Origin of the sequence: Sphingobacterium composti (assembly GCF_009829075.1) — a bacterium.
Lineage (GTDB): Bacteria > Bacteroidota > Bacteroidia > Sphingobacteriales > Sphingobacteriaceae > Sphingobacterium > Sphingobacterium composti.
The window spans coordinates 1-57,333 of sequence record NZ_WUQZ01000021.1 but is presented as its reverse complement, the minus strand read 5'-3'; the positions used below and the strand labels follow the sequence as shown (position 1 = coordinate 57,333).

The window sequence follows — 57,333 nt, the reverse complement described above, 5'->3', positions numbered from 1 at the left end:
CTCAACATTCAATCTAAAAGACTCGCCGTTGAACCTAAAAGGTAGAACATCCTAGCTAAAATGTAGAACATTGAACCTAAAAGATAGAACGTCGAACCTAAAATATAGAAAATCCTACCTCAAAGCTTGAACATCCCACCTCAAGGCTTGAACGCCGAACCAAATTAATATTTTAGGAAAATCAAGAAATGCTCCTTCCTGCTAAAGACAATATAAATGAATAAAAATAATTGCCCAGCTGGCATATGGACTTAAAATCTCTACACAAAAACACCAAAAGCTTGTTGTACAGAATTAGCTAATTCCTCCACAGGTATAGATGGTTCTGGACCATCTGTTGTCTTCCAAGTTCTGGATGTGGGGTCAAATTGTAATTTGTATTGCACTAGGGTATTTTCCGTCACTGTGAAATGATGCGTTGTCGGGTCATACTGCACTTCAAATAAGGTTGTTTCTCCGTTTATTTCTTTTGAAAATTGTCTATTAAAAAGGTGGTTCATGTTGTGCTCTAATTTTTCAGTAAGTTCTAATGTCACTAATTTAAACGAATAATCCCTCTTATTGTTTTACAATTTGAGCTTCATGGAATAAAAATATCTAAGATAATTTTGCTATTTTAGGTTCAGTCAAGAACAATTACCATTATAAACTTCGTATACCATCATGCTTAGACTATCTGTCATCCTTATACTTATCATATCTACTTTTACTTCGTTGAAAGCACAACAATCACCTATTCGTTATGCCATAGTAGGCTTGACACATTCGCACGTACATTGGATTTTGGGTAATTTAAAGACAGATGCGTATGAAGTTGTCGCTATTGTAGAACCCAACAAAGCATTGGCGGACAGATTTGCGAAGCAATACAAATTTCCTTTGGAAATGGTGTATGAGACAATGGACGAGATGATTCAGTCCAAATCTCCACAAGCGGTATTAGCCTTTGGAACGGTTTACGAACATTTGGAAGTCGTAGAAAAATGTGCGCCAAAAGGGATTCATGTGATGGTCGAAAAACCTTTGGCAGTAAGTTTGGCTCATGCCAAAAAGATGGAAGCGTTAGCGAAGAAAAACAACATTCATTTACTAACAAATTACGAAACGACTTGGTATCCGACCATGCATAAGACCTATGAATTCCTGAAAGCAAATAAAATCGGAGAATTGAAAAAAGTAATCATTCGTGATGGACATAAAGGACCAGCAAAAATTAATTTAGACCCAGAGTTTTTCGAATGGCTCACTGACCCCGTACAAAATGGTGGCGGCGCAATTACAGACTTTGGATGTTATGGTGCTAATCTGATGACTTGGTTTATGGATGGCAAAAAACCGGTATCTGTTACAGCAGTTACCCAACAATTGCAAAAAGAAAACAATCCCAAAGTTGATGATGATGCCACGATAATTCTGACTTATGAAAATAGCAATGCCGTACTTCAACCCTCTTGGAATTGGACTATTGGTCGCAAGGATTTAGAAATGTATGGCCTCAATGGCGTAATATACGCAGATAACAGCCGACATTTACGCATTAAAAAGTCAGAAGGTTATGATGGTTTCAAAGAAGAAAAAATGGATTTAAAAACATTGGAAAAACCATTTAATGACCCTTTCTACTTTTTTGCTGCTGTCATCAACAATGAAGTCAAGCTAAACCCCTATGATTTGTCCTCGTTAGAAAATAATATGATTACAATGAAAATCTTAGATGCCGCAATTCGTAGTGCTAAAAGCGGAAAATCGGTGACTTTGAAGCAGTAGCTGTAGTCTTCCTAACATGTATCAAATAAGAGAACTGTCCATTGTTATGCTTGAATGTCACCTTAGTGAGTTGCCAATTGTAGGAATGTCGAAACGTTGTGGCAACTCGGTACAGCGACGAGTTTATCTTCGATGAGCTCACTATGTTTCGGTTTTGGTTACTTTTTGCCGAAAACCACGAAGTGCTCATTCATACTAAAAAACAACTCGAATGAATAAAAGCAACTGCCTGCCCGGCATGAAGGCACTTATATAACCCTATCTCTTACTAAACACAATAAATCCTAATGTCGCTACCCCTGTCAAGAACGGATAATACAGATACGAAATAAGTTCTAGAGGAGAAATATTAGGTTGAGCAGTTTCTGCTAAGACGATAGACGAAGCAGCAAGAGCTGCTAATATTTGTGCGCCATAAGGCAATATACCTTGTACAAAACAAGACACCGTATCTAAGATGCTGGCAACACGTTTTGGGACTAATTCAAATTTGTCCGATATTTCCTTTGCTAAAGGACCAACAATTACTATCGTAATCGTATTATTTGCTAAAGCAAAGTTCACCAATGCTGTTAATGAGGCGATACCAAATTCTGCTCCACGTTTGGTTTTAATATTTTTCAACACAGAATTAAGCAAAAAGTCAATTCCTCCATTATAACGGATTATGCCAACTACACCACCAATTATCAAACACAGCAAACTCAATTCAAACATACCCGCAAATCCAGCATTGACACTCTGTATAGATTCCAATAGCGTAATGGAATTTGTCAAAAGACCAATGAACAAAGTAGTAACAATTCCAATTCCTAATGTCCAAATCACTTGCACACCCAATAAGGCAAGTGTAAAGACGAGTATATACGGCAATACTTTGATGAATTCAAAATCCCCAACTGCTACGTCTCCGACATTTTCTGCGAAAGCAGCTCCTTGGAAATAATAAATTATAACTACTAAAATAGCGACAGGCAAAACGATTCTAAAGTTCATCTTAAACTTGTCACGCATGCTTACATCTTGAGTTCTTGTAGCAGCAATGGTGGTATCAGAAATGAAGGATAAATTATCTCCAAACATGGCTCCTCCTACGACTGCAGCCAAAGCAATCACAGTTATCCCAGGAATATAGGTTTCGAAGCCCACCGCAAATGGTGCTAGGGCTACAATAGTTCCCACAGATGTTCCCATCGAAATAGAAACAAAACAAGCTATCATAAAGATTCCAGAAAGGATAAATTGGGGAGAAATATAAGTCATTGCAAAGTTCACGGTAGAAGTCAATGCTCCTATTGATTTCGACAACTCACTGAAAGCACCAGCCAATAAAAATATAAGAATCATAATCAGGATATTCTGGTCTCCAGAGCCATTCGCAAAACTCATTAACTTTTCTTCGAAACTTTTCTTCGGATATTGAAAAAAAGCAACAAATAGGGAAATTACAAACACCACCAAAACTGGTAGTGCATAAAAATCTCCTAAATACAATGAGCCAGAAAAATAAATGAAAACAAAAATGATCAAGGGTAGTAACGCCCAAAAGTTACCTGTACTATTTTTCTGACTCATATATATTCTTTTATTTTAACTTACTAACCTACTGTTCGGAATAAGAAAATTCAAATTGTTGTATGCCCATTGTTTCACAGCAGATGTCGCCTTAGCGAGTTGCCAAATGCAGGAATGCCAAAACTTTGTGGCAACTCGGTACAGTGACGAGTTTTGCCTACTTTTACGGTCAAAAGTAGGATGCCAGCCCGGCAAAGAGGGCTATTAAATAATTAACTTTATTTATTCTCTTCCCAAAAATCAGCATTTTTGATTCCTAATTTTTTAGGCTCAAAAGTTGGGTCTTCGACACCTTGCTTACGTTGCGTCACATAATCCTTCCACACCTTCATTCCTATTTTGCTCAGCAACAAGATTGCAATTATATTAACCCATGCCATCAAACCAACCCCAATATCGCCTAAATCCCATGCTTGTTTAGCGGTCTTAATAGTTCCATAATAAACTGAAAACAAGAATACAATACGTAATACCCAAATAACCAATTGATTTTTTTTGCCTTTGAAAATATATGCTACGTTAGTTTCAGCAAAATAATAATAAGCCATAATCGTAGTGAACGCAAAAAAGAATAATGCAATAGCGACAAATTGATTACCTATAGCAGGAAAATGATGCGCTACTGCGGCTTGTGTAAAACCTTCTACACTCACATTTGGAACATGATTTACCAAGAAACTAGTAGCCTCACCTTTTGCATTAAATTCAGATACAACATTAAACTGATCCGTAAACAAAATCATCAAAGCTGTAGCTGTACAAACAAATAATGTATCCACATAAACCGAAAATGCTTGCACTAATCCTTGTTGAGCTGGGTGATTCACTTGTGCGGCAGCGGCTGCGTGTGGTCCAGTACCTTGTCCAGCCTCATTTGAATAAATACCTCTTTTGACTCCCCAAGCAATTGCTGTCCCAACAATCCCTCCAAATGTAGAATGCATACTAAATGCAGATGAAAATATCATGGAAAACACATCAGGTATATGGGTAATATTCAGTCCAATAATAATAAGTGCCATCAGAATATACGCCCCAGCCATAAAAGGAACAATAAATTCTGATACTTGCCCCAAACGTTTTACGCCACCAATTATAATGACTGATAACAATGCTATAATAGCTAACCCTACATAACTAATCGTCCAATCCGTACCTGCGAAATGCACAACGTCATTTGAATAGCTAAATGCATTTGTGATAGTGCCATTGATAGCATTACTTTGAACACCAGGAAGTAAAAAACCCGTACTTACGACCGTAATAATAGCAAATAACAAGGCGTACCATTTAACCCCTAAACCTTTCTCTATATAAAAAGCAGGACCACCCCTAAAATTATTGCCTTCCTTTTGCTTATAAACTTGGGCTAAGGTTGACTCAATAAAAGCCGAAGAGGAACCAAGAAATGCAATTACCCACATCCAAAATACAGCTCCTGGACCACCCATATAGATTGCTGTGGCTACGCCAACTATATTACCAGTACCGACACGTCCTGAAATTGCTAATGCAAAAGCTTGAAAGGACGAGATGCCACTATTGGATTTATTTTTTGCAAAAAGCAATCGCAACATGTCTTTCAAATATCTGACTTGTAGAAAGCCAGTTCGAATCGAAAAGTACAATCCTGTGCCTAAGCATAAGTATATAAAAAAATCACTCCAAACATAACTAGATATCGTTGATATCAATTTTTCCATAAAAAAGGTCTTAATAACTATTTATAATGTATAAATAACGTGTTTTTTAAATAAAAAAAGAAGATATTTATCAAAAACAAGTCCCAAATCCCAGTCTTTTGCTATACTAAATAATAGACGGGCAAAAATAAGAATTCAATGCAGTAAAAGAAGAAAGGAGCTGCAATTTAACTTTGCAACTCCTTCCTCTATAATTGTCCTTAAAGAATAGCTTGACGAATGCGCGTCAGCTTGATTAATAACTCTTCTAATAAATCTAAATGCAACATATTCGCTCCATCAGATTTTGCATTCGCTGGGTCAGGATGTGTTTCGATGAATAAGCCATCAGCACCAACAGCAATAGCTGCTTTAGCGATAGTTTCAATTAATTCTGGTTTACCACCTGTTACACCCGAAGTTTGATTCGGCTGTTGTAAGGAGTGAGTACAATCCATTACAGTAGGTACGTCAAACGAACGCATTGTTGGCAAACCTCTAAAATCTACAATCAAATCTTGGTAGCCAAAAGTATTTCCTCTATCCGTCAAAAACACTTTATCATTTCCAGAGTCTTTCACTTTATCGACTGCGAATTTCATTGATTCAGCGGACAAAAACTGTCCTTTTTTAATGTTCACCACTTTGCCTGTATTAGCAGCAGCTACTAGCAATTCTGTTTGACGACACAAGAATGCTGGAATTTGCAACACATCCACATAAGTAGCAGCCATAGCAGCCTCATGACTTTCGTGAATATCAGTAACCGTCGGTACTCCAAACTCTTTACCTACTTTTTCCAAAATTTTAAGTGCCTTTTCATCACCAATTCCGGTAAAAGAATCTACACGAGAGCGATTGGCTTTACGATAAGAACCTTTGAAAATATAAGGGATATTTAATTTATCCGTAATCGTCACAATTTTCTCTGCTATTCGTAATGCTATTTCTTCACCTTCAATAGCACATGGACCTGCCATCAAAAAGAATTGTTCGGATGAACCATTCTTTATACCAGGTAAATATTTCTGTATCATTTTTTGTTAATTTCCTAATTCTGATAAAAATTTAATACGCATTAACTGTATATCTTCATACGTATAATCTTCTTCTCCCAATTCTGCTAATGCATTTTTGATAGAATCTTCCTCTGCCGCTCTAAAATATTCAAACACCTCATCTTGTCTATCTTGGTCAATCATTTCGTCAACGAAATATCCTATATTAAGTTTCGTGCCGGAATAAACAATAGATTCCACCTCTTTCAACAAGTCCTCGTAACTAATTCCTTTAGAACCAGCTATATCATCTAGACCTATTTTTCTATCTATATTTTGAATAATACTGACTTTGAGTGCCGATTTATTTGCGGTACTTTTTACCACTAAATCTTGTGCTCTTTCAATATTATTTTCTTCGACATATTTTTTAATCAATTCTACGAATGGTGCACCAAATTTCAAAGCCTTACCCGCACCTACGCCATGGATTTGTTTTAACTCCTCGATACTCACTGGATAATGTGTACACATCTCATCCAAGGAAGGATCTTGGAAAATTACAAAAGGAGGTAATGATTTTTGCTTTGCAATTTTCTTACGCAAATCTTTAAGCATTTTCAATAACTCGGCATCCAATGCACCCGAACTTTGAGCAGCTTCATCGCCATCCTCGTCATCCGCCAATTCAATTTCTTTATTCAAAATGAATTTCAGACTATATGGATTGGTTAAATACTTTCTTCCTTCATTTGTTAATACTAACAAACCGTAGTGATCTATGTCTTTCTTCACAAAATCAGCAAGTTCGGCTTGTCTAATTAAAGAATTCCAGTAGTTAACACCTTTATCTTTTCCATAACCAAATAAAGCATGTTCATCGTGCTTATAAGCAGAGACTGGTTGATTATTTTGTCCGATAAAGACATTGATGATATGCTGATCGTCAAATCGATCACCTTCTTCTTTAATAAAATTTAAGACTTTTACTAAATCTTCTTCCGCATCAAAATATGTTTTTTGTGCGCGACAGTTATCACACATATTGCTACAACCTGTCTCATCAAACTTCTCACCAAAATAGTGTAAAATTTGTTTACGACGACATACAGATGACTCCGAATAATCGATAACTTCTTTTAATATTTGTGTACCTATTTCTCTTTCCGAAACAGGTTTATCTTTCATAAATTTAATAAGCTTGTCGACGTCCTTTTTAGAATAAAACGACAAGCAATACCCCTCTCCTCCATCACGTCCTGCACGACCAGTCTCTTGATAATACCCTTCCATTGACTTCGGAATATCGTGGTGAATAACATAACGAACATCAGGTTTGTCAATCCCCATACCGAAGGCAATAGTCGCTACAATGACTTGCACGTCTTCCATCAAGAATTTATCTTGTGTATCCGCTCTCGTCTTGGCATCCAATCCAGCATGATAAGGCAATGCTTTGATCCCATTTATGTTTAGTACTTCTGAAATTTCTTCTACTTTTTTACGACTCAAACAATAGATAATCCCAGTTTTACCTGCATTATTGCGAATAAACTTAACGATTTCTTTAACTACATTCTTTTTCGGTCTTACTTCATAAAATAAGTTTGAACGATTAAATGAAGATTTGAATAAAGTAGCATCTGTCATTTGCAAGTTTTTGCGAATATCAGATTGTACTTTAGGCGTAGCCGTAGCTGTAAGCGCAATTATTGGAATATTTGTTCCTATTTCGTTAAGAATAGTTCTGATTTTGCGGTACTCTGGTCTAAAATCATGTCCCCACTCTGAGATACAGTGTGCCTCATCAACCGCTACAAAAGATACTTTTATCGATTGAAGAAAAGCAATATTATCTTCTTTCGTCAAAGATTCTGGTGCAACGTACAATAATTTCGTTTGCCCCGAAGTTACATCAGCTTTCACACGAGTGATTTCTCCCTTTGTAAGAGACGAATTCAAGAAATGTGCAATACTGTCCCTTCCGCCAAAAGCGCGCAGTTGATCCACTTGATTTTTCATCAAAGCGATGAGGGGCGAGATTACAATAGCTGTTCCTCCACTCATCAAAGCAGGAAGCTGGTAGCAAATAGATTTGCCCCCGCCTGTCGGCATTATAACAAAAGTATCTTTTTTATTGAGAATGTTAGTGATTATTGCTTCTTGATCTCCCTTAAATGCATCAAAACCAAAGAATTCCTGAAGATTATCGTACAATGATTTTTCTATTTCCATCAGCGCCATTACAAAAATATAAGTAGACTATTGACCATCTAAAAATTAAATACTTTATTTTTGTCAATTAAAGAATAAAAATAAGGAGATTTTCCGTGAAAAGCAATTCAGAAATAAAAAAAGAGGCGATTGAGGTACTGCAACTGGAAGCAAAGGCACTAGAAGCGTTGACCAATAAAATAACAGATGACTTTGCTGAAGTTGTCAATATTATCTTGAATTTAAAAGGCAGAGTAATTGTATCAGGAATTGGAAAAAGTGCAATAATTGCACAAAAAATTGTAGCGACCTTAAACTCAACGGGTACGCCATCTATTTTTATGCATGCAGCAGATGCTATTCATGGTGACTTAGGGATTATACAAGAAGATGACTTGGTAATCGTCATCTCCAAATCGGGGAATACTCCCGAAATAAAAGTGTTAATTCCATTCTTAAAACAAGCTAAAAATAAATTAGTAGGTATAGTCGGAAATCTAAACTCTTTCTTAGCACAGCAAGCAGATTATGTACTTGATACCACTGTAGAACGCGAAGCTTGTCCAAATAACTTAGCTCCAACAACCAGCACTACTGCACAACTTGCTATGGGCGATGCTCTTGCTGTATGCTTACAAACATTAAGACAATTTACTGACCGTGATTTTGCAAAATATCACCCTGGAGGTGCATTAGGCAAACAACTATATCTTAAAGTTGCAGATCTATCAGCTAATAATGGTAAACCTTTAGTTTTGTCTACAGATAATATTCGCAGTACAATTATTACGATCACAAAGTACAGATTAGGAGCAACTGTCGTAACAGAAAATGACAAAATTATCGGAATAATTACAGATGGTGATATTCGCCGCATGCTTGAAAATCATCAAGATACGTCCAAACTAACAGCTAAAGACATCATGAGTGCGAGTCCAAAGCAAATTGATGAAACAGAATTAGCTATAAATGCGTTTCAAAAAATGAAAGACAATAACATTTCACAATTGGTAGTAACTGCAAATGGTGACTATGCTGGAATCATTCATATTCAAGATTTGTTAAAAGAGGGAATAATCTAACATCATGTAAAAATATTGTTGTTAAACGCCAATAAAACTGCCAGAGTTTTATTTTGGCAAAATAATTGAGTAAACTTGATTATTAAACAGAAACAGACAGTAAAGGTAAAGAGAGAAAAAATGAAAAAAATTTTAAGTATAGCGACTGCAGTTATTGCATTTATTACATTAACAGCAATGGTGCAAGTAGGAGAGTTTAAGTTTGAAACTGAATCGCATGATTTTGGAACTATTGCTTACAATAAGCCTGCTTCTTATGAATTTACGTTTACAAATGCAGGTAAATCGCCAATCATTATTTCAGAAGTTGCACCTTCTTGTGGTTGTTCGGTAGCTGATTTTTCAAAAACACCTGTCAAACCTGGTGATTCAGGAAAAATCAAAGTAACGTACAATGCTGCTGCAAAAGGCCCTTTCACAAAATCTTTTATTGTGAAATCAAACACGAAGACACCAGTGAAAACTTTGACAATCAAAGGTAATGTAGAATAATTTATACATATACGAGAATACAGATGCCCTATCAAAAATCATTTGATAGGGCTTTTTATTTCAACTATATTTGTTCCGAAATAATAACTCTATAATATGCCAAAAATTTCGCAAAAAGGCATCGAAATGCCTGCATCACCTATTAGAAAATTGACTCCATTCGCTGATCAAGCAAAAAAAGATGGAAAAAAAATATACCATCTAAACATTGGCCAACCAGACATTGAAACACCTGAAATCATGCTTAATGCATTAAAAAACATTGATTTCAAAGTATGGGCTTATACGCCTTCAGAAGGTACAGCCTCATACCGCGCCAAATTAGCAGCGTACTATAATAAAATTAACTACAATATTACTCCAACAGACATATTAGTAACTAATGGCGGATCAGAAGCCATTACCATTGCTATGCAAGCATGTCTTAACCCAGGAGAAGAAGTTATTATTCCAGAACCATTCTACGCCAATTACAATGGCTTTGCTTGTTCTTCTGACATCGTCGTAAAGCCTATCATGTCCTATATCGACAATGGATTCGCTTTACCTTCTATAGCTGATTTTGAAAAGGTAATCACAGACAAAACAAGAGCAATAGCGATTTGCAACCCTAACAATCCTACAGGTTATTTATATTCTCGTGAAGAAATGGAAGCTTTAAAGGAGTTATGTTTGAAATATGATTTGTTCTTATTTTCTGATGAAGCGTATCGTGAATTTTGCTATGATGGAAAAGATTTTATTTCTCCGATGCATTTAGAAGGATTAGAAAATCATGTAGTTGTTTTCGATACAGTTTCTAAACGTTATTCTGCTTGTGGAGCTCGTATTGGTTGTTTGATAACTAAAAACAAAGAACTGTATCAAACAGTTTTAAAATTTGCACAAGCACGCTTATCACCTTCACTCGAAGGTCAGATCGCAGGTGAAGCTGCTGTGGATACTCCAGATTCTTATTTTGAAGCCGTTTCTAAAGAATACACTGCGAGACGCGACACACTTGTAAGTGGATTAAACGCTATTGAAGGTGTGTTTTGCCCTAATCCAGGAGGTGCTTTTTATGTAGTAGCTAAATTACCTATTGACAATGCAGACAAATTCTGCCAGTGGATACTAGAATCCTTCTCTTATGAGAATGAAACTGTAATGATGGCTCCAGCTACAGGATTTTATAGTACACCAGGAGCAGGAACAAACGAGGTCCGTTTAGCGTATGTACTTAACCAAGATGATTTGAAAAAAGCAATCATTTGTCTAGAGAAAGCACTGGAAGTTTATCCAGGAAGAACAGTATAACACCATTAATCCCAAATAAAAAAAAGAGGCATAAAAGCCTCTTTTTTCGTTAAAAAGCACTAAAACACAATTCAATTTTTATTGCTTTTACTTGATAAAAATCATATGTATCTTTGCTTATAATGAATGTAGATAATTTACTTGAGAGAGCATTGAACTTTGAGTTTTTGACCAAAGAGGAAGGTATTTTTTTATATCACAATGCATCTACGACGGATTTAGCCTATGTGGCAAACGAACTTCGAAAAATTCAAGTTCCTCATGGAAAAGTTACTTGGCAAATCGATAGAAATGTCAATACAACGAATGTCTGTATCGCTAACTGCAAGTTTTGTAACTTCTTCCGTCGACCTGGTCACGAAGAAAGCTATATCACCGATATTGAAACGTACAAACAAAAAATCGAAGAAACTTTCAAATACGGAGGTGATCAGTTGCTGTTGCAAGGCGGCCACCATCCTGATTTAGGCTTAGAATTTTATGCAAATTTATTCCGTCAATTAAAAGAACTTTATCCTATCCTCAAACTACATTCATTAGGCCCTCCTGAAATTGCACATATAGCAAAATTAGAGGGAATGTCACACATTGACGTTTTGACAAAATTAAAAGAAGCAGGATTAGATTCTTTACCTGGTGCTGGTGCAGAAATATTAAATGACCGTGTCAGACGTCTAATATCAAAAGGTAAATGCGGTGGTCAAGAATGGCTTGATGTCATGCGTGCTGCGCACAAAATTAACCTTCCTACTTCAGCAACAATGATGTTTGGACATATTGAAACGATTGAAGAGCGATTCGAGCATTTGGTTTGGATTAGGGAAGTTCAGGCCGAGAAGCCAGCAAATCATTATGGTTTTGTGGCATTTATCCCTTGGCCTTTTCAAGATGATGGCACATTATTAAAACGTCTTCGCGGAATCTCTAATAATGTAACTGGTGATGAATATATACGTATGATTGCTTTGAGTCGTATTATGCTCCCTAACATCAAAAATATACAAGCTTCTTGGTTGACAGTCGGTAAATCCGTTGCACAATTATGCTTACATAGTGGAGCCAATGACTTTGGTTCTATCATGATCGAAGAAAACGTCGTATCCGCTGCAGGTGCACCACATCGCTTTACTTCCAAATCTATTCAAGATGCGATAAAAGATGCAGGGTTTGAGCCACAACTACGTACCCAAAAATACGATTTTAGAGAATTACCAGACTCGATGGTTGAACAAGTAATTAATTACTAAGTGAAAGACATCTTACTCAATATTGAAGCACTAATTTTCGCATCAGAAGACGGGCTTTCAGCTAACGAAATCAAGCACATCTTACAAGATGGATTAATGATCACGATTAATAAAGATGAAGTCTTATCTTTTATTGACCAAATCAAGATAAAATATGAAGGCGAAGATCAGGTTTTCTCTTTAAAGACCTTTAATAATAAATATCTGTTTCTTACCAAAGAAAACTATCACGATGTAATCAATCAAATGCAAGCACATCGTGACCGTAAGAAGTTGAGTCAATCTGGATTAGAGACTTTAGCTATTATCGCCTACAGACAGCCTATTACAAAACTAGAAGTAGAGCAAATTAGAGGTGTTAATTGTGACTATTCAATACAAAGACTTTTAGAAAAAGATCTTATTAAAATTGTGGGGAAAGCAGAAAGCATAGGAAAACCATTGTTATATGCGACTAGTGAAACCTTTATGAATCACTTTGGCATAAACTCTGTAAAGGACTTGCCACAACTAAAAGACATCATAAACGAAGAAAATAGTATAGGTGAAATCATAGAATAATTTTTCATTATTCAACATATTTTTTAAAATTAAACAACTGTAAATCAGTAAAATATTTTTAAAATAAAATTTTTAGTTTAAGTTTTCTTGTATAATTTTACGCTATAATAATCAACAGAAAGTAAGTATTGCTATGATGAACGAAACTATCGAAAAGTTGGAAATTGATGAGAATTTAATCAATTTCAACGGGCCTGAAGATGATGAAGATGATTTCGATGAAGATGATTTTAACATTGACATCGATACTATTGGAGGATTCGATGACCTTGATGACGACGATGATGATTTCTAGTAAATAGAAAACCAGTAATAGTCTAGCCAAAAAATAAGGGCAATTTTAATATTAAAATTGCCCTTATTAAGTAATTATTTTTTGTGCAATTGCTCGTAAAGATCAATCACCTTCTTTTGCAAGTCGATAACTTCTGCCTCACGAGTTTGCAGTCTTTGATTCAATTCGTTAATCTCTTCAAACTTCTCTTTCTCTTCATTTGCATCTGAAGTAGACAACNTTTCTCTTCATTTGCATCTGAAGTAGACAACAATTGAACTAATGATAAATTGAAAAGTTTAGCAATTTGATTTAATCTTGAAAGATTAACATCTGTAATGCCTGTTTCAATTTTTGAAAACGCAGGAATAGAAATATCCAAGCGTTTTGCTACATCTTACTTGACTCCATCCCTTTTGGTNTGAAAAGTTTAGCAATTTGATTTAATCTTGAAAGATTAACATCTGTAATGCCTGTTTCAATTTTTGAAAACGCAGGAATAGAAATATCCAAGCGTTTTGCTACATCTTCTTGACTCCATCCCTTTTGGTGTCTTAATAATCTAATTTTTTTCCCTAAAGTATTCATTTGGTAAATGTTTTTATTATTTAACGCGCAAGTTAAAAATAATTTATTAATTTAAAAACTATCTAATCAAAATTTTTTGACTTCTTTAGACAAAAATTTATCCGCATAACTTAACACATTTACACCTGCATTATTATCCGAACTCATAAATAACAAATTAAAGCCCTGACTTTCAAAATTTTCTAAAAACATATTCAGTTCAGTCGCATTGGTAATCACTTTCATATGACTATGGTTAAATGTGGAAATTACCGTATTTATCACATTGCTTAAAACTATATTTTTTTCTTTTATACTATTTTTATTTACATAAACAATAGCAACGTCAGATTCGCTCATACTGTTGCGATAATACTCTAATTTGTTGTTATTCAATATATCGTATGGGGTTAGCTCTATTATAGTAAGTAACTTTTGATTTGAGAACTGTTCTTTTACAGCATGAATACTCGAGATAAGCTTAGCAGGTGTATGGGCAAAGTCTTGATAAACAACAGAGCCTGCTTCACTTTTTACAAATTCTAAATATCTAATAGAACTCTTAAAGGAAGATATGCTCTCATAAAAATCAACTCTTTTTATACCCAGCCACTCACAAACCGTATATGCACCTGCAATATTTGATAGATTTTGCTTCCCAATTATATGCAGGGGAATATGCGCATCTCCAACTTCGATATATGTGATTCCTTTATTAATTGTATAAATAGGCATTTTGTAGCCATGCCTATTTATTTTGCAATCTTTGGTATCTCCTACTATCTTTACGACGTTTGCGTCTTCTTTATTGTATACTAAAGTTCCTTTCTGCTCTATCGTATCTATAAACTCTTTAAACTGTTGAAAATAAACAACTTCAGACACCTCAGTCTTAAATTCATCCCAAACGACATTGCTTATTAAAGCGATATTCGGGTGATAGTAATGGAATTTAGAGTGATCATCGATGGATGAAGCATAATATTCATCACCTTCAATCAGAATTATCGGTGCCGAAGACGATAATTTGATTAATGATTCAAATCCTTCTAATTGCGCCCCTATCACATAATCAAAATCCTTTCCCAGTTTCTTTAGCACATGCATAATCATACTAACAATAGTAGTCTTGCCAAATGTGCCTGCTATAACGACACGAATCTTTTCTTTTGATTGTTCGTAAATGAATTCTGGGAATGAATAAATTTTAATTCCGAGCTCTTGAGCTTTTATTAATTCTGGATTATCAGCCTCTGCATGTTTTCCTAAAATTATAGCATCCAATTCTTCTGTAATACTGTCTGTATTCCAACCAATTTGGTTAGGATACAAACCCGCTTCCTTAAGATTCGATTTAGAAGGCTCTACTATCTGATCATCAGATCCAGTAATTTGATGTCCTAATCTTGCTAAACTAATGGCAAGATTATGCATTACGCTACCTCCTATTGCTATAAAGTGAATACGCATAGCTTATTTTTTAATGAATTTTGCTGCACACCACTTATCTAAAACTTTGTTACTCACAAAAGAAAAAGATAACTCTTCACAAAATTTTCTTAGAATTGGAAGATCCTCCTCTTCGTAAAATCCGCTGATATATAATTCTCCATTAGAATCAAGGTTATCTGCATACGTAGACATTTGATCCAACAAAATATTTCTATTAATATTCGCTAATATGCAATCAAATTTTTGACCTTCGATCACTTCTTTAGATCCTAATAGAGGCTTAACATTAGTTATGTTATTTAGTTCAGAATTTTCTTTGACACTATCAACGCAAATGGTATCATAATCGACTGCCAGCACAGATTTTGCACCTTTTTTGGAAGCTAAGATAGCTAATATACCCGTACCACATCCCATGTCAAGTACGTTTTTACTTTGAAAATTATTTTCCAAAATATAAGATAACATCATAGATGTCGTTTGGTGATGACCTGTACCAAACGACATTTTAGGATCAATTACGATTTCATATGTATACTCCGGCTTTGCTTCATGAAAAGTAGCACGAACATAACAAGTATCATCCACCACTATTGGATTAAAATTGCTTTCCCAAAGCGCATTCCAATTCTCTTCTTTTACATCTTGTACTTGGTAGTCTAATGAATAATCTACTACCTGATGCAACAAAAGCGTCTCTAGAGCCTGTAAATCTAAATTTGAACTTGGAATATAAGCCGAGAATCCTTCTTCTGTATCTTCAAAAGTATCAAAGCCTATATCTCCCAAATCAGCTATTAACAAATCCTTCTGCCAATCCTGTATATCCGCACTCACAAAGTTAACCGCAGTATATTTCATTATTATAATTATGCATTAAATACCTTAACAATATCTAAGAAATCTCTTGATTTCAAAGAAGCACCACCTATCAAACCACCATCAATATCCTTTTGAGAGAATAATGTTGGCGCATTAGATGGATTACAGCTACCTCCGTAAAGGATTGTCGTGTTGTCTGCTGTTTCTGCGTCATATTGATTTGCAATAGTCTCACGGATGAAAGCATGAACTTCTTGCGCTTGCTCTGGACTAGCTGTTAAGCCTGTACCAATGGCCCAAACAGGCTCGTATGCCAATACCACTTTAGCAAAATCTTCTTTACTTAAGTGGAACACGCCATTAACCAATTGGTTTTTGATTACATCAAAGAATTTACCTGATTCACGCTCTTCTTTGGTCTCTCCAATACAGAAAATTGGTTTTAAACCATGTTTTAAAGTAACATTTGTTTTCTCAGCTAATAAAGCATCTGTTTCTCCAAAATAAGCTCTTCGCTCAGAGTGACCCAAAATCACATATTCTACACCTACAGATTTTACTTGTGAAGCAGATACTTCACCAGTGTAAGCACCAGATTCAGCTTGGTGAACATTTTGAGAACCAATATTTACGTTTTTAACGTTTTCTGACATTTTTGCAACTGTAGACAAATGAATGAATGGTGTACATACGATTACTTCTTGATCGCCCACCACCTCATCTTTCACCATATTTACAATTTCTGAAAAAAGACTTACGCCTTCTTCAAAATTCAAATTCATTTTCCAGTTTCCTGCTACAATTTTTTTACGCATAGTTTTTAATATATTTAAGGTTGATTAATAATTTCTTAACGACTCTTTTTGTCTGTATATGTATTCAAATATTTCTTTATCTTCAGCTGTCAAATTCTCCTTTTTGATCTGCGCTTTTCGGGTAAGCATTTCAATAAACTTGGTAAACATATAACTTTCAGATTTTGCATCTGTGATCCACGAAAAATCAGACACAAATTTGGGAATAAAATTTGACATTGCAATCTGCGCACCTACACCTATCACAGTACCTGTATTAATCTTTGAAGAAATTGCTAACATACTATGATCACCTATGAAAACACCGCATTTTAATAAACCTGTATTTCGAAAATCATTGCTTTGATAATTATACACCTTCACTTCACTCCAATCATTTTTCAAATTGGAATTTGACGTACCTGCACCCAAATTACATCCCTCACCTATCACAGCACAGCCTAAATAACCATAATGACCTTTGGAAGAATTACCCCAAATTACGGTATTATTTAATTCACCACTAATTGTACAATTAGGCCCAATTGTCACATTTGGATATATTACAGTTCCTGATTTCAATCTACTTCCTTTACCAATATATGCTGGCCCCTTTATAATAACACCAGGCTCTATAATCACATCCTCTTCGACATAAACAGGCCCTGTACGGGTATCCAAGGTAACTTGTTCAAATTGTATGGAATCATGTAAATACAAATCATCGCCATAAAATATCGAATTTTGATAATCAATAAATACAGATTTTTGAAGTTTCAAATGCTCAATATCAACAGCAATCTGCTTCTCATTTAAAAGAAATACATCCTCAAGATATTTTATCCGAGGAATATCTCCGATAAGACAAGTTTCTGGATAATCCAACCTCTTTCTTTGCTGAAGCAAGAGAAAATCCTCTTTCATAACTTTAACGGCCAACCACTTGCCTTGTTCGTCGACTAAATTGCAGTTGAATTCTAGATTAAGAAATGTTTCTAATAAATCCTTTGTCGGTAATATACACGCGTTGACTAATATAATGACAGGTTGTAGAGGATTACAAGGAAATTTCTCTTGAAGATAATCTACAGTGAGGTAAGAAACATCCTGACTTGACAAAACTTTCCATTTTTGATTGATAGTTAAAGCTCCAATACGCAGATTGCCTATAGGACGAGTCGCAACTAAAGGTAATAAATTCGCTCGCTCTTCAAAATTATCAAATAAGACAATGGAAATACTCATTCGCTAAAAATACAAAAATCCCGATAAATACATATCGGGATTTTTGAATATATAATCGTTAAATTATAATTACTTCTTGTTGTAACGGCTACGGAATTTATCGATACGACCTGCAGTATCAACCAATTTCATTTTACCTGTATAGAATGGGTGTGAAGTGTGAGAAATCTCTAATTTCACTACTGGATATTCGTTACCATCTTCCCAAGTAATTGTCTCTTTTGTCTCTACACAAGATTTAGTTAAGAAAGCATAGTCATTTGACATATCTTTGAATACAACTAATCTGTAGTTTGATGGATGTAAATCTTTTTTCATTTTATCTTATGATTACTATATATGCTAACATTTGAGGTGCAAAGATAACTTATTTTAAAATTAATTCCAAAATAATATTTATCAACACTTCTGTATTTTTTCACCCTCTATAGGTAAGAATTATATTAAAGCACAAAGCTACATTATTTTGGCATATTATATAGACAAAAAATCAATTTTATCTACTCTTTTTGTTACTTTTGCTCATTATTTGAAAATAGATAAAAACATGAGTATTTCACTATCCGAACAGGAACTACAACGTAGACAAAACCTACAAGGTATCATCGACCTAGGTATAAACCCTTATCCAGCTGATGAATACAAGGTGAATGTAACTGCGGCAGATATACTAGAAAATTACGAAAGAGATAAAATCAACTATAAAAGTATTCGTATTGCGGGTCGTATTATGAGCCGTAGAATCATGGGTAATGCATCATTTATTGAGCTACAAGATTCTACAGGACGTATACAAGCTTATGTAAAACGTGATGATTTGTGTCCTGGTGAGGATAAAACTTTCTACAATACAGTTTTCAAAAAATTGCTTGATATCGGTGACATCGTAGGTATTGAAGGATATGTTTTTACCACTCAAACCGGTGAAATATCTATTCATACTGAAAAATTAACCGTACTAACTAAATCTTTACGCCCACTTCCTATTGTAAAAGAAGCTGACGGAAAGACTTTCGATGCTTTCACTGACCCAGAACAACGCTATAGAATGCGTTATGTGGATTTGATTGTGAATGCTCAGAATAGAGATATATTCGTAAAACGCACGAAATTATTTAATGCAATGCGTCAATTCTTCAATGACGCAGGTTATATGGAGGTTGAAACACCAGTATTACAAGCGATTCCTGGTGGTGCTGCAGCTCGTCCATTCATAACACATCACAATGCATTAGATATCCCATTGTATCTACGTATTGCTAATGAATTGTACTTGAAACGTCTAATCGTAGGTGGTTTTGAGGGTGTTTACGAATTTTCAAAAAACTTCCGTAATGAAGGTATGGATCGTACGCACAATCCAGAATTCACTGCAATGGAGATTTATGTAGCTTACAAAGACTACAACTGGATGATGGATTTCACAGAGCGATTATTAGAACACTGTGCAATTGCTGTAAATGGTACATCTAAAGCTACATTTGGAGAGCACGAAATAGACTTCAAAGCGCCATATCCTCGCGTGACGATGGCTGACGCTATTAAACAATTTACAGGTTTTGATATTTCTGGAAAATCAGAGACAGAACTTCGTGAAGCGGCGAAAAGCATGGGCATCGAGGTGAATGATACGATGGGCAAAGGCAAGTTGATTGATGAAATATTTGGCGAGAAATGTGAAGGAAACTTTATCCAACCTACTTTCATCACTGACTACCCTATCGAAATGTCTCCATTAACTAAAAAACACCGCGACAATCCAGAATTGACCGAGCGTTTTGAATTAATGGTATGTGGTAAAGAGATCGCGAATGCTTATTCAGAATTGAACGACCCAATCGACCAACGTGAGCGTTTTGAAGAGCAAATGAAACTTTCGGAAAAAGGTGATGATGAGGCGATGTTCATCGACCAAGATTTCTTGAGAGCATTGGAATACGGTATGCCTCCTACTTCAGGATTAGGTATCGGTATGGATAGATTGATTATGTTCTTAACGAATAATGCATCTATCCAAGAGGTTTTATTCTTCCCTCAAATGCGTCCTGAAAAAACAGAACCTGTTGTTGAACTTTCGGAAGATGAAAAAGCTATTTTAGCAATCTTATCAGAAGAACAACAAACGTTATCAGAAGCAAAAGATAAATCAGGTTTGTCTGGCAAGAAATGGGATACAGCGACAAAAAGCTTACGCCAAAAAGATTTGATAAACATCATAGTAGACGGTGATAATAAATTCATCACTTCTAAATAAAACAGAAAGGATTGGTTAAAATAAACCAACCCTTTCTTCATTTTAATATAATTCCTCAAGCCTTTCACCAATACTATCTACCTCAATAGCTTTCGGCACACGTTGCCATGTCATATATGCGTGAACCATTTGACCATTGGATGAAATCGGTTCCACGGATTTTTGATATAATATATCTGCTTCAAAATCTAGCTTACGAACTTGTGTAATTCCCTCCCAATTTGGATTTAGTGATGTATCAATATGATAAATTACATGACACAATACATTATCAATTGAATATTTTCCAGTAAATGCTATATACTTTTTGGATCGTGCAGCTATTTTTTCATCTGTTTGTGATAAACGATCCTCAGTATCAAATTTAATCGGATTTTTAACAGAAATTTGTACAGACATATACCCGTCTGGACTGAAAATCAAAATTCCTTTCGGATTAGTTCCTATTGGAAAAACATATTCTTCGCCTCCTACAGGAACCTCTATATACGATAAAAGTTTCCACGTCCCAATAATTTCATTTTTCAATGATCCCATACTGATTGATTTTTATATTAGAACGGTTTTTTACCTAAAATAGTTTGTCACATTTTCAACATAAAAACCGACAAAATCTCTGGTGCTACTTTTGAGCAGAAAACGTAAGTTTGCAAAAAAAATATTTTAATGTCACAACATGAAAATTGCCCTTGTGGTAGCGAAATAATTTATGACAACTGCTGCCTTATTATTCATCGAGATTTTACTACAGCATCGAGCGCAGATCAGTTAATGCGTGCGCGATATTCTGCATTTGCAAAGAATAATATAGAATTTATATACAATACTTTTCATCCAAATACCCGAAGGTTTCAGAATAAAAAAGATATAGAAAAGTGGGCAAAAGAAAATAAATGGATGTTTCTTGAAATTATAAAATCAACATCTGGTACAGTCGAATTCAAGGCTCATTATTTAGATGCTCAATTGAATACTCAAGTACATCACGAAAAATCAACATTCAAGCAAATTCAAAATTCATGGTATTATGTAGATGGACGAATATTAAGCAAATACCACTTAACACAAAGTTAATACTTACTACACTCTACTCTAATAATCACATTCTATATTTGAGTAATTAAAATTTAAGAATATGATTAAAGATTTAGAAATCACAAATTTAGAAATTCCTCAAAATGCCGAAGAATGGCTTTATGATGGAGATGATTTTGTCATAATCGAGGATTAGGCACAAAATTATAACTCAAACATCAATGTTTGAGATTAATTAGAAAGTTAGTTTATCATCATTATATAAAAAAAGCTAATCGATTACTCGATTAGCTTTCATTTTTATATAGGATGTATTAATTACTAAAGTAAGCTCTTACATTCTTTCCTTCCACCCAATTCATATAGGCACGGTTTACAGTTTTATTACCTCCAGGAGTTGGGTAATCACCTGAGAAATACCAGTCCCCCTTATGATTAGGACATGCCACATGCAAGTTGTCTAAAGTTTGGAAAATAATTTCCAACTCAGCATTAAGATTATGTGGTTTTACAATACGTGCAATTTCTTGTGAAATTTCTTCGTCTGTAAAAGGTTCATATATTGCTTTCACATAGTTTTCAACTTCATCCTTTGGCAACACAATAGATGCTAAACATTTCTGATACACTTCATCAATAATATGAGACATACCATTTTTCTTTAGTAAATTGATCGCTGCCTCGAATGCTACAAATTCTCCCATACGAGACATATCAATACCATAACAATCTGGGTATCTAATCTGTGGAGCCGATGAAACGATGATTATTTTCTTTGGATGAAGACGATCAAGAATAGTCAAAATTGATTGTTTCAGAGTTGTACCACGTACAATAGAATCATCAATCGCTACAATCGTATCTTGATGATCGCGAACGATTCCATACGTCGTATCGTACACATGCTGAACCATATCCTGACGATCTGCATCCTGTGTTATGAATGTGCGTAGTTTGGCATCTTTGATATTTAATTTTTCGAAACGAGGATGCAAACTCAAAATCTCGTTTAATTCTTCATCAGAAATCTTTTCATCGCGATTTAACAACACTTCCTTTTGATAATCACGCACATATTTGTTCATTCCTTCCATCATACCATAGTAAGATACTTCTGCAGTATTAGGAATAAATGAAAACACAGTATTTTTGATATCGTGTTTCAATGTTTTAAGCACTTGATCACATAATAATTTACCAAGTTGTTTACGTTCTTGATAAATATCAGCATCCGATCCACGAGAGAAATATATACGCTCAAACGAACACGACTTTTGTTCTGTCGGTTGTCTGAACATTTCCTCAGTCACCGTACCATCTTTTTTCGCAATAAGAGCATGACCTGGCTTGATTTCCTTCACCGCGTGCAAAGGAATATTGAAAGCTGTTTGAATTACAGGGCGCTCAGATGCAACGACAAGAACTTCTTCGTCTTGATAATAGAAAGCTGGACGAATACCAGAAGGATCACGCATTACAAAAGCATCTCCATGCCCCATTATTCCAGCAATAGTGTAACCACCATCCCAAGTCTTAGCTGAACGAGTTAATATTTTAGCCACATCAAGGTTTTTACCTATTTGCGCTGAAATCTCTACATTTGAATAACCTTCTCTTTTGAACTGATCAAAAAGTTCTTGGTTTTCATCATCTAAAAAATGACCAATTTTCTCTAGAACAGTTACCGTATCAGCTTGCTCTTTGGGATGTTGTCCCAAATCATAAAGTTGTTGCAATAGCTCATCAACATTCGTCATGTTAAAATTACCTGCAACTACTAAATTCCTAGTCATCCAATTGTTTTGACGAAGAAAAGGATGACAACTTTCAATACTGTTTTTACCATGAGTACCGTAGCGCAAATGCCCTAATAATACCTCACCCGTAAAACTAACATTGTCTTTTAACCATTGCGTATCCTTCGATTCAGCAGGATAAGCTTTTTGAACCGCAGCAAATTTCTTTTGAACGTATTCAAAAATATCTGCCACAGCTGTAGAACCCATTGCGCGATAGCGGCTGATATACCTATTTCCAGGCTTTACATCAAATTTGATAGTAGCAATACCCGCACCATCTTGCCCACGGTTATGTTGCTTCTCCATAAGAAGATACAACTTATTAATCCCGTAGTAAGGCGTACCATATTTTTCCTGATAATATGAGAGGGGTTTTAGTAGTCTGATCAGTGCGATACCACACTCGTGTTTTATAGCGTCACTCATAGTTTGAATTGATGACGCAAAGGTACAAAAATTACAAACGCCAACTACTACACGTTTTATTTTTATCGTAAAAAAATTACTCGGCCATTACCAAAGGCCGAGTAAAACACAATTTAGATAATATTAAGGAGGGATTCTTTATTCTATATTAATTACTTAACTAAAACTCTTTTTACAATTTCTCTCCGTGCTGAGAAAGATCAAGACCTTCTTCTTCTTCCAATTCAGTGACACGAATAGGTGTAATTGTATCCACAACTTTTAATAAGATAAAAGCCACAACCAAAGTAAACACTATTGCACCTACTAAGCCGATAAGATGTGCCGTGAATAAACCAGTCTCCCCGTAAAATAGTCCATTAGTTTCTACCACGCTATTGATAGAGCTATGTGCAAATACACCGGTTAACAACATACCGACCATACCACCTACTCCATGACTTGGAAATACATCTAAAGTATCATCCAAATTTGATTTAGTTCTCCAAGCAATACACAATCTACTTACAATCGCCGCTACCGCACCGATAATTAAAGAGTGAGGAACCGTCACAAAACCAGCTGCTGGCGTAATTGCAACAAGACCTACTACAACACCGATACACACGCCCATAGCCGATGGTTTAATACCTTTTGCCGCATCAAAGAATATATAAGTTAATGCTGCTGCTCCAGATGCTGTTGATGTAGTTGCTAATGCGGTAGCCGCTAATTGAGAAGCTCCAAAAGCTGATCCAGCATTGAAGCCATACCAACCGAACCAAAGCAAACCTGTACCTAGTAACACATAGGTAATACGCGCAGGAGTATGTTCTTTAAATTGCTTTCCATGCTTCATATAAATTGCAGCTGCTAACGCTGTCAAACCTGCTGACATGTGTACTACTGTACCACCTGCAAAGTCCAATACACCTAATTTAAACAACAATCCATCTGGATGCCATGTCGCATGCGCTAATGGTGCATATATAAACACGAAGAATAAGCAAATAAATAACACGTATGAGGTGAACTTAATACGTTCGGCTACAGCACCAGTGATTAATGCAGGGGTGATAATTGCGAACTTCAATTGATACATCGCGAATAAAGTAAAAGGAATCGTTGGAGCTCCTGCCCACGGCTCACCATCTACAACACCTCTGAACATAAAATATTTGGTAGGATCGCCAATAACACCTCCAATAGAATCACCGAATACTAAAGAGAAACCAAACACCACCCACAGCACAGCAACGACTGCCATACAGATAAAACTCTGCAACATGGTAGAGATTACATTCTTTTTCTTGACCATGCCACCATAGAAATAAGCCAAACCTGGCGTCATGATCAAAACTAGTCCAGTAGACGCTAACATCCATGATACATCTGCACCATTATATTCGTAAGTTTTACTAACACCTGGAACTCCAGGAAAGAATAAACACAAAATCACTAAAATTACTATAATAATTAGTGGAATGAAGGATTTTTTTTGATTAGTTTGCATATTATTTTTGGTTAATTTTCAATTCTAACCCAAATTAAACACAAAATTTTTATAAAAACAAGTTAAATATTAGTTTTTTATCACATTTTCATTAATAAAAATATTAAAAACATCACAAAACAACACATAATAGAAATGAAAACCTATTTTTAAATAAAAAAATAACTAAAAAAAACCAAAACAACATAAAATAATTGTTTTTTGAGATCTCAAATCAAAAAAGTACCTTTATATATGCAGGAATTGTTTAGTATTTTCAGAATTAATGAAAGTTTGGTCGAAAATATTTCCTCCAACCCTAATAATCCACATCAACACGATTATGAAGAACTTATTGTTGTGCTCAAAGGAAAATTGACTCATTTTATTGATTATAAAACTCAAAATATAGATGCTCCATGCATATCATTTGTAACTAAAGGAAAAATTCATCGTGTATCTCCCGAACTCAATAATAATGAGTTCGAGGGCTGGGCCATTCGCTTCAAAAGTGAGTTTATTCCAGAAATAACTTTTAAATTATATGACTATTACCATGAAAAGGCGAATTTTAAACTAATAAATAGCAAAAGTGCCTCACGACTTAATACAATTTGCGAACTTATCTATGATGAACATACAAATCAATCATCCGAATTATCGATAATCCGCGAATTATTATCAGCCTTATTTACTATTATAGAGAGCGAACGCAAAAAAGCATATAATGACGATCAAAACATTACAAAAAATCAAAACATTACCTTTCGTAATTTTCTCCAAATTTTAGAAGATAACTTTCGAAGACCAGAAGGTGTAAATTACTATGCAGAAAAACTATTTATGAGTAGCAAATCTTTAAATACTCTTACACAGCAAGTGTTACATCTACCAGTTTCTGAGATTATAGAAACACGTAAGCTAATAGAAGCAAAAAAACTACTTTTTACTACAGACAAAAGTATTGCAGAGATTGGTTATGAATTGGGATATAATGACAAAGCCTATTTCACGAGTGTTTTTAAAAAGAAAGCCGGACAAACCCCATCTGAATTTAGAGAAGAGATGAACAAACTACTTTCCTAAAATCACAACTTTTTTTCCAAAAACTCATACCCACCCCTATTTCTATTTTCTGACCTTTGCATTAGTAATTGAGAAAGGTACTATGCAAGAAGAAATGAATAGAAAACAATTTTTAGCCGCTGCCGCTGCACTCCCATTATCAGGAGCTGCATATAAACTGAGTAAATTACATAATTTCTCAACAGAACTAGAAAACACTAGCAAAATGCCCGTACTTTTCCTCGGGCATGGAAGTCCAATGAATGCAATCGAAGAAAATGAATTTGTCCAAGGTTTTCGAGACATTAGTAAGAAGATTGAAAAACCCAAAGCTATTCTTGTTGTATCGGCCCATTGGGAAACACGTGGCACCTACGTAACTGCCATGGATATGCCGCAAACTATTCATGACTTTGGTGGATTTCCGCAAGAGTTATTTGATGTGCAATATCCTGCACCAGGAAGCCCTGAATTGGCTCAATTTACTAAAGAAATCATCACATCAACAGATGTTCATTTAGACGACAAATGGGGTTTGGATCATGGTGCATGGTCAGTAATCAAACACCTGTACCCCTATGCAGATGTTCCTGTTATTCAAATGAGCATTGACTACACAAAACCGCCAGCATATCATTACAATTTAGCTAAAGAACTGGCTATCTTACGCCACAAAGGCGTGTTGATTGTTGGAAGTGGCAATAATGTACACAACCTCAGAATGGTTTCTTGGAAACATCTAAATAGTAGTGGATTTGCTTATGACTGGGCTAAATATGCAGACGAGACTATGAAAACATACATCAGAGATCGTAATCATACACCCTTAATAGAGTACCATAAGCAAGGAAAAGAATTTGAATTGGCGATTCCTACTCCTGAACATTATATACCAATGTTATATGCTTTGGGACTACAAGAAAAAAATGAAAATATAGACATTTTTAATGACGAGGCCATTGGTGGATCACTGACCATGACTTCATTAAAAATTGGTTAAAATATTCTAATCTATCTATCTAAACAAAACGGGAGTTTAATTCAATTTAAACTCCTTTTTTATTTTCAACAAACATTATTCTTTTAGTATATTTAAAGTATAAACTTTTATTATGAAATATATTATAATCATAATTTTCTATTTCCTGGTATCATGTCAACAAAGCAATGATAAATCATCTAAACTCAGCACCACGAACAAAAAAAATGACAGTATACCAAAAAATGAAGTTGCACCTGTTTCATTAGACATTAGTGCTGCTAAATTTTGGCTTTCCAAAGTAATATCCGAACATTTTGACGGCTCCAACCCTGACATGCAAAACATAACTACCCCCGAATATTTTGAATTCAAAATGGACGCCATGAATGTAGGTTTAGACACAGAAGTTAGTCTAACCGAAGAAGAATTTAATAAGAAATGGGGAAACAAATATGAGGTTAATACCCACCCTATTTACACTGGATTTCTAATATCCGGACAAGATTGGGGAAAGATAGTAGTAAAACAAATTGAAATAAAAAAGATAAACACAGAAAGTAGATCAATAGTCTTCGAAACTTTAATTCGTGATAATGATTTTGGAGTAGATTACGATAGAGACATTGTAGTAGTAGAAAAAGATGGTAAATTCCTTATTTCGGATGTATTTGAATACGACTAAAAAAAAGTTAACTTTATAAGAACTAAGCGTTTAAACCATGAAAGACAATTTTTCAGTTTCACCAGGGCAATATGCCAAATATAGACCTGACTATCCGCAAGCTATGTTTGATTTTATTTATCCGCTGTTGAATGAAAAAGCAAAAGCATGGGATTGTGGAACGGGAAGTGGTCAAGTTGCATTGGAATTAGCCAAAGATTTTCATGAGGTTGAAGCAACTGACATAAGTGAACAACAGTTAAAGTATGCTTTTCAAGCAGATAACATCCATTATTCTGCCCAACCTGCCGAAAAAACAACATTTGAAAATAATACCTTTGACCTGATTACCGTAGCACAAGCCGTACATTGGTTTGATTTTGATAAGTTTAATACTGAAGTAAAACGTGTAGGAAAACCTAATGGAATAATTGCATTGATCGGCTATGAACTAAATAATATTACACCAGAAATCGACACCATTATACGTCGATTTTACACAGATATTATTGGAAATTATTGGGATGATGAAAACAAACATATCCAAAATAAATACCAAACAATTCCTTTTCCTTTTAGAGAATTGGAAACACCAGAAATAAACAATATAAAACTATGGCGTTTCGATCATTTGATAGGCTATCTCAACACGTGGTCAGCTGTTCATAACTTTATTGAGAAGAACAATTACAATCCAATATCTGAAATCGAAGATGATTTACGTGTAGTATGGGGCATTCAAGAAGTACGTCGTGTTATTTTCCCGATCATATTTCGAGTAGGCCGTATAAAGTAGCATTGGTTTGTTATTTCCAGCTAATTTATCTACTTTTGTAGTCCATAATCATAATGGGGTCGACCGGAATTGACAGGATAGCGATGGTTATGTAAGCATGTAGTGCGTTGTTAGTAGAGCACTTTAATCTGAACTTTCACACTTATAACTGGCGAAGAAAACTACGCCTTAGCTGCTTAAGTTAGACTTAACATAGCTATTTGTCCCGTTAGATCCTGTTCTTTGGTTTAACATTTGGGGCATCGAACAATAGAACTGGTCACTGCGATTTTGCTAAGTAGTGACGAGACACAGCAAATACGGAGAACGGTATAGGTAAGCGACTCACCTTCCCTCTCTCGACAATCAAAGAGAAGCTAAACATGTAGAAAGCGTAAATCATACTATGTTTGGACGAGGGTTCGAATCCCTCCGACTCCACAAGAAACACTGATTATCAGTCAGTTGCAAAATTTACACCACAAAATGCACCACCTTTTAGATGGTGCATTTTTATTTTGTGATAATTTTTATTGTTTGTAACAAGATGTATCATATATTAGCTAATTAGAGGTAGCTTTACACCTACTTATATACCTTGTGATAAACCTTAATTGGTTCTCGCTTATCTATTATATTGGCCAAAGAAAAATCTTCAATTCCATTATTTATAACAGGATAGATAATCAAATAAACAATATTTTTTAATCCCATTCAAACAAATTACCCTTTCTATTGATTACCTCAATACTTCTTAAATATTCAATTTTCTTTTTTATGTAATCATCTTCAAATAAATTGCCAAGTGGTAAATTGTGAATCATTAAAAATTCCGTAAAAAATTGATTCTCATCATTCTCCCATTTGAAACCGATATTTCTATCATGTAATCCAGCTATCCAATTATAGAATAGCATCACTTGTTCATCATTTGATAATTGTCCTCTCAGAATCTTCAGATAATTTATAGAAATGTCATACGTTAACAATCCTTCTGTAAATTTAGTAACAACAAATTTAACCATTTGGTATAAATGCCTGTAATAATGTCCTAAAAATTGAATATATCCTAAATTCGGAAGTCTTTCATACATTTTATGAAATTGAGCATACTCAGCATCTATAGTATAATGTATAATTTCAAAACCATCAAAACAAGTTGGTTGACTTTTATTAAATCTAATATAGAATTTAGGAATATTATTCTTTATTTCATTCGTTAATTCTTCATAAAGTCCTGTAAAAAAAAGTCTATATAAAATAGCAAAATTTTTATCGTTAAACTCCTCTCCCGATTCAATTAACATTCTAAGAAACATTTCAAATTCTAATTTATAAATAGTAAACGAAGTCCTTCCTTTAGAAATTAATTTAGTATTACCTTCATTCCAAATTTCCATCTCATTTACATTTTCCTTATGTAGCCGAAGCATTTCATAAAATTGATTATCAAACTGTTGTAGTTTAAACTGATCCTGGACCTGCTTATTAGCTTGGTACTGTGCATAAAAAGCTAATCCAGTACCAATTACAGCTGCTATGCCAATAAAAGGATTCATTAATCCACCTATTGCATCTCCTACTGAACCATATTTCACTACTTTTTCACCATCAAAAATGTCAAAATTTGTAAAAAAAAATGGAGAAATGATTGCTAATAATAATGCTATTGATATTAGAATAATAGATATGAGTAACAAATATTTACGAATGAATTTACTATTCTTAACTTCCTGAAATAAAGAAAAGTACAAGCATACAAAAACCGTCACCAGACCTACAACAAAGCCAACTATATATGGATTAAACATAATTCAGGTTAATAAAATAATAATTTAATTAGTCAATAATATCATCTGAAGCTAGCTGTTACTAGAATAGGATGTTGTAGCTAATTATTTAGCTATATTAATTTTGTAGCTCCGAAGAGCTTTCAGTAAATTGTACTTTCATTTACATATCTTCAATACTTGAAATAACATATCTATTAATCGTTTTTATTACTTAGCTTGGCACTTCTCTAAATGATGACATAAATAATAAAAAAAGTTAATAATTCTTCTTTATTAGAGATAAAAATATACTTTAATACTAATACCTATTTACGATTCTTTTCCTTTTCCAAATATTCAAATAATTCACATAGAACATCAATTTCTCGAGCGATTGTATTGTTTAGAAACACAAGCTTTTTATTGATTTCATCAAAATTTAAACGAGATTCATCATATTTATATGGCAGAAATTCCTGCATAATAAGTGAATTATTATGAGCAAGTTCATTCCGATCCAATGAATTCAATGTTGAATTAATATCTAATACATACTTAAATGGGCTAGACTTTTCAATTCCTTTAAACTCTAATTCTAATTTTTCTAACAATCTTTGATTAAAATAAATCTGCCTTTTACCGAATGGTTTCTCGAAATAGAAATTGATAAAACCAGCTACTCGATTCCAATAGGCATATATTGCATGAACAGTGGATTCAACAAAGAAACCGTAACGGTGATTATAAAGATTTGGAAATCCAATTCTCTTGCTTCTTAATGAATCAAAGAATAAACAGTTTTTTAATCCGAAATGTATTTGACTGCTTAGTCCTTGAATTTCGTATAGAAAATGATAGCCATTCTCTTCCATATTTTTACTGAAGATAGATAAATTTCCTATCCTGTTCCAATAGGAATTTTCAGCAAATTTTTCATCTTCAGTATGAAGGTCTGTAAGTGAATATTCCTTTTCAATTTGAAACAAGGAGTCATTATATGACTCCAACCAATCGATATTATTCATAATTTAAGTCAATTAATTACGAATTTTAACAATGAGCTCCAATATTTTTTCTGTTTCAATTCTAGAAAATTTTTCAGCTTTAGTCTTATATCCTTTTTGCTCAATCTCCCAATTTTCCATAGCACCATATATGGTTTCGATGTCAGTTACACTTAAATCATTCATTATTTTCAGCACCGTATTGAAGAGTTCTATCTGATCAGATTTTTTTCCAATAATGGGTAGAGAATAGATTTCCAAAAGATTTGTAAGTGACTGTATATAATCTTTGTAGATAGGAGTCGAAAAGGCATCTAGTAATGCTGAGTTATGTTGCTGCTCTATACAGATTACTTTACCTTTTTCTGTTGATTTTGTTGATAGATATGGATTAACCTCAATGTCCTTTCTTAATTGTACAGAAAATGCACCGTGATTAGAACGCTGAAAATCATATTGGAAATACTTTGACTTGTTATGGTTAAGATGATCTAAATTATATGCTGTTTTCTGCATAATGACTTCGCCATAATTGATACCTAAGTTTTGCTTAAACATCATCTGCATCAATGCTAGTTGGATAGATCTATCCATTTGAACAGATTCCGCCAGTGCTTTTTTACTCTCAAACGATTCTTTAAGAACGGCTTGCATTAGTATATTTGCATATTGCTTACTTTGGGCTATTTCTCGCTCCAAAACGGTGCATTTTGCCATCAAACTTTCTACTTTTTCTACAATAGCTTGTTGTTCTGAAAATGGAGGAAGTGCAAAAACAAAATTTCGTAAATATGTTTGACTAATATTGGGTTGAGACATTCCCCAAGATTCCTTAATCATTTGCGTTCTATGAGCAAACAAATAATTAAATAAATAGCGTGTAATAATATTTTTGTTTTCAAAAAAACCACAAACAGCTTGGTTAGTTGTTGCTTCACTATTTAAAATAGCCAACTTACCTGCTGTAGCTCCATACATAGCAATTAATAACGTTCCTTTAGGAAAAAGTGTAGCCGAAGATTCAATTAATCCTTTCTCAGTTATATATTCTTCTGAATTATCAACTAATAGACAGTCATTTAATTCGCCTGATTTATACCACTTAATATCTCCATTCCAATAGGACACATTGTTACGAAGTGGAGTTCCCCCTGAAGTTGTTTGAAATAGCTCTCCCAATCTACACCACACCCAATTTTCAGGAATTTCAAAAGGTGTTTCTTCTTTTGAAATAGGTGCTAATTCTTTTTCTTTCTTTATTTTTTTCTCTTTGATGAGTTGTGTTTTTTCGGCTTTGATGCGTTTTAATAATTCCGAAGCTGGCTCAACATTAGGATTTTTAACACGCCAATTTTCTGTCAATTTGCCTTGTATGGCTTCTTGTAAAATGGCCTGTTTGAATTGAGATAGTAATTGTTTTTGATACTCAATTTCTTGTTTAAGAATGTTTGACTTTCCCTTAATTGTAAGAATTTTTTCAAGCAACTGTTTTTGTTCATGCTTTACTGGTAAAACAACTTCTTGATTGAAAAATTTGTCTTTTTGAAGTCGTACTCTGTTTGTCGTTCCATCGCTACCTTTATTGCATAACTCATCAAACCAAGTTGTAGCTGTTAGCTCCAAAAAAAGTTCTTTGGAAATTACATCCTCATTGATTTCCAAACACCAAAAATCATTCGTAATAATTCCACCATCTAATTCCTGAGGGATTATTCCAAACGCTCCATTTCTTGCATCAATACCAGATAACACAAAATCACCAGCCTTTACTTCATACATATTGGATTTTATTAAACTACCTTTTTTAAATTCACGTAGTTTAATTCCTCTATGTTTAGAGCTGATAGTAACTAACTTATATTCTTTGTCAGGATTAAGTTGAACAGGTCTTTTAATCCTTTTTAGAAAATCTTTGATTAAATATTTCCTTCCCATTTAGTTCAATAAATTTTCTAATTCATCGATTACTGATTGAGATTTTGTAAAGGAAGCTGATAACTTCTTAATTACTTCATCAGTAGTCAAACTTATTTCTTCAATATTTGAATTTGGATTCTTAATATCCAAATCCCAATCTTTTAAATCTTTAACATTTACTTTCCAAGCTTGGTCGTTTTCTTTACGGTTGTTCCACCATTGTATTAATGGTTCAAACTCTTCAAATTGTATGGGTTTGGTTTTACTGTAGCTTTTTTGCCCTTCTGGTAGTTTGTGTTCGTAATACCAAATATCGTTGGTTTTGCTACCTTTTTCAAAAAACAACAAGTTGGTACTTACCGTAGCAGGGAAGAAAGTACTTTGTGGCAAACGAATAATAGTATGCAAATTACAATCGGTCAATAATTTTTCACGGATTCGGGCTTTTACACCTTCGCCTGTAATAGAACCGTCGGGTAAAACAATAGCTGCTCTACCGTTTGATTTTAATAGTTGTAACATCAGAATTACAAACAAATCTGCCGATTCTTTGCAACGATAGTTTGCAGGAAAGTTGGTTTCTACACCATCAGCAATACTCGCTCCAAATGGCGGATTGGCAAGAATAACGTCCACTAGATCTTTTCTGCTAATACTGTTGTATTCTACTTTTAAACTGTCGATATAATGATAATCGGGAACCTCTATTTCGTGTAAAATAAGATTAGTCAATCCCAATACAAACGGAACAGGTTTAAATTCCCAACCTGTAATACTGGTTTGTAAAATGCGTTCGTCTGCTACCGTTTTTACGTAATTATCCCGAACGTGGTCTATGGCTTCTGTAAGGAAACCGGCAGTCCCAGATGCGGGATCGAGTACACGTTCACCCAATTTGGGGTCAGTCATCATCGTCATCAACTTGGTAACGGCTCTTGGTGTATAATACTCACCTTTGTTACCAGCATCACGCAACTCTACTAAAATACTCTCGTATATCGTTCCGAAAACTTGTTTGTCTTTGGAGCTATTGAAATCTATTTTATTGAGTTCATTAATAACTTTACGCATTTCATAACCCGACTTCATAAAGTTGTTCGTTCCATCAAAAATCTGCTGAACAATGCTCGCTCTTTTCGGATTTTGGGGATTGGTCAAAGTGCTTAAAGTAGCAAAAAGTCCTTTGTTATCGCTTGCGGTACTGTCTATAAATGCTAATAACTCATCACCTGTAATTCCTTCGGGATTGGAAGCCCAATTTCTCCATTGAAATTTTTCGGGAATAACCGATGTGTAATCATCTTTTAATATTTCGAGTTCTTGGTCTTTATCGTCAATTATTTTCAAAAAGAGCATCCAACCCAACTGTTCTAAACGTTGGGCATCACCAGAAATACCTCTGTCTTGACGCATTATATTTCTGATACTCGAAATTACTGCTCCTATATTTGCCATTATGCTATACTATTGTATAATTCTGTTTCTAATTCTTTTAAAGCCTGCAAATATCGTGATTTTCCACCAAAGGCGTTAATGAGTTCGATAGGAGTTCCTAATTTATTTAATGGGTCTAACTTCAAAACTTCTGTGCTTTCGATAGTTAGCAAACCATCTTTTGCATATTTATCTAACAAACTATTTAAAACTTCTTGTGCTTTTTCTCCATATTTTGTGAAATAGTTGCGTTTTTTCACATTGTTTGCTCTTTCTTTTCTTGTTAAAGGTTTCGCTTCGAAAGCCAAATGACAAATCAAATCGAATGGGTCAAAATCTTTTCCGACTTCCTCTTTCAAAGCGTCAAAGAAAATACCTTGTTCTTCTAACTCTTGAATGATGGCTTCTTTTTTCTCTGCATTGTTCCAACGCAATAAGAATGTTTCTAAAGTTTGGTATTGTTTGGTAACATTCGATTTTGTATAATCCTTTAAACTTTCGGTTATAATCTTTCCGTCAGCTCCCAAATATTGAATACGCTCGTTTACAATTTTGACTTGTACTCCATCTACTCGAATTTTTTCTCGTTTGGTATTTTCTTCAATTTCTCCACCGCCTTCAACTTCGGGAAAATCTACAACTTCGCCATCTAAAATGTCCGTAATTGTTTCATCATTTGTTTCTTCTCCAGCATCACTTAAATCCTCATCTTCATTTACTTGCTTTATCATTACAGGATCGCCGTCAAAATCTGGGTCGGCAAATAAATTGGTAACATTTCGGAAATCCATAATGGTAAAATATGTTTTTCCGTATTCTTCATTAATGCGAGTACCACGACCTATTATCTGTTTAAACTCCGTCATTGAACCAATATTGCTATCCAAAACAATGAGTTTGCATGTTTGAGCATCGACACCAGTTGTCATTAGTTTTGAAGTAGTTGCAATAACAGGATAGCGTTCACTTGGATTGATAAAACTGTCCAATTCTCTTTTGCCTTCTTCATTATCTCCTGTAATTTGCATTACATACTTATTATTTTGAGCAAATAAATCCGCATTGGCGTTAGCCAATGCAGTACGCATTCCTTCTGCATGCTCAATATCAATACAGAATACAATAGTTTTAGCAAATCTGTCGTAACCTTTTAGAAATTCTGTAATCTTTTTGGCTACTAATTTCCTTCGTTCTTCAACGATAATATTTTTGTCAAAATCTGTTCGGTTATAAATTCTATCTTCAACAGGATTTCCATTTTTGTCTAAAAATCCTTGTGGTGGTCTCCAACCTTCCGCATCAATGTCTAATGTGATTTTTACTACTTTGTATGGGGCGAGAAAACCATCATCAATTCCTTGTTTTAAGGAATAAGTATAAATAGGTTCACCAAAATAGTCAATGTTAGAAACTTCGATTGTTTCTTTTGGTGTTGCTGTCAAACCAATATGAGTAGCATTGTTGAAATACTCAAGAATTTCTCTCCATTTGCTATCTTCTTTTGCACTTCCTCTGTGGCACTCATCAATAATGATTAAGTCAAAGAAATCTCGACTGAATTGTTTGTAAGCATCTTCTGATTTATTATCAGACAAACCTTGATACAATGCTAAATAGATATTATAGGCAGTATCAATTTTTTTATGTTTGATGATTGTTAACGCATCTTTGAAATGTCTGAAATCTCCACGAGCTGTTTGGTCAATCAATGCAGTTCTGTCAGCTAAAAAAAGAATTCTTTTTTTAGAGCCACTTTTCCATAATCTATAAATGATTTGAAATGCGGTATACGTTTTACCTGTTCCAGTAGCCATTACTAATAGAATTCTATCTAATCCTTTTGCAACTGCTTCGATCGTCCTGTTAATTGCAATCTGTTGGTAATATCTTGGGCTACGTCCAGAACCATCTTGGAAATAAGCTTGTTTGGCAATTTCTTCAACCTCTGTTGTTTCAATGCCCTTATATTTTTTGTATTTCTCCCAAAGAATTTCGGGGCTTGGAAATTCTTCTAACGATATTTCTTTTTCAATTTCTCCGTCAATAGCTGTTTTGTCGTGAAAATAAAATCCATCACCATTACTGCTAAATACACAAGGAATATCTAAAGTATTGGCATAGTTAAGCGCTTGTTGAATACCACTTTTTAAAGTGTGCTTGTTATCTTTCGCCTCGATAATTGCAATCGGGACATTTGGTTTGTAGAAAAGAATATAGTCAGCAAATTTTCGTTTACCTCTTGCCGTCAGTTTTCCTTTTACATAGATACGTCCGTCTGTAAAGAAAATTTCACGACCAATTTGAGTTTGCTCATCCCAACCTGATTTTAAAATAGCAGGTGTGATATATTTTGCTTTTATGTCAGATTCAGATAAGTCTTTTTTATTCATATTTAGGCTAATTGAATTTCGAAAACGCTTTAAATATACTTAGAAATACCTTAATGATATGTATTTAAGTAAATTTAAGTCTATAATATTTTTAGTTTAAACCTAAATAAATATCCTAACTCTTTCCTCAACTAAAGTTCTATATGCTTGCTTATTATTTTCATTTAAGAAAGAGTTTTCAATAAGCTGCAAAGCCTTAGGTTTCCATACTTGAATGCGCATAAAAATCGTTTGTATTTGCTTCTCATTCAAGCCTAAAACTTCTGCCAAACGATTAAAATAGCCTATATTAAAATTTTGCTTCTTTCCACCCAACATTAATGCGGTATCGTCTTTATCTGATGATAAAATAATCTTCACATTCAATAGATCATAAGCAGCTGATAACACCCAACCAAAATGGTGATCCTTGAACATGGAGAAGTTTTTAAGATGCATATCATTATTGCCAATTATAAAATTGAAAACCGCAAGTTCAAAAAATCGGCGTTTATCCAATACCGTATTACTAGAAAGCTCTCCTATTTTCTTACCAACTAGCTCCATACTTCCTTTGTACTTATGCTCTAGCTCCAGAATTTGTAAAAAATCTATCATATGATTTTTCGAACCAGCTGCATTACGATCTATTCTCTTGGTGATATAACACAATTCACCTGTCAGTAATCGAATCATTGCCGACGGTACAGTCTTAATCTTGAATAGTTCAGCCAATTTCATTGAGAGATACTCGTTTTCTGGCATTTGACTATACAATGTATTTTGAGGCTTTAAAATATAGTAACCATCCAATGCATCTAAGATGGTTAGACGACCTTGATGACCATCATTTAAAACATCTTTTATCCAGCCTAAAGATAATTTGGGTTGAACCCCAGGAACAGTAATGGAATTTTGAACGGACTCCTTTGCCAAATTTTCCATTTCATCTAATCGATAAGGCAGTATTGGTGCATTATCCACTCCATAGAATGTTTTAGCACATTTCTTATGATAATCGACCTCTCCTTTAGCCAATTCCTTATAACAGTATAGACATCTACTCATTATCATTCGAAATTAAAGGGTGTACAGAAACTGCTCCAATACTATTTTGACAACATGCTAACAATAACCCCATGCGATCTTTTTGATTTAATTTCCAACTCTCTGTCACAATAGTCAATAACCAGCCTTCAGGAATCAAACCATCAAAAAATGGAAACATAGATACACTATAATAAGGATTAGTCCTTACAGGCATCTGAAAAGTTAGAAACTGATCAGGAAAATGTACACAATACGCTTCATCATATTGAAATATGTATGTACCCTCTGTGGTTTCTGTCAATATTCCTGCTAATGTATCATTGTATTTAACTATTGCCTTTCTCATAATCTCTAACATTTACAGGCCCCAAAACATGTCCAAAAAGCATTAATACTTGATTAACCTTAATCAAACTCAGATTATCTTTACCTTGCTCGATCTTTCGAACTACAGTTAAAGCAACACCAGCATTTTCAGCCAAGTCTTCTTGTGTGAGACCAAGTTGCTTTCTTTTCATCTTTACAAAATCTCCAATAACATTCATTTTATATGCCTTTACATATAAAAGTACACAAAATATTTAAATTATATGCACAAACATATAAAAACTTAAAAACAAGCTATTTTATACGCAAAAGCATATAGTTAGTTATTATTTAATTTCTATAAAAAGTTCAATTTTCCTTATCTTTACACAAATAATTTATATAAACGAAAAGCGTAAGCTGTAGTTAGGTTTAACTGAAAACTAGGAATCTTCAAAAAAGACCATTTTACTACAGACTTACGCCTGTGCCTGATATTGGGCGTGGGCTAAGTCTGTCTGGTCTTTTGGGTATCCTAGTACCTCAGTTAAGGACATGATTTTAGTTTCACGCCTTTTTTATTTCTCAAAATAAAATAAATATGGCAGACATTCCACTTAAAACCATTTTACCCCACAAGATTCAAACAACAACGACCACTCAATATTTATGAAATGGCTATTTTGGTTCTTTGTTGTAAACATAATCAGCTTTGTTGCTCTAATGAAATCTTTAGAGACCGATTATGGAATATTTACAGGTGCTCCGATAGCACTTTTAGCGTGGACAATTTTTATCTTTAAATCAATAAACAATGGCAAAAGAAAAAACTATTAAAGAAGAGTCAAATTTCCCAACTTATCAAATCACTAAAATAAATGGGATAGATATTAGAGATATCAGAGATCAACATGATCTTAAACGAATTCTTCTTGATCAAGGAAGAGTAGTCCCAAAAGAAAAGAAATAAACAATAAGGGTAAGTGCTTATTGGCACCTACCCTTCAAATGAAGTATTAGATCTTAGCCAACTTGCTATACATTTTTCTTATTAGCTCATTTGCGTCATTCATTAATTGAATATAATCTTTCATAAAAAGATGAAAAACATTTATAGTTCCTGAATCAATAGTTTTAAATTTTTCAGCTCTATTTACATGCCTTGCTAGTTGATTTATGTTAGCTCCAATTTTATGAATTTCAAAATTAAAGTTTCTTAAATCAGCTTGATATTCTATTCTCTTAGCGATGAATTTTTGATTAAGCGCTAAGTATTTAATATAGTCTGTAACAGTTAATCCATCATTTTTAGCATAGGCCTTTATTATTTCTTTCTCATCATCAGTCAAACGTATTTCAATTTTAGCTGATGATTTCTTTTCAATTTTTCTTTCCATAATTAAATAATGAGTTTCGAATTATTTGGCCCCAACTCTGTGGGTAAGATATTTTTGTCATGACAAAAGTACATCTTGCATATATAAAAAAATCAAAGGTAAAGCCGACAGAATTACAGATTTTTAATCCATTTACAATATGTAAATTTAGTGACCCTTTAGGGTCACATTTGAGTGTTAGTAGAGTGAAAAAAATTAACAAAAAATCTTGTTTTTAAAATTCAAATAAATAGAGCCGGCATAATAACGTAACATTATAACAATTTAGCAATATAACATTATAACAATGTGGCAATATAACAATGTAACAATGCTTTGTTGTTCTAAATCCTCCCTAAATAACAAGAATTTGTGACCCAAAGGTCACATAAAGAAATCAATTTGAATACCCGATATTTGGTTGCCAATAATTAGGTTTTCTATATACTTCCCTTTCTTCAATACTAAATTTATTTTTACTATTTTTCAGCTGACTGATGATTTCGTTGAATTTATTGTCCAAAACAGATATTGAAAAATTTTTCGAAAAGAAAGGATTATTTAATGCCCAAATATTTTTTAGAAAGTCCTCAAAAAAAATAATTAACTCCCGACTATCTTTAGTAGATTTTCTAAATTGATCCAATTTTTCAGTAAGAGACGCTAGCTTTTTTCTTTCATCATCACTATCAATATAAATTGTATTATTCTTCAAAAAATAAAACTCTTGAAACATAAAAAAATAAGAATCTAAGTATATATAGTTTTTATTAGTCTTTATAGTCTTTATAGTTTTATTATACTCAACCTGCTTTGTCACATGCTTATCACCTGCTTTATCATTTTTTGACAAAGCAGAACCAAAGCAAGTATTTAGCTCAATAACCAAAGATGTATACTGATTTTTAGAAAATTCAACAATTCTAATTGCACCAAAATGTTCCAAATCCAATAAATACTTTTTATAAGTGTTGTAGCTCCCTAATGATAAAACATGCATAGCTTTATCGGTAGGAACACCAAATTGGGATGGCCAATATAAATTATTGCATAACTCTACTAGGAACAAATAAAGACTTATATGATATGAACCAAATTTATGATTACGGCTAGCTTCAGCAAAAGTGTTTTTGATAATTCTAAAAATATCATTTTCCATTACACAATTATTTGTGTACCTTTAAGGTACTAGATTAATAAACTAATTAAGTTGAGCAGATACGGTCAGGTATCTGCTTATTTTTTTAGAAATTTTCTTTTATTTCTGTCGCTATAATTTTTGAATAATTTCATTGCCAATTCCACATCAACTATTATTGTGCGTTTATCTTGTTGGACAGCATCTTTTATAATTCCGTTTTTTAGCTCTATAGCCTTACTTCTGCTAACTTGAAAGACACTCATAATACCAGACAGCCCTTTCACAAATTCAGGCGCTCTAGGAGCCTCTTTTAAGCCCGACAATAATTCCAAATCAAAAGAAACTTTATGAATAGCTAAAAACTCTTCTCCTGTCATGGCTGAAATTGGTTTTGATAAAAGTGATTGAATACTTATGCTCATATTAAAAATTTTAAAGTGTTAAACATTATACCGTGTACATCAGTATTTTATATCGTTCGAACATTTCAAAATTGCATCTGATTTCGAGTGGAAAAAAGTGGTAAATAAAACTAAAAAGCCCTTTAAAAAACTTTAAAAGGGCTTTTGTACAAAAAAATGTGCTGGTTTGTGTTATTTAAGTTTGATGTAGTCTTTTTAATTCCAATTTATCAAAACTTTTTATTAATACTAAATCATCGTCATCAGTTATGTTTTTTTCAGATGACTTTTTGCTATATAAATTTTCAAGATCAAATTGCTTTATTATATAATCTACCCACCTCTTTTGTAAATCATCATTATTTCTAATTGATAAGGAAATCTTTTTGATTAAAACGCATAAAAGCACTTTTCTGCCTGAAATAAATTTTAATTTCTTATTATCAAAATTGATGGTATTAAATATCTCATTAAACGATAAAAGATCAATATTTTTAATAATTGAATTATTTAAAAATTGATAAATTGCCTGTACAGAACTCAAATCAAAAACTGAATTCTCAAACCTAAGCTTCCAATCAATTTCTTTCCAATTTTTTAAATCCTCTTTTAAAACATCAGTTAACGAACAAATTAAAAAATAATTCTTATCACATATAATTTTCATGGGATTCACGTATGTCTTTATCCCATCTACCATTTCGTAGACTTTAAATTTTAACCCATCTACCTTAAACCCTTTTGAATCAGACAACAAAGCAGATAATAATTCAATTTTCTCAGACTGTTCGCTGTAAAAGTGTTTTAATCTCTCATTAGTAAAAAATTGCTTGGGGTAGTTATTGTATTTAATGGCTTTTATATTTTCACTAATTTGCGAAAATTCATGATATGACATTTCAATCTCATTACCTTCCAACAAAGAGACAAAATCCTTGATAGATTCGTATCTAAAAAGTGAATCAACAATTAATGCACCACCAAATTTCCTATCATACAGTTGTAAATCCATGTGTTTCCCTTTAAAATTTATAATTCATTAAATTTTTCCATTGCTTCCGAACGCATACTATCTACTAGGTCTATATAAGGTTTCATCGAATCGTAGTCAGAATGTCCAGTCCATTTCATAATAATGTGTACAGGAATGCCCAAATACAAACCATTACAAATAAAACTTCTCCTGCCAATATGCGAGCTCAATTTCTTAAATTTAGGTACTACTTCATCATAACGTTTGTTACCTTTATAATAAGAAAATTTAATTGGCTGATTTAACCCAACTAGCTCACCCAACTCTTTTAGATAATCATTGTATTTTTGGTTACTTATCACTGGTAATGCCTTATTATCTGGAAACTTTGAATCTTTATATTTTACGAGGATTTCTCTACTGTATTTATTAAATTCAACGACAATATTATCGTCAGTTTTTTGTGTAATAAATTCTAGTGAATTATCACCAATATCTGCTTTAGTTAGTTTGAAAATATCAGAATATCTTAATGAGCTGAAGCAACTAAAAATCAAAACATCTCTTACCCTATCCAGATATTCCTTTTCTTTAGGCAATGGAAAATTCTTGATTAGATCAATCTCTTCTTTAGTCAAGAAAATAACTTTTTTAGCTACATTTTTAATCTTTGGCGAAAAAGAAACGTAATCGGCATTTGAAATGTATTTATATGTAACACCCCATTTAAGAAACCATTTCAAATATTTAAAATGCTTTTGAAGTGTTGTGTTTTTAAATTCACGTACTTTTAAAAGAAATTCTAAATAATCTTGAATTTTATCATGTGTAAAATCATCTAGCTGAATATTAGGGTCAAATTCATTTATATGAGACCTTACAGTACTTAGCTTTTTAATTGTACCTTCTGTCCAATTCTTAAGCCTTCTACCTTCCTCCATGAAAATATCATACTTCTCAAAGAAATCATTTTTAATTACTGGAGCTTCCTCTTTTTCCTTTGGCTTAATTTGTTCGTTAATTTCATCACGTAGCTTGGAGACAGTAGGAACTTCTCCAATTACTTCATAATGTTTAAAAATATCATTTATAATAGTCTCCTGTTTAGACAAAGCTGTATTAATATCACTAGCCGATTGTTTTTGCGCATTCGTAGTGCTATTCTTTACTCTTTGCTTTTTATCATCCCATTTCTCTATATCCACTCTAAAGCCAGAATACAGATCCATCTTATTACCAAGAAAACTTAGTCGAATTTTTATAGGGACATTTTTTGTAATTTCGATTCCGTTGCTCTTTCTTTTTTCAGGTTTAAAATTGATATTTCTCTTTATAATCATACGTGGTGTATTTCAAATTTACAACACAATTTACACCACTTTTTTGATATATCCTAAAAGACTACAAAAAGCTAAATAAAACCAACAGACTAAAAACCAACAGATTACAAACATTAAATAAACTTAAACAAACACTAAAAAACCTTATAAAAAGAGCCTCCGACTCCACAGAAGGGTGAATTAAAGAGGTGAATCACAACGATTTACCTCCTTTTTATTTTACTTGGTCACGATTTTGGTCACGATTTATTTTAATTTCCTACCAATTATCATCAATTGATACATCTTTTACAATCTGAAATTGAGCTTCAATAGCATTACTAATAAACCCCAATAAAAGCAAGTTTTTAGAAACTAACTTAGAAATAATTTGCGGAAATGACGATTTACGTCCTGCAATGCAATGCGTATATTTTAAGGATGGATTTGTATACGCAACTAACGCATATATAGCAATAAAACAACATTTATCCCTTCATGGATTTAATGATGAAGAAATAAAAGCTTTAGACGACAAACTACTTCATAAAGACCATTTAAAATTTATGAAGAAATGTGATTATTTCGAAATACTTCCAGAGGGTATAAAGTCTAGAAAGGGTTTTTTATCCACCACACATCAATTTTTTGATGATAAATATCCAAACGTAGAAGCTGTAATACCTACAATAAAAGATTACCAAACAAATAAGTTTTCTGTAAGAGCAAACCATCTCGATTTATTACAGAAAGTTATGTTTCATAATCACGAACCTTTTATAAAAATTCAATTTACGGCACCAAATAGACCATTATTGGTCACTTCTGAAATTGAAGTTGATAAGCAAGTGGCAATTATTTCACCGGTATCAAATCATGAATAAACACCTAGAGAAATTTAAAGAGCTATTTGGATATGGCTCCTTTAGGCCTTATAAGAATGGAATAGAAGTACGAGTATCAGACTTAGACGCTTCATTTCATCAGGCACAGCAATTAATCATTAAACAAAAGCTTAAACTGAAAGTGTCCGATAAGGATGTTCAGCTACGAAGCTTTGTCGCATCACCTAAATAGCCATGAAACAAATATTCTACCGAGTAGGCACTACAGACCAAAGTGGTATGTGGTACGACCAAAATGGAAACTTTCACGGAGCAATAAACAGTCCTGCTTTTAAGATGCTAAAATGTAATCAAGTTCAGATGCCTTTTTGTAAAGAAACAGTTGGTTACTTATCAGCTACGAAAAATTTAGAAGAATTAGAACAATGGTTTCCTAAAGAAGATATGGCAGTACTTGAGCCATTAGGATTTAAAATATTAGCCTATGAAGTTACAGATTACAAATTTCATAAAGCAAATAACCATTGGCTTATAAATCAAGAATCAAGTGTATTAATTAAACAATCATCAATGCTCAGAAGGGCTTAAATAGAAAGAAGGAAATGGCTAACTACTGTGAAGATTGCGGTTGCAAAGTGTATTCAGGAAGATGCACCAACTGCCACGAAGAACTATACATTCTTGATCAATACTATGAGCAAGATATGGAACTACCTGATGAAGATTCAGATTTCATGAAAAAGGTAAGAGATCAACAAAATCAAATCAGCCACTCAAATTAAATAGCCAATGGAAAACACCCTATTAACCGAGATAATGGTATTGAGAGAGAAGAATACCGAGTTGATTGAAGCATTACATAAAGCTAAATATGAGTTAGAGCAATTCCGAGATGCGTTCGGTCAAGGCTCTTTGCTAATAAATGAAATCGAATCCTTAATCAATTCAAATATTACGGAATGAGAAATTACCTACCACCTTCTATAACTGTACAGATAGTAGAGTTAGAGGGGATATTTGATTACAATTTTCTAATAAAATCATAAAAGATAAGACCAAGGATAAAAATACCAAATGCTACAAGGGAATAGAAGTATGTATTGATTTTGAAGCTGTCTACATATATACCAGGTTTAATAATCCTCTTTAAAATAAGAGCAATTAAAATAGTAGATAAACCCATTACTATACCTATAAGTTGATTTTCGTCCATCAATCTAAATTAAATAAAAAATATATAACTGAAAGGAGAATAAAATGGAAAACACATTAGAAAATAAAGCGAAGTTCTTTGCGCTGTATTTTGGCATTCATTGCCTTAGACATGAAGAATTACCAAACATACCTGCGTTACCTATAACTAACATAGATCTATGTCGTCCAGGGCTTGAAGCGGAATACCTCGAACTCAAACCTCTACCCTCAATAAGTGATGAGGATGCAATAGAAGTAGCTAAGGTTATGAAAGTTGATATTTACGATCAATTAAAAGAGCAAATAATCACGTATATACATGGGTGTATTGCTCACTTCAATTGCAAAGGTGATATGAGTTTTAGAATATCTGACTTCCTACGTTCAAAAGGCTACGCTCTACCGTGGATGGGCTTATCAGTTGAAGAATTAGTAAACATAGGTTGGGTTAAACTGAAAGGAGAAACTAAGTAATTAGAGAGATTCAAGGCTTCTCCATAGTAAAACACAAGTACATCAAAATAAGTGCTGTTATTGTGAGTATGATTACAATAATAGCCAATACCTTTTCAGTTGAAATTTTTGCTCTCATAACTTTTCATTTTTAATTGGTTCAAAAATAAACTACAAGAGTTAGAAAAGTATTAACAATTAGTTATTAAAAAGGTTTGATGTCAACCAATATTGACGCAATCGATTGAAAAAAAATGACACCCACCGAGCAAGCAAACCAAATAATAGCATTCCTCAGTGAGTTTGATTTAACAACTGAGGAAAAGCTAGAAGTAATCGCCAACGTAAGGAAACAGATAGAAGCGATGAAGCAAGAAGAAGAATTAAACAAACCTTGTAAACAGATAAAGTTAGAGTTATGAAATACAAAGAACATTTTCAAAACTTAAAACTTATCCATCAGGGTGAAGAAAATCTTTCACCCCCATTCACTTACATGAAAATTCCATTTTGGATAAGTTGAAAGAAACATTAAATTATGATAACTGTAAATAGTCTTTCTGGAGGGAAGTAGCCTTATGTTCCAAAAGATGAACTATGTATTTATTATTGCCATTTATGCTGCACTCTTTATTGCCAAAAATGCTGCACCATTCTTGCCATTTTTGCTGCACTCATAATTACCAAAAGTTGTGTATTCTGAATTACCGATTACAGGGTATTAAATGAGCAAGTTAGATCTAGATTATATGTAAATTGTTGGCATATTAATGAATATGAATCTGCTGCAATGTGGCAGCTATATTCTACCATAGATTCGGGGATTGCAATTAGAACTACAATTGCTGACTTAATGGAGTGTGTTGAAGATGATAACGTACAAATAGGGGAAGTTAGGTATATAGATTATGATAGTGAATATATGGATGAAGGAAATCTTTTTTATCCTTTTTTATATAAAAGAAAATCCTTTGTCCACGAAAAAGAAATACGACTACTATGCAGGGACAACAGCATTATTTTAGGGCAACTACCCGAATTTGAAAATGGATGCTTTAAAACAGTTGATATTGAAAAATTAATTACCTCTGTTTACTTGAGCCCTTTAATGCCTGAATGGGAAGAAAATACTATAAGGAATGTTCTTAATAGTCTTGGTGTGAATTTTGAAATTATAAAATCAAATTTATATAACATGATATGATATTAATACATACAAGAATAACGATTTTAGCCTAACCTAACCGTTAGGCTTTTGTATTGAAAAATGAAAAGTATAGTTAACTGACATCGGTCTTTTTGAAAAATATTTCGAATTTGATATTAAAATTTTTCATTACCACTTCGGCGTCTTTTTTTAAACTAGATAGATCATTGCTTGATGAAATGATTTTTTCGTCCCTCATATTTTCAAGCTTTTCTAAGGTTAAATCAATTTCTCCTTTCCATCCTTGTAGATCTACCAAACCTTCAGGCCAATATTCTAGTATCGTATCGCGGTAGTTTTTAAAGCTGATGTACAAATCTCCTCCTGTTTTTGCTTTCTTGACGTTAGAACTTAATCCCTCAAGTTTTGCTATTATATCGTTTTTTGTTTCCATAACTAAGATAACCTTATAATTCTAATACCAGTATCTCCTTCATCCTTACTTGAAAACAATATTCAAGTTGTTTAGTTTTGTCTATATGAAAGAATGGATTGATAAAATATTAATAGTCCTCAACGAGTGTAAAGATCCAATCAATAACTTACAAGCTCGTAATCTTCGTGATGATGCATTGGATGCTCTTAGTCGGGTAAAGCATTTATCAAGAAAAGAATTTGAATCTTATGCTAAGAATGATAAAGAGCTTCATGATTTAGCGTGGTATTATACGAGGTTTGTACACAATAAATACTTGACTGCAGGAGCAGGAAGAAGCATAACTGAAAAGTAATTTCATGAAGCAATAAAACATGTTCAATTACGTTATCAATATATAGAGTAATTTTTTTTCATAATTGAATAAAGGATAACCTACTCAACTCTTTGGGTAGGTTTTTCTCCTAAATAAATTTCCTCCCCTCTTGATTCTTCAAACTTTTCATTTATATATATTTGAGCAGACTTAAATGATCTCTTGAAATTATATCTTGAACGTTCATCCAACAAACTAAAAATTTATAAAGAGAAATGATGTGTTTTTTTGTTAGAGTTCTTGGGGAGAGCTTAAAACTCTCCTTCATCTCTAAATGAATAATAATTATCAGCAGTAAGTACAATATGATCTAATAGCTGAATATCTTAGACTTTTCCTGCTTCAATGATTTTTTTAGTTAACGTTCAATCTGCGCTACTAGGATTAAGTGATCCAGAAGGATGATTATTTACCTAACATAATGCGCTACAGCAATTCTGGTTGCATTACATAATAAAGCCGATGACATAATCAATCTCATATCTACCATTACGCCATCTAATCCTCCATCAGCTATTTTTCGATATCCTACTACATCTAATTTAGTATTGAAATATAAAGCATAAAAACTTTCTCTAATCTCAAACTCTTCCATATCCCAATACTTCCTCTGGAATATCAGCATCATTAAATTTCGCATAATTCACAGAAGCATCGCCAGCCTCAATATAGTCAGTAAAATTCTCACTAATAAAACGATAGAATAATGTTCCTAAAACAAAATGTTTGAAATCCCATCCATCTACCGAGCCACGAACTTCATTGGCTATCTTCCATATTTTATTTTGCAGTTCTGCTCTTTGTGCTTGACTTGTCATTTGAATATTTGTATACTTTTTGAATCTATATTTGAAACAAAAAATAATAGTTTACGTGTTAATAATTGTGACTAATATACTTAGAAAAACCTTAATAAACTTACGGAAAACCATAATCTAATATGCATAAGGTAATTTAAGCGTTCCCTATTTTGAGTTTAAAAGCTAAATAAATAGCCTAACCCTTTCCTCCACTAAAATTTTATATGCTAATTTGTTATTTTCATTTAAGAAAGAGTTTTCAATAAGCTGCAATGCTCTAGGTTTCCATACTTGAATACGCTTAAAAATCGTCTGTATTTGCTTTTCATTCAAGCCTAAAACTTCTGCCAAACGATTAAAATAGCCTATATTAAAATTTTGCTTCTTTCCACCCAACATTAATGCAGTATCGTCTTTATCTGATGGCAAAATAATCTTCACATTCAATAGATCATAAGCAGCTGATAACACCCAACCAAAATGGTGATCCTTAAACATGGAGAAGTTTTTAAGATGCATATCATTATTGCCAATTATATAATTGAAAATCGCAAGTTCTAAAAATCGGCGTTTATCCAATAATGTATTATTAGAAAGCTCTCCTATTTTCTTACCAACTAGCTCCATACTTCCTTTGTACTTATGCTCCAGCTCCAAAATTTGCAAAAAATCTATCATATGATTTTTCGAACCATCTGCATTACGATCTATTCTCTTGGTGATATAACACAATTCACCTGTCAATAATCGAATCATTGCCGACGGTACAGTCTTAATCTTGAATAGTTCAGCCAATTTCATTGAGAGATGCTCGTTTTCTGGCATTTGACTATACAAAGCATTTTGAGGCTTTAAAATATAGTGACCATCCAATGCATCTAAGATGGTAAGACGACCTTGATGCCCATCATTCAAGACATCTCTTATCCAGCCTAAGGATAATTTTGGTTGAACACCAGGAACGGTAATAGAATTTTGGACGGACTCCTTTGCTAAATTTTCCATTTCATCTAGTCGATAAGGCAGTATTGGTGCAATATCAACTCCGTAGAATACTTTCGTACATTTCTTATGATAATCGACTTCTCCTTCAGCCAATTCCTTATAGCAATATAAACATCTATTCTTCATCATCCGTAATTAAAGGGTGTACAGAAACAGCACCAATACTATTTTGACAACATGCTAACAATAAGCCCATGCGATCTTTTTGGTTTAATTTCCAACTCTCTGTGGCAATATTCAATAACCAGCCTTCAGGAATCAAACCATCAAAAAACGGAAACATAGATACACTATGATAAGGATAATTCCTTACAGGCATCTGAAAAGTTAGAAACTGATCAGGAAAATGTTCACAATATGCTTCGTCGTACTGAAATATGTATGTACCTTCTGCGGTTTCTGTCAATTCACCTGCTAATGAATCATTGTATTTAACTATCGCCTTTCTCATAATCTCTAACATTTACAGGTCCCAAAACATGTCCAAAAAGCATTAATACTTGATTAACCTTAATCAAACTCAGATTATCTTTACCTTGCTCAATCTTTCGAATAACAGTTAAAGCCACGCCAGCATTTTCAGCCAAGTCTTCTTGTGTAAGACCAAGTTGCTTTCTTTTCATCTTTACAAAATCTCCAATAATATTCATTTTATATGCCTTTACATATAAAAGTACAAAAAATATTTAAATTATATGCATAAACATATAAAAACATAAAAAATGACAATTTTATACGCAAAAGCATATAGATTAGGTAGACTTCCCTGTTTTTTTCCGCATTATTCAAAAACCAAGCGTGTAGGATTACCTGAAAATAATTTTGATCATGCAGATTATTATCGAGAATTACCGCTTCGTTATGTAGCTTTTCTACCCTATGAAGTAATGAAAAGATTATTGCCAATACAGAATGTGAAAGATATTAGAAACATCATCATTCAAGATTTCCTAAATAAGGACAAATCTGAGCATAACATAAGCCTTATTAAGCTTTTGTTGAATGAAACTCCATCAGAATTAAAATAATGCTTTATATTTCTGATAGACTCGCAAAGCGTTTTCCTACGATTACCAATAAGCTCAACTAGGATATACAAATAATAGCAATCCCGAACACCCAAGATATCTGGATTCCAAATCACGAATCTCAAAATCTATTTATTACTATTATAAACCATTGCCACATATAAATTGAATAAGACATCAAACCTATGAAAATTAAAAACTTAGTCTATAAACAGACTATTACAAGTAACTTTGTTTAATTAATGACAGTTTGCTATTTTTAATATTATGAAATGGCATAAAATTCCATCAAATGCTATTAATTCCAAACAGCCAATACAATTGTTGAAGGGAGATGGACAAAAATATTGCTTAATTTACCATCAGGAAAAATGGTACGCGACTTCAGCCAAATGTCCGCACGCGGGAGCTAATCTTGCTGGAGGAAAGTGTGAAGATGGTAAACTCATTTGTCCTTTTCATCGTCATAGTTTTGATTTGATAAGTGGAAAAGGAGCTGAAGGGCAAAACAATTACATTACAACTTATCGGATTGAAAAACGTAATAATGATCAATATGTCCAACTTCCCCAAAATTTATTCAAAAAATATTTGGGCTTTTAAAAATTATTATTTTTTTGCATTCCTTATGAGACTGTAAATTCTGCTTAATAGAATATTCACTTAATATCGGACTATATTTACAAACATGGAAGAACAACATAGAAATCCCTATCAACTTTTCACACAGACAATTTTAGATAATTGGAAAAAACAAAATGTAGCCTACATCAAGGTGGAAGAACTTTCGACGATTGATAATATTACTTTTTTTGAAATTATACCTGACTCCGTTTTAGTTGACTCGGCAAACGAAATGCTTTATCCTATCGAATCTGATAACGTTGATGATATGCTAATTCCTAGCAAAAATGCTCGCTTTTTAGTGCATAAAATTTATCTAGCCGATGAAGACGAATAATTCTAATATATTATTTTGAAAAAGTTTTGATATACAATTGTTCCACTTTTTCTCTTGCCCAAGGAGTTTTTCGCAAGAAAACTAAAGAGGATTTAACACTTGGGTTCTCATTAAAACAACGAATTACGATTCTACGTCCCATTTCTTCCCATCCATAATGAGCAACCAAGTCTTCAATTATGACATCTAATCTTTTACCGTGTAATGGATTATTTTTTTGTGTTTCCATAATAATCAAAGATACTAATCTTCTCTATTTAAAAAGTATGATCTTCTCTCACAATTCAAATTTCAATCGACTGAAGATCCCATCCATTAATTTGTAATCTCTTCAATAAAATAATAGTAGCAGCATTGCGCTGCTACTATACTATCAACAACTCATATAACTACGTGCTAATACAGTCCTGCTTGAACTTTCACGCGTGGTTCATCCCATAATTCCAAATCTGGTAAATCGAGAAGAGTCTTTAGATGAACAAACCAATGGCCATAAATCTCGTCATGAAGTTGGAGCATAGTTGGCTTATAACCTAATTTTTTCATCCAGCGATTTATTCGAATAGAATCAATTATCCTAATATATTCAGGATGTGGAGAAAATTGTAAAAACTTATTAATACTACCACGCAAGGAAGATGTCTCAAAATACATAGGTCGACGTATAAGCAAATTCCTATGATTAAATTTATAGAATTCCAAAAGTCTAACCAAAATAGGATCTGTCATTGAACCTATTATCAACGCTTCATTGGAAATATATTTTAAGGTTTGATGTATAATATCCCTATTGAGAAATTGAATATGATATGCTTCACCGCTTAAGTTTATTATACGTACATCAATTGGTATAAACATAAAATTCTCTGATATATCATCTCCATTCATATCCAGAAATTTATTTAATGAAGAATGATAAAAATATCCTACCCGAAGATGTGGATAAGCAAACTTTAATTGGACAAGGATTTCAAATCCTTCTAATCCAACTGCAATAACATTAAGTTCTGCTAATAATTTTTGGTAAGAGCATGATTTCAACCATTCCTCGAATAGCTGCGCTTGTGTAAATTTGATCAGGTTTTCCATATTAAATAATTTATTGCATAGGGTCTGCCCGATGTTTACACGCCATTTTTTTTATAATAGAAAAGGAACCATTAAGTTCGCTTGATGGTTCCTTTTAGACAATAATTTCAGTATATGTAAGTTATTTGTATTTACATAAATAAGATGTCGCTATATCTGCACGCACTTTAAAATAAGCGTTTGCAGCTACCTCAAATTGTTGTCCTGCTTCAAAAGTTTGCCAATCTGAATTTCCGGGCAGCAAGACTTTCAGTTCTCCTTCAATCACCAACATAGTTTCGGGTGTAGATGTTCCAAACTCATACTCCCCTACATCAATAACACCAACAGTAGACTTTCCACCATTTTCATAAGCCAATGATTTTACGGCTCCCTCAAAATATTCATTTAAATTGATCATAACACTAAAATAATCATATGAATTCAATATACAATAATACTCGGATGATATTTAATTACAATTAATTCATTAATAATCATTAAGAAATGCAGTTAATATAAATTATAAGATAGCAATGAGGTTTAGGATATTTGATTGGGTGTAGAAATTACATGCCAATATAGAGCTTTTTCATATTAATTATATCAGACGAATTCTTTATATAATTTAACTTCTGTCTTTTAAAAATCATATACGAAGCTTTTTTTTCGCTGGCTATTATAAAGCTATAGAATTGTTTGAAATACTCTCGTCTCAATTTTTTATCTTGAGTTTTGTTCTCTTCTATATATGATATCATTTCATTATTAATGCATAATCTTACATCTTTATTGGGATATGCTACTAATTCAATTAATGCCACATCCATATTCTTAATGAAAATGGAATAAGAGACTATATTATCTCCTTTATCAACGATAAAACCTTGAAATGAAAATTTGCCGATATCAGCACTTTCTACGAAAATTATTTTTTTCATTACGGAGATAATTATAATTGGTATGTAGTGCGGAGGATATTAGCCTCATTAATTGATTTAAAGATAGAAAAATAAATATAAAAAGATCAACATCTAATAAAATTATTATTGAAATTCAGTTAATATCCATCTATTATACACTCATACATTTAATTAAATAAAACAAAAAATGTGGTAACATTATTAATACAAGAAAGCTCATTTGTTTATCAAAAAGAAATTTATTTGTACTATTGAAAATATTTTTACGCAATAAGAAAAAAATAAACCAAACGAACTCAATAATTTTCAAAATATTAAAACAAATACGACATGAAAAATTATGCAATTGCTTTATTCTTCTTTGTAATATATAATATAAGTATTGGTAATGCTCAAGAGAAATTTACATTCAAAGATACTGATGGAAAACACATCAATGCTCATGGTGGTGGCATCTTAAAACATAAAGGAAAATACTATTGGTACGGTGAAATAAAAGAAGGCGAATCATTCAATTCGCCATCAGGATCTAGAAGAGTTGATGCAGGAGGTGTTTCCTGTTATTCTTCGAAAGACTTAAAAACTTGGAAAAATGAAGGTGTAGTATTACCTTCAAATAAGACAGATCCCAATCATGATTTACATATTTCTAAAGTAATCGAAAGACCAAAAGTTATTTATAACAAAAAGACTAAGAAATTTGTGATGTGGATGCACATTGACACAGACAACTATGCGCTAGCGAGTTCAGGTGTAGCTGTGAGTGATTCGCCTTCTGGACCATTTACCTATATAGAAAGTGTTCGTCCTCACGGATATGAAGCAAGAGATATGACTATTTTCGTAGATGATGATGGCAAAGCATATCATTTTTACTCTTCTGAAGGCAATAGAACTATGCACGTCGGATTATTAAGTGATGATTACTTGAAGCATACAGGGAAATACAAAAGAATATTCATTGACATTGCAAGAGAGGCTCCTGCAGTATTCAAATACAAAAAGAAATATTATATGGTAACATCAGGTCTGACTGGATGGTATCCGAACGAAGCTAATTTTGCTGTATCAGATGAGATTATGGGCGATTGGGAAAACAAAGGAAACCCATGCAAAGGAAAAGATGCACATATTACTTATTGGGGACAAGGAACATTTGTTAGTCCTGTCAATGCTAAAAAGAATAAATTTATTTTCATGGCTGACAAATGGAATGAAAAAGACTTAAAATCCTCAACCTACATATGGAAAAATTTATATGTAAATAAAAATAATGAAGTAGTAATAGGCGAAGATGAAGAATAAATTTAAAGTTTAATTATCAGTGTCATATGCAGAGATAGATTTAGTTTTCTCTGCATTTTTTATATTTTTTTGTGTCAAAATTTGTTAAAATTCAAAATATATAATTTGAAATGAGTACATTTAATAAATTAATATTGGAAGAGACTAGCCATCACAGAAATTAGTCAATAATAAGAATGACACAAACAATAAAATTCAACCAAAAAAATTCGTTATTTTCGAAAAGCCTAAAGCAAAAGACAAACAATTACTTCAGCAACACATTTACTAAAAAAACAGGAAATAGAAGAATCTTCATAAAAGCTTCTGTTTTACTAATTTCATTTTTTACTATATATAGTATTCTAGTATTTGTACAGCCTCATTGGGTAATAAGCTTGGTGCTATGCCTAATATTCGGCGTTAATCTTGCTGCAATAGGTTTTAATATTATGCATGACGCAGGGCATAATTCATTTTCCGACAACAAAACATTAAATACAATCCTTTCCTATAGCTTGAATCTTTTAGGAGGTAATATTTATTTTTGGAAATTGAAACATAATATTGCACACCATACTTATACAAACATAGATGGTGAAGACCATGATATTGAAGTGAAGTTCATGCGTATTCATCATGACCAACAATTAAAGAAACATCACAAATATCAGCACATCTATTTTTTGGCATTATATAGTATATCCTATTTAGCATGGATATTTTATCAAGACTATGAGAAATATTTTAGACAAAAGATGTCTGCAAGCTCAACTGATAAATTTCATTTTCCTTTAAAAGAAAAGATAATTTTTTGGTCATCCAAAATCATTCACTTTCTACTATTCATCGTCATTCCTATTTATATGTTGGGGTGGATTCCAGCATTAGTAGGCTTACTAATATCAGCTATCGTATGTGGTTTGTGTTTAGCAATTGTTTTCCAATTGGCTCACGTGGTGACTGGAACAGAGTTCAAAACAATTGATAATTCGAGGGTAGAAGAAGAATGGATGATTCATCAATTGCAATCAACAGCAAATTTTGCAACTAAAAATAAAATATTGACATGGCTATTGGGAGGACTTAATTTCCAAGTAGAACACCACTTATTTCCCAAAATTAGTCACGTACACTACCCTGCTCTTAATAAAATTGTAAGACAAACCTGTGAAGAGTATAATATTACATACATAGAATATCAATCTTTTTGGCAAGCTTTCCTTTCGCACATCAAAGTGATTAAGTTGATGGCTAAACCAAATTATAACTAAGGTTATAAAATACAAAAGAGGCAAAATATTAAAAATCTTGCCTCTTTCGGAGACTGTAAAATAAACTGTGTCAATGATAATAAATAGAAGTATTATTTTTGACATAGTTATTATGAGTATCCACGAGAACGATTTTGATTTTGAGTCCATGAAGGACAAAGCCTTAGAGCAATTACGCAGTGGCGAATCGCTTTATGGCAAGAATGGCGCTTTTGCTCCTTTAATGAAAAAAATTTTAGAAGCAGCGCTAGAAGCTGAGATGGAGAGCTATATGGATGAAACCCAACGCTCCATAGGTAATCGGCGTAATGGCAAAAGCACCAAAGCTATTCGTACTTCCGATGGTACGATTGACATCGATACTCCGCGAGATCGTCGATCTAACTTTGAGCCCCAGTTGGTTAAGAAACGTGAGACGATTTTAGCCGAGAGCCTGGAGAAGAAGATTTTAGGCATGTATGGTCTAGGCATGAGTCTGCGAGATATTTCGAATCACATCAAGGTAATGTATGACACAGACATCAGCCACAGCACACTTTCTTCCATTACTGACAAAATCATTCCTGAGGTCAAGGAGTGGCAGTCAAGAAGTCTAAACTCTGTTTATACGATTGTATGGATGGACGCCATGCACTGCAAGGTTAAAGAAGACCATCGATTTGTTTCCCGGGCTGTATACAATATCCTAGGTGTTGACCGAAACGGACATAAGCATCTGTTGGGTATGTATGTTTCGGAGAATGAAGGTGCAAACTTTGGACCATGTACAAAACCTGTGGAGTAGAAGAAAAATAATCGGATATTTGCATTATTATATTATTCAGATGCACGATTCATTTAAAGCTTTAATGCCTCTCATTATTCCAGAAGGGGTTTCCGATTATTTTGAAATGACCCATTATTCAAAAGGCGAATGTCGCTTGGATATATTTTTGGAAGAG

64 protein-coding genes, 1 other RNA gene and 3 pseudogenes are annotated in these 57,333 nt (G+C 33.3%); 29 read left to right on the top strand and 39 right to left on the bottom strand.

Annotated elements, in window-relative coordinates; translation table 11 throughout:
* Positions 1–260: 260 nt before the first annotated feature.
* Positions 261–536 (bottom strand): hypothetical protein, encoded by a 276-nt coding sequence (locus tag GOQ17_RS13020; RefSeq protein WP_236537149.1) that lies wholly within the window; start codon positions 534–536, stop codon positions 261–263.
* Positions 537–663: 127 nt separating this feature from the next.
* Here GOQ17_RS13020 and GOQ17_RS13015 point away from each other — a divergent pair, with 127 nt between their 5' ends.
* Positions 664–1,767 (top strand): Gfo/Idh/MocA family protein, encoded by a 1,104-nt coding sequence (locus GOQ17_RS13015; RefSeq protein WP_159638008.1) that lies wholly within the window; start codon positions 664–666, stop codon positions 1,765–1,767.
* A gap of 258 nt (positions 1,768–2,025) precedes the next feature.
* Here GOQ17_RS13015 and GOQ17_RS13010 read toward each other — a convergent pair whose 3' ends face one another.
* The 4 genes from GOQ17_RS13010 to recQ all read right to left on the bottom strand — a co-directional run bounded on the left by GOQ17_RS13010 (position 2,026) and on the right by recQ (position 8,257).
* Positions 2,026–3,342, bottom strand: a complete 1,317-nt coding sequence (locus tag GOQ17_RS13010; RefSeq protein WP_159638006.1) for a Na+/H+ antiporter NhaC family protein — start codon at positions 3,340–3,342, stop codon at positions 2,026–2,028.
* Positions 3,343–3,560: 218 nt separating this feature from the next.
* On the bottom strand, positions 3,561–5,045 hold the full coding sequence (locus GOQ17_RS13005) for an alanine/glycine:cation symporter family protein (protein WP_159638004.1): 1,485 nt from the start codon (positions 5,043–5,045) through the stop codon (positions 3,561–3,563).
* A gap of 200 nt (positions 5,046–5,245) precedes the next feature.
* Positions 5,246–6,061 (bottom strand): 3-deoxy-8-phosphooctulonate synthase, encoded by an 816-nt coding sequence (gene kdsA / locus GOQ17_RS13000; RefSeq protein ID WP_159638002.1) that lies wholly within the window; start codon positions 6,059–6,061, stop codon positions 5,246–5,248.
* Positions 6,062–6,067: 6 nt separating this feature from the next.
* Complete coding sequence (gene recQ / locus GOQ17_RS12995) at positions 6,068–8,257, bottom strand: DNA helicase RecQ (protein WP_159638000.1); 2,190 nt, start codon at positions 8,255–8,257, stop codon at positions 6,068–6,070.
* Between the two features lie 95 nt (positions 8,258–8,352).
* Between recQ and GOQ17_RS12990 the strand changes: the two genes are divergently transcribed.
* The 6 genes from GOQ17_RS12990 (at position 8,353) to GOQ17_RS12965 (ending at position 13,209) form a co-directional block, all read left to right on the top strand.
* A complete protein-coding gene (locus GOQ17_RS12990) occupies positions 8,353–9,318 on the top strand; it encodes a KpsF/GutQ family sugar-phosphate isomerase (protein WP_159637998.1) in 966 nt (321 codons plus the stop codon).
* Positions 9,319–9,438: 120 nt separating this feature from the next.
* Entirely contained in the window at positions 9,439–9,810 is a 372-nt protein-coding gene (locus GOQ17_RS12985; RefSeq protein WP_159637996.1) for a DUF1573 domain-containing protein, read from the top strand.
* Positions 9,811–9,906: 96 nt separating this feature from the next.
* Positions 9,907–11,106 carry a pyridoxal phosphate-dependent aminotransferase gene (locus GOQ17_RS12980; protein ID WP_159637994.1) on the top strand — a complete coding sequence of 400 codons (1,200 nt, stop codon included), beginning with the start codon at positions 9,907–9,909 and terminating at the stop codon, positions 11,104–11,106.
* 122 nt (positions 11,107–11,228) lie between these two features.
* Positions 11,229–12,353 (top strand): cyclic dehypoxanthinyl futalosine synthase, encoded by a 1,125-nt coding sequence (mqnC, locus tag GOQ17_RS12975; protein ID WP_159637992.1) that lies wholly within the window; start codon positions 11,229–11,231, stop codon positions 12,351–12,353.
* Positions 12,354–12,914, top strand: a complete 561-nt coding sequence (gene scpB / locus GOQ17_RS12970; RefSeq protein WP_159637990.1) for an SMC-Scp complex subunit ScpB — start codon at positions 12,354–12,356, stop codon at positions 12,912–12,914.
* A gap of 133 nt (positions 12,915–13,047) precedes the next feature.
* On the top strand, positions 13,048–13,209 hold the full coding sequence (locus GOQ17_RS12965; protein WP_159637988.1) for a hypothetical protein: 162 nt from the start codon (positions 13,048–13,050) through the stop codon (positions 13,207–13,209).
* A gap of 74 nt (positions 13,210–13,283) precedes the next feature.
* Here the strand turns inward: GOQ17_RS12965 and GOQ17_RS12960 are convergent.
* The 7 genes and pseudogenes from GOQ17_RS12960 to GOQ17_RS12930 all read right to left on the bottom strand — a co-directional run bounded on the left by GOQ17_RS12960 (position 13,284) and on the right by GOQ17_RS12930 (position 18,386).
* Positions 13,284–13,631 (bottom strand): annotated as a pseudogene (locus GOQ17_RS12960) (helix-turn-helix domain-containing protein).
* Positions 13,612–13,776, bottom strand: a pseudogene (locus tag GOQ17_RS12955) (helix-turn-helix domain-containing protein); the annotation flags it as partial. The pseudogenes GOQ17_RS12955 and GOQ17_RS12960, both read right to left, overlap by 20 nt.
* 66 nt (positions 13,777–13,842) lie before the next feature.
* Positions 13,843–15,225: a Mur ligase domain-containing protein gene (locus tag GOQ17_RS12950; protein WP_159637986.1), complete on the bottom strand. Its 1,383-nt coding sequence runs from the start codon at positions 15,223–15,225 to the stop codon at positions 13,843–13,845.
* Between the two features lie 3 nt (positions 15,226–15,228).
* A complete protein-coding gene (gene prmA, locus GOQ17_RS12945) occupies positions 15,229–16,068 on the bottom strand; it encodes a 50S ribosomal protein L11 methyltransferase (protein ID WP_159637984.1) in 840 nt (279 codons plus the stop codon).
* Between the two features lie 8 nt (positions 16,069–16,076).
* Complete coding sequence (gene tpiA, locus GOQ17_RS12940) at positions 16,077–16,844, bottom strand: triose-phosphate isomerase (protein WP_159637982.1); 768 nt, start codon at positions 16,842–16,844, stop codon at positions 16,077–16,079.
* Positions 16,845–16,868: 24 nt separating this feature from the next.
* Entirely contained in the window at positions 16,869–18,068 is a 1,200-nt protein-coding gene (locus GOQ17_RS12935; RefSeq protein WP_159637980.1) for a putative sugar nucleotidyl transferase, read from the bottom strand.
* A 69-nt stretch (positions 18,069–18,137) separates the two neighbouring features.
* Positions 18,138–18,386, bottom strand: a complete 249-nt coding sequence (locus GOQ17_RS12930) for a type B 50S ribosomal protein L31 (RefSeq protein ID WP_159637978.1) — start codon at positions 18,384–18,386, stop codon at positions 18,138–18,140.
* A gap of 229 nt (positions 18,387–18,615) precedes the next feature.
* On the opposite strand from GOQ17_RS12930, the gene lysS reads away from it, so the two are divergent.
* Complete coding sequence (gene lysS, locus GOQ17_RS12925; RefSeq protein WP_201288617.1) at positions 18,616–20,322, top strand: lysine--tRNA ligase; 1,707 nt, start codon at positions 18,616–18,618, stop codon at positions 20,320–20,322.
* Positions 20,323–20,364: 42 nt separating this feature from the next.
* On the opposite strand, the gene GOQ17_RS12920 is transcribed toward lysS, so the two are convergent.
* Positions 20,365–20,859 carry a lipocalin-like domain-containing protein gene (locus GOQ17_RS12920; protein ID WP_159637977.1) on the bottom strand — a complete coding sequence of 165 codons (495 nt, stop codon included), beginning with the start codon at positions 20,857–20,859 and terminating at the stop codon, positions 20,365–20,367.
* Between the two features lie 129 nt (positions 20,860–20,988).
* On the opposite strand from GOQ17_RS12920, the gene GOQ17_RS12915 reads away from it, so the two are divergent.
* Positions 20,989–21,396 carry a YchJ family protein gene (locus GOQ17_RS12915; RefSeq protein ID WP_159637975.1) on the top strand — a complete coding sequence of 136 codons (408 nt, stop codon included), beginning with the start codon at positions 20,989–20,991 and terminating at the stop codon, positions 21,394–21,396.
* 275 nt (positions 21,397–21,671) lie between these two features.
* Here GOQ17_RS12915 and GOQ17_RS12910 read toward each other — a convergent pair whose 3' ends face one another.
* Together GOQ17_RS12910 and GOQ17_RS12905 are read right to left on the bottom strand one after the other, a co-directional pair.
* Positions 21,672–23,582: an amidophosphoribosyltransferase gene (locus tag GOQ17_RS12910; protein ID WP_159637973.1), complete on the bottom strand. Its 1,911-nt coding sequence runs from the start codon at positions 23,580–23,582 to the stop codon at positions 21,672–21,674.
* Positions 23,583–23,754: 172 nt separating this feature from the next.
* Positions 23,755–25,074 (bottom strand): ammonium transporter, encoded by a 1,320-nt coding sequence (locus GOQ17_RS12905; protein ID WP_159637971.1) that lies wholly within the window; start codon positions 25,072–25,074, stop codon positions 23,755–23,757.
* A gap of 234 nt (positions 25,075–25,308) precedes the next feature.
* On the opposite strand from GOQ17_RS12905, the gene GOQ17_RS12900 reads away from it, so the two are divergent.
* The 5 genes from GOQ17_RS12900 (at position 25,309) to ssrA (ending at position 28,980) form a co-directional block, all read left to right on the top strand.
* Positions 25,309–26,139, top strand: a complete 831-nt coding sequence (locus GOQ17_RS12900) for an AraC family transcriptional regulator (RefSeq protein ID WP_159637969.1) — start codon at positions 25,309–25,311, stop codon at positions 26,137–26,139.
* 94 nt (positions 26,140–26,233) lie between these two features.
* On the top strand, positions 26,234–27,118 hold the full coding sequence (gene ygiD, locus GOQ17_RS12895; RefSeq protein ID WP_159637967.1) for a 4,5-DOPA-extradiol-dioxygenase: 885 nt from the start codon (positions 26,234–26,236) through the stop codon (positions 27,116–27,118).
* A 112-nt stretch (positions 27,119–27,230) separates the two neighbouring features.
* Positions 27,231–27,782, top strand: a complete 552-nt coding sequence (locus GOQ17_RS12890) for a hypothetical protein (protein WP_159637965.1) — start codon at positions 27,231–27,233, stop codon at positions 27,780–27,782.
* A 37-nt stretch (positions 27,783–27,819) separates the two neighbouring features.
* Positions 27,820–28,557 carry a class I SAM-dependent methyltransferase gene (locus GOQ17_RS12885; protein ID WP_159637963.1) on the top strand — a complete coding sequence of 246 codons (738 nt, stop codon included), beginning with the start codon at positions 27,820–27,822 and terminating at the stop codon, positions 28,555–28,557.
* A gap of 55 nt (positions 28,558–28,612) precedes the next feature.
* Positions 28,613–28,980, top strand: a transfer-messenger RNA (tmRNA) gene (gene ssrA / locus GOQ17_RS12880).
* Between the two features lie 260 nt (positions 28,981–29,240).
* Here the strand turns inward: ssrA and GOQ17_RS12875 are convergent.
* The 8 genes from GOQ17_RS12875 to GOQ17_RS12840 all read right to left on the bottom strand — a co-directional run bounded on the left by GOQ17_RS12875 (position 29,241) and on the right by GOQ17_RS12840 (position 38,600).
* A complete protein-coding gene (locus GOQ17_RS12875; protein ID WP_159637961.1) occupies positions 29,241–30,347 on the bottom strand; it encodes a putative phage abortive infection protein in 1,107 nt (368 codons plus the stop codon).
* 287 nt (positions 30,348–30,634) lie between these two features.
* Positions 30,635–31,333, bottom strand: a complete 699-nt coding sequence (locus GOQ17_RS12870; protein WP_159637959.1) for a hypothetical protein — start codon at positions 31,331–31,333, stop codon at positions 30,635–30,637.
* Between the two features lie 12 nt (positions 31,334–31,345).
* Positions 31,346–33,247, bottom strand: a complete 1,902-nt coding sequence (locus GOQ17_RS12865) for a restriction endonuclease subunit S (RefSeq protein WP_159637957.1) — start codon at positions 33,245–33,247, stop codon at positions 31,346–31,348.
* Entirely contained in the window at positions 33,248–34,684 is a 1,437-nt protein-coding gene (locus GOQ17_RS12860) for a class I SAM-dependent DNA methyltransferase (RefSeq protein ID WP_159637955.1), read from the bottom strand. It abuts the gene before it with no gap.
* Positions 34,684–37,053 carry an EcoAI/FtnUII family type I restriction enzme subunit R gene (hsdR, locus tag GOQ17_RS12855; RefSeq protein WP_159637953.1) on the bottom strand — a complete coding sequence of 790 codons (2,370 nt, stop codon included), beginning with the start codon at positions 37,051–37,053 and terminating at the stop codon, positions 34,684–34,686. Before hsdR ends, GOQ17_RS12860 begins: the two co-directional genes overlap by 1 nt.
* A gap of 102 nt (positions 37,054–37,155) precedes the next feature.
* Positions 37,156–38,100, bottom strand: a complete 945-nt coding sequence (locus tag GOQ17_RS12850) for a HipA domain-containing protein (RefSeq protein ID WP_201288616.1) — start codon at positions 38,098–38,100, stop codon at positions 37,156–37,158.
* Positions 38,093–38,428: a HipA N-terminal domain-containing protein gene (locus GOQ17_RS12845; protein WP_159637951.1), complete on the bottom strand. Its 336-nt coding sequence runs from the start codon at positions 38,426–38,428 to the stop codon at positions 38,093–38,095. The genes GOQ17_RS12850 and GOQ17_RS12845 overlap by 8 nt, the downstream gene beginning before the upstream one ends.
* Positions 38,409–38,600 carry a helix-turn-helix domain-containing protein gene (locus tag GOQ17_RS12840; protein WP_236537148.1) on the bottom strand — a complete coding sequence of 64 codons (192 nt, stop codon included), beginning with the start codon at positions 38,598–38,600 and terminating at the stop codon, positions 38,409–38,411. The genes GOQ17_RS12845 and GOQ17_RS12840 overlap by 20 nt, the downstream gene beginning before the upstream one ends.
* Before the next feature lie 602 nt (positions 38,601–39,202).
* Here GOQ17_RS12840 and GOQ17_RS12835 point away from each other — a divergent pair.
* Positions 39,203–39,358: a hypothetical protein gene (locus GOQ17_RS12835; protein ID WP_159637947.1), complete on the top strand. Its 156-nt coding sequence runs from the start codon at positions 39,203–39,205 to the stop codon at positions 39,356–39,358.
* A 46-nt stretch (positions 39,359–39,404) separates the two neighbouring features.
* Here the strand turns inward: GOQ17_RS12835 and GOQ17_RS12830 are convergent, their stop codons facing one another.
* From GOQ17_RS12830 to GOQ17_RS12810, 5 genes are all read right to left on the bottom strand, one after another.
* Positions 39,405–39,785 carry a DUF6290 family protein gene (locus tag GOQ17_RS12830; RefSeq protein WP_159637945.1) on the bottom strand — a complete coding sequence of 127 codons (381 nt, stop codon included), beginning with the start codon at positions 39,783–39,785 and terminating at the stop codon, positions 39,405–39,407.
* 376 nt (positions 39,786–40,161) lie between these two features.
* Entirely contained in the window at positions 40,162–40,923 is a 762-nt protein-coding gene (locus tag GOQ17_RS12825) for a hypothetical protein (RefSeq protein WP_159637943.1), read from the bottom strand.
* A 77-nt stretch (positions 40,924–41,000) separates the two neighbouring features.
* Positions 41,001–41,327, bottom strand: coding sequence for a DUF3853 family protein (locus GOQ17_RS12820; protein WP_159637941.1), 327 nt, complete (start codon positions 41,325–41,327; stop codon positions 41,001–41,003).
* A gap of 175 nt (positions 41,328–41,502) precedes the next feature.
* A complete protein-coding gene (locus GOQ17_RS12815) occupies positions 41,503–42,318 on the bottom strand; it encodes a hypothetical protein (protein WP_159637939.1) in 816 nt (271 codons plus the stop codon).
* Between the two features lie 17 nt (positions 42,319–42,335).
* Positions 42,336–43,619 (bottom strand): site-specific integrase, encoded by a 1,284-nt coding sequence (locus GOQ17_RS12810; RefSeq protein WP_159637937.1) that lies wholly within the window; start codon positions 43,617–43,619, stop codon positions 42,336–42,338.
* 398 nt (positions 43,620–44,017) lie between these two features.
* On the opposite strand from GOQ17_RS12810, the gene GOQ17_RS12805 reads away from it, so the two are divergent.
* The 7 genes from GOQ17_RS12805 to GOQ17_RS12775 all read left to right on the top strand — a co-directional run bounded on the left by GOQ17_RS12805 (position 44,018) and on the right by GOQ17_RS12775 (position 47,294).
* Complete coding sequence (locus GOQ17_RS12805) at positions 44,018–44,482, top strand: hypothetical protein (RefSeq protein ID WP_159637935.1); 465 nt, start codon at positions 44,018–44,020, stop codon at positions 44,480–44,482.
* Complete coding sequence (locus tag GOQ17_RS12800; protein WP_159637933.1) at positions 44,475–44,675, top strand: hypothetical protein; 201 nt, start codon at positions 44,475–44,477, stop codon at positions 44,673–44,675. The genes GOQ17_RS12805 and GOQ17_RS12800 overlap by 8 nt, the downstream gene beginning before the upstream one ends.
* A 2-nt stretch (positions 44,676–44,677) precedes the next feature.
* A complete protein-coding gene (locus GOQ17_RS12795) occupies positions 44,678–45,031 on the top strand; it encodes a hypothetical protein (protein WP_159637931.1) in 354 nt (117 codons plus the stop codon).
* 201 nt (positions 45,032–45,232) lie between these two features.
* Positions 45,233–45,406: a hypothetical protein gene (locus tag GOQ17_RS12790; RefSeq protein WP_159637929.1), complete on the top strand. Its 174-nt coding sequence runs from the start codon at positions 45,233–45,235 to the stop codon at positions 45,404–45,406.
* A 294-nt stretch (positions 45,407–45,700) separates the two neighbouring features.
* Entirely contained in the window at positions 45,701–46,111 is a 411-nt protein-coding gene (locus GOQ17_RS12785) for a hypothetical protein (protein ID WP_159637927.1), read from the top strand.
* Between the two features lie 233 nt (positions 46,112–46,344).
* Complete coding sequence (locus GOQ17_RS12780) at positions 46,345–46,512, top strand: hypothetical protein (protein WP_159637925.1); 168 nt, start codon at positions 46,345–46,347, stop codon at positions 46,510–46,512.
* 368 nt (positions 46,513–46,880) lie between these two features.
* On the top strand, positions 46,881–47,294 hold the full coding sequence (locus GOQ17_RS12775) for a hypothetical protein (RefSeq protein ID WP_159637923.1): 414 nt from the start codon (positions 46,881–46,883) through the stop codon (positions 47,292–47,294).
* A gap of 76 nt (positions 47,295–47,370) precedes the next feature.
* Here GOQ17_RS12775 and GOQ17_RS12770 read toward each other — a convergent pair whose 3' ends face one another.
* Entirely contained in the window at positions 47,371–47,691 is a 321-nt protein-coding gene (locus tag GOQ17_RS12770; RefSeq protein ID WP_159637921.1) for a hypothetical protein, read from the bottom strand.
* Positions 47,692–47,776: 85 nt separating this feature from the next.
* On the opposite strand from GOQ17_RS12770, the gene GOQ17_RS12765 reads away from it, so the two are divergent.
* Positions 47,777–48,028, top strand: a complete 252-nt coding sequence (locus tag GOQ17_RS12765; RefSeq protein WP_159637920.1) for a hypothetical protein — start codon at positions 47,777–47,779, stop codon at positions 48,026–48,028.
* A 272-nt stretch (positions 48,029–48,300) separates the two neighbouring features.
* On the opposite strand, the gene GOQ17_RS16610 is transcribed toward GOQ17_RS12765, so the two are convergent.
* The 6 genes from GOQ17_RS16610 to GOQ17_RS12740 form a co-directional block, all read right to left on the bottom strand.
* Positions 48,301–48,354: a hypothetical protein gene (locus tag GOQ17_RS16610; RefSeq protein WP_394350614.1), complete on the bottom strand. Its 54-nt coding sequence runs from the start codon at positions 48,352–48,354 to the stop codon at positions 48,301–48,303.
* A gap of 104 nt (positions 48,355–48,458) precedes the next feature.
* Positions 48,459–48,644: a JAB domain-containing protein gene (locus GOQ17_RS12760; RefSeq protein WP_159637918.1), complete on the bottom strand. Its 186-nt coding sequence runs from the start codon at positions 48,642–48,644 to the stop codon at positions 48,459–48,461.
* Positions 48,631–48,867: a type I restriction-modification system subunit M N-terminal domain-containing protein gene (locus GOQ17_RS12755; RefSeq protein ID WP_159637916.1), complete on the bottom strand. Its 237-nt coding sequence runs from the start codon at positions 48,865–48,867 to the stop codon at positions 48,631–48,633. The genes GOQ17_RS12760 and GOQ17_RS12755 overlap by 14 nt, the downstream gene beginning before the upstream one ends.
* A 165-nt stretch (positions 48,868–49,032) precedes the next feature.
* Positions 49,033–49,983, bottom strand: a complete 951-nt coding sequence (locus GOQ17_RS12750; RefSeq protein ID WP_201288615.1) for a HipA domain-containing protein — start codon at positions 49,981–49,983, stop codon at positions 49,033–49,035.
* Positions 49,970–50,305, bottom strand: a complete 336-nt coding sequence (locus GOQ17_RS12745; RefSeq protein ID WP_159637914.1) for a HipA N-terminal domain-containing protein — start codon at positions 50,303–50,305, stop codon at positions 49,970–49,972. The genes GOQ17_RS12750 and GOQ17_RS12745 overlap by 14 nt, the downstream gene beginning before the upstream one ends.
* On the bottom strand, positions 50,286–50,504 hold the full coding sequence (locus GOQ17_RS12740; protein ID WP_159637912.1) for a type II toxin-antitoxin system Y4mF family antitoxin: 219 nt from the start codon (positions 50,502–50,504) through the stop codon (positions 50,286–50,288). Before GOQ17_RS12740 ends, GOQ17_RS12745 begins: the two co-directional genes overlap by 20 nt.
* A 72-nt stretch (positions 50,505–50,576) precedes the next feature.
* On the opposite strand from GOQ17_RS12740, the gene GOQ17_RS12735 reads away from it, so the two are divergent.
* The 3 genes from GOQ17_RS12735 to GOQ17_RS12725 all read left to right on the top strand — a co-directional run bounded on the left by GOQ17_RS12735 (position 50,577) and on the right by GOQ17_RS12725 (position 51,843).
* Positions 50,577–50,882 (top strand): hypothetical protein, encoded by a 306-nt coding sequence (locus GOQ17_RS12735; protein WP_159637910.1) that lies wholly within the window; start codon positions 50,577–50,579, stop codon positions 50,880–50,882.
* A 267-nt stretch (positions 50,883–51,149) separates the two neighbouring features.
* Complete coding sequence (locus tag GOQ17_RS12730; RefSeq protein ID WP_159637908.1) at positions 51,150–51,485, top strand: Rieske (2Fe-2S) protein; 336 nt, start codon at positions 51,150–51,152, stop codon at positions 51,483–51,485.
* 85 nt (positions 51,486–51,570) lie between these two features.
* Positions 51,571–51,843 (top strand): hypothetical protein, encoded by a 273-nt coding sequence (locus GOQ17_RS12725; protein ID WP_159637906.1) that lies wholly within the window; start codon positions 51,571–51,573, stop codon positions 51,841–51,843.
* A 10-nt stretch (positions 51,844–51,853) separates the two neighbouring features.
* Here GOQ17_RS12725 and GOQ17_RS12720 read toward each other — a convergent pair whose 3' ends face one another.
* The 4 genes from GOQ17_RS12720 to GOQ17_RS12705 all read right to left on the bottom strand — a co-directional run bounded on the left by GOQ17_RS12720 (position 51,854) and on the right by GOQ17_RS12705 (position 53,852).
* Positions 51,854–52,072 (bottom strand): VF530 family protein, encoded by a 219-nt coding sequence (locus GOQ17_RS12720; protein WP_159637904.1) that lies wholly within the window; start codon positions 52,070–52,072, stop codon positions 51,854–51,856.
* A 167-nt stretch (positions 52,073–52,239) separates the two neighbouring features.
* Positions 52,240–52,932 carry a hypothetical protein gene (locus tag GOQ17_RS12715; protein WP_159637902.1) on the bottom strand — a complete coding sequence of 231 codons (693 nt, stop codon included), beginning with the start codon at positions 52,930–52,932 and terminating at the stop codon, positions 52,240–52,242.
* A 121-nt stretch (positions 52,933–53,053) separates the two neighbouring features.
* On the bottom strand, positions 53,054–53,332 hold the full coding sequence (gene ppnP, locus GOQ17_RS12710) for a pyrimidine/purine nucleoside phosphorylase (protein WP_159637900.1): 279 nt from the start codon (positions 53,330–53,332) through the stop codon (positions 53,054–53,056).
* Positions 53,333–53,480: 148 nt separating this feature from the next.
* Positions 53,481–53,852: a hypothetical protein gene (locus GOQ17_RS12705; protein ID WP_159637898.1), complete on the bottom strand. Its 372-nt coding sequence runs from the start codon at positions 53,850–53,852 to the stop codon at positions 53,481–53,483.
* Between the two features lie 312 nt (positions 53,853–54,164).
* Here GOQ17_RS12705 and GOQ17_RS12700 point away from each other — a divergent pair, with 312 nt between their 5' ends.
* From GOQ17_RS12700 to GOQ17_RS12690, 3 genes and pseudogenes are all read left to right on the top strand, one after another.
* Positions 54,165–55,139 carry a glycoside hydrolase family 43 protein gene (locus GOQ17_RS12700; protein ID WP_159637896.1) on the top strand — a complete coding sequence of 325 codons (975 nt, stop codon included), beginning with the start codon at positions 54,165–54,167 and terminating at the stop codon, positions 55,137–55,139.
* A 176-nt stretch (positions 55,140–55,315) separates the two neighbouring features.
* Complete coding sequence (locus tag GOQ17_RS12695; RefSeq protein ID WP_159637894.1) at positions 55,316–56,392, top strand: fatty acid desaturase family protein; 1,077 nt, start codon at positions 55,316–55,318, stop codon at positions 56,390–56,392.
* 112 nt (positions 56,393–56,504) lie between these two features.
* A pseudogene (locus tag GOQ17_RS12690) lies at positions 56,505–57,149 on the top strand (IS256 family transposase); the annotation flags it as partial.
* Positions 57,150–57,333 lie beyond the last annotated feature (184 nt).

Coding starts and splice junctions, on each gene's coding strand:
- lysS (WP_201288617.1), top strand. CDS start 18,616: ATGAGTATTTCACTATCCGAACAGGAACTACAACGTAGACAAAACCTA.
- GOQ17_RS12835 (WP_159637947.1), top strand. CDS start 39,203: ATGGCAAAAGAAAAAACTATTAAAGAAGAGTCAAATTTCCCAACTTAT.
- GOQ17_RS12885 (WP_159637963.1), top strand. CDS start 27,820: ATGAAAGACAATTTTTCAGTTTCACCAGGGCAATATGCCAAATATAGA.
- GOQ17_RS12720 (WP_159637904.1), bottom strand. CDS start 52,072: ATGGAAACACAAAAAAATAATCCATTACACGGTAAAAGATTAGATGTC.
- GOQ17_RS12980 (WP_159637994.1), top strand. CDS start 9,907: ATGCCAAAAATTTCGCAAAAAGGCATCGAAATGCCTGCATCACCTATT.
- GOQ17_RS12805 (WP_159637935.1), top strand. CDS start 44,018: ATGCAATGCGTATATTTTAAGGATGGATTTGTATACGCAACTAACGCA.
- GOQ17_RS12750 (WP_201288615.1), bottom strand. CDS start 49,983: ATGATGAAGAATAGATGTTTATATTGCTATAAGGAATTGGCTGAAGGA.
- GOQ17_RS13010 (WP_159638006.1), bottom strand. CDS start 3,342: ATGAGTCAGAAAAATAGTACAGGTAACTTTTGGGCGTTACTACCCTTG.
- GOQ17_RS12930 (WP_159637978.1), bottom strand. CDS start 18,386: ATGAAAAAAGATTTACATCCATCAAACTACAGATTAGTTGTATTCAAA.
- GOQ17_RS12810 (WP_159637937.1), bottom strand. CDS start 43,619: ATGATTATAAAGAGAAATATCAATTTTAAACCTGAAAAAAGAAAGAGC.
- GOQ17_RS13015 (WP_159638008.1), top strand. CDS start 664: ATGCTTAGACTATCTGTCATCCTTATACTTATCATATCTACTTTTACT.
- GOQ17_RS12865 (WP_159637957.1), bottom strand. CDS start 33,247: ATGGGAAGGAAATATTTAATCAAAGATTTTCTAAAAAGGATTAAAAGA.
- GOQ17_RS12920 (WP_159637977.1), bottom strand. CDS start 20,859: ATGGGATCATTGAAAAATGAAATTATTGGGACGTGGAAACTTTTATCG.
- GOQ17_RS12875 (WP_159637961.1), bottom strand. CDS start 30,347: ATGTTTAATCCATATATAGTTGGCTTTGTTGTAGGTCTGGTGACGGTT.
- GOQ17_RS12735 (WP_159637910.1), top strand. CDS start 50,577: ATGACAATTTTATACGCAAAAGCATATAGATTAGGTAGACTTCCCTGT.
- GOQ17_RS12840 (WP_236537148.1), bottom strand. CDS start 38,600: ATGAAAAGAAAGCAACTTGGTCTCACACAAGAAGACTTGGCTGAAAAT.
- GOQ17_RS12790 (WP_159637929.1), top strand. CDS start 45,233: ATGGAAAACACCCTATTAACCGAGATAATGGTATTGAGAGAGAAGAAT.
- GOQ17_RS12780 (WP_159637925.1), top strand. CDS start 46,345: ATGACACCCACCGAGCAAGCAAACCAAATAATAGCATTCCTCAGTGAG.
- GOQ17_RS12870 (WP_159637959.1), bottom strand. CDS start 31,333: ATGAATAATATCGATTGGTTGGAGTCATATAATGACTCCTTGTTTCAA.
- GOQ17_RS12745 (WP_159637914.1), bottom strand. CDS start 50,305: ATGAGAAAGGCGATAGTTAAATACAATGATTCATTAGCAGGTGAATTG.
- GOQ17_RS12905 (WP_159637971.1), bottom strand. CDS start 25,074: ATGCAAACTAATCAAAAAAAATCCTTCATTCCACTAATTATTATAGTA.
- GOQ17_RS12770 (WP_159637921.1), bottom strand. CDS start 47,691: ATGGAAACAAAAAACGATATAATAGCAAAACTTGAGGGATTAAGTTCT.
- GOQ17_RS12740 (WP_159637912.1), bottom strand. CDS start 50,504: ATGAATATTATTGGAGATTTTGTAAAGATGAAAAGAAAGCAACTTGGT.
- tpiA (WP_159637982.1), bottom strand. CDS start 16,844: ATGCGTAAAAAAATTGTAGCAGGAAACTGGAAAATGAATTTGAATTTT.
- GOQ17_RS12915 (WP_159637975.1), top strand. CDS start 20,989: ATGTCACAACATGAAAATTGCCCTTGTGGTAGCGAAATAATTTATGAC.
- prmA (WP_159637984.1), bottom strand. CDS start 16,068: ATGAAATATACTGCGGTTAACTTTGTGAGTGCGGATATACAGGATTGG.
- kdsA (WP_159638002.1), bottom strand. CDS start 6,061: ATGATACAGAAATATTTACCTGGTATAAAGAATGGTTCATCCGAACAA.
- GOQ17_RS12725 (WP_159637906.1), top strand. CDS start 51,571: ATGGAAGAACAACATAGAAATCCCTATCAACTTTTCACACAGACAATT.
- ygiD (WP_159637967.1), top strand. CDS start 26,234: ATGAATAGAAAACAATTTTTAGCCGCTGCCGCTGCACTCCCATTATCA.
- GOQ17_RS12715 (WP_159637902.1), bottom strand. CDS start 52,932: ATGGAAAACCTGATCAAATTTACACAAGCGCAGCTATTCGAGGAATGG.
- mqnC (WP_159637992.1), top strand. CDS start 11,229: ATGAATGTAGATAATTTACTTGAGAGAGCATTGAACTTTGAGTTTTTG.
- GOQ17_RS12700 (WP_159637896.1), top strand. CDS start 54,165: ATGAAAAATTATGCAATTGCTTTATTCTTCTTTGTAATATATAATATA.
- GOQ17_RS12760 (WP_159637918.1), bottom strand. CDS start 48,644: ATGGAAGAGTTTGAGATTAGAGAAAGTTTTTATGCTTTATATTTCAAT.
- hsdR (WP_159637953.1), bottom strand. CDS start 37,053: ATGAATAAAAAAGACTTATCTGAATCTGACATAAAAGCAAAATATATC.
- GOQ17_RS12935 (WP_159637980.1), bottom strand. CDS start 18,068: ATGAGTATTTCCATTGTCTTATTTGATAATTTTGAAGAGCGAGCGAAT.
- GOQ17_RS12910 (WP_159637973.1), bottom strand. CDS start 23,582: ATGAGTGACGCTATAAAACACGAGTGTGGTATCGCACTGATCAGACTA.
- GOQ17_RS12965 (WP_159637988.1), top strand. CDS start 13,048: ATGATGAACGAAACTATCGAAAAGTTGGAAATTGATGAGAATTTAATC.
- GOQ17_RS12830 (WP_159637945.1), bottom strand. CDS start 39,785: ATGGAAAGAAAAATTGAAAAGAAATCATCAGCTAAAATTGAAATACGT.
- GOQ17_RS12795 (WP_159637931.1), top strand. CDS start 44,678: ATGAAACAAATATTCTACCGAGTAGGCACTACAGACCAAAGTGGTATG.
- GOQ17_RS12775 (WP_159637923.1), top strand. CDS start 46,881: ATGTGGCAGCTATATTCTACCATAGATTCGGGGATTGCAATTAGAACT.
- GOQ17_RS12755 (WP_159637916.1), bottom strand. CDS start 48,867: ATGACAAGTCAAGCACAAAGAGCAGAACTGCAAAATAAAATATGGAAG.
- GOQ17_RS12825 (WP_159637943.1), bottom strand. CDS start 40,923: ATGGAAAATGATATTTTTAGAATTATCAAAAACACTTTTGCTGAAGCT.
- GOQ17_RS12705 (WP_159637898.1), bottom strand. CDS start 53,852: ATGAAAAAAATAATTTTCGTAGAAAGTGCTGATATCGGCAAATTTTCA.
- GOQ17_RS12985 (WP_159637996.1), top strand. CDS start 9,439: ATGAAAAAAATTTTAAGTATAGCGACTGCAGTTATTGCATTTATTACA.
- GOQ17_RS12730 (WP_159637908.1), top strand. CDS start 51,150: ATGAAATGGCATAAAATTCCATCAAATGCTATTAATTCCAAACAGCCA.
- ppnP (WP_159637900.1), bottom strand. CDS start 53,332: ATGATCAATTTAAATGAATATTTTGAGGGAGCCGTAAAATCATTGGCT.
- GOQ17_RS12890 (WP_159637965.1), top strand. CDS start 27,231: ATGAAATATATTATAATCATAATTTTCTATTTCCTGGTATCATGTCAA.
- GOQ17_RS12900 (WP_159637969.1), top strand. CDS start 25,309: ATGCAGGAATTGTTTAGTATTTTCAGAATTAATGAAAGTTTGGTCGAA.
- GOQ17_RS12950 (WP_159637986.1), bottom strand. CDS start 15,225: ATGCGTATTCACTTTATAGCAATAGGAGGTAGCGTAATGCATAATCTT.
- GOQ17_RS12815 (WP_159637939.1), bottom strand. CDS start 42,318: ATGGATTTACAACTGTATGATAGGAAATTTGGTGGTGCATTAATTGTT.
- GOQ17_RS12765 (WP_159637920.1), top strand. CDS start 47,777: ATGAAAGAATGGATTGATAAAATATTAATAGTCCTCAACGAGTGTAAA.
- GOQ17_RS12695 (WP_159637894.1), top strand. CDS start 55,316: ATGACACAAACAATAAAATTCAACCAAAAAAATTCGTTATTTTCGAAA.
- GOQ17_RS12820 (WP_159637941.1), bottom strand. CDS start 41,327: ATGAGCATAAGTATTCAATCACTTTTATCAAAACCAATTTCAGCCATG.
- GOQ17_RS12785 (WP_159637927.1), top strand. CDS start 45,701: ATGGAAAACACATTAGAAAATAAAGCGAAGTTCTTTGCGCTGTATTTT.
- GOQ17_RS13005 (WP_159638004.1), bottom strand. CDS start 5,045: ATGGAAAAATTGATATCAACGATATCTAGTTATGTTTGGAGTGATTTT.
- GOQ17_RS12860 (WP_159637955.1), bottom strand. CDS start 34,684: ATGGCAAATATAGGAGCAGTAATTTCGAGTATCAGAAATATAATGCGT.
- recQ (WP_159638000.1), bottom strand. CDS start 8,257: ATGGAAATAGAAAAATCATTGTACGATAATCTTCAGGAATTCTTTGGT.
- GOQ17_RS12800 (WP_159637933.1), top strand. CDS start 44,475: ATGAATAAACACCTAGAGAAATTTAAAGAGCTATTTGGATATGGCTCC.
- GOQ17_RS12845 (WP_159637951.1), bottom strand. CDS start 38,428: ATGAGAAAGGCAATAGTTAAATACAATGATACATTAGCAGGAATATTG.
- GOQ17_RS12850 (WP_201288616.1), bottom strand. CDS start 38,100: ATGAGTAGATGTCTATACTGTTATAAGGAATTGGCTAAAGGAGAGGTC.